The 57,671-nt window shown below is 36.8% G+C and carries 42 protein-coding genes (2 of these 42 cut by a window edge); 20 read left to right on the forward strand and 22 right to left on the reverse strand.

The window, feature by feature from the left end:
• Nucleotides 1–645 carry the end of an alpha-2-macroglobulin family protein gene (locus AWV75_RS01565; RefSeq protein ID WP_060872695.1) on the forward strand. The gene continues 4,851 nt to the left of window position 1, outside the view, so the window shows 645 of its 5,496 coding nt (coding positions 4,852–5,496); its start codon lies beyond the left edge, outside the window; it ends in the stop codon at nt 643–645.
• Between the two features lie 55 nt (nt 646–700).
• A complete protein-coding gene (gene pbpC / locus AWV75_RS01570) occupies nt 701–3,073 on the forward strand; it encodes a penicillin-binding protein 1C (protein WP_060872696.1) in 2,373 nt (790 codons plus the stop codon).
• A 37-nt stretch (nt 3,074–3,110) separates the two neighbouring features.
• Here pbpC and AWV75_RS01575 read toward each other — a convergent pair whose 3' ends face one another.
• Together AWV75_RS01575 and AWV75_RS01580 are read right to left on the reverse strand one after the other, a co-directional pair.
• Nucleotides 3,111–4,667, reverse strand: a complete 1,557-nt coding sequence (locus tag AWV75_RS01575) for an Rne/Rng family ribonuclease (RefSeq protein ID WP_060872988.1) — start codon at nt 4,665–4,667, stop codon at nt 3,111–3,113.
• Nucleotides 4,668–4,990: 323 nt separating this feature from the next.
• Nucleotides 4,991–5,287, reverse strand: coding sequence for an HU family DNA-binding protein (locus AWV75_RS01580; RefSeq protein WP_002989807.1), 297 nt, complete (start codon nt 5,285–5,287; stop codon nt 4,991–4,993).
• A gap of 139 nt (nt 5,288–5,426) precedes the next feature.
• On the opposite strand from AWV75_RS01580, the gene mutY reads away from it, so the two are divergent.
• Genes mutY through gldD form a run of 3 tightly spaced genes read left to right on the forward strand, consistent with a single transcriptional unit; the run spans nt 5,427 to nt 7,519 of the window.
• The gene (gene mutY / locus AWV75_RS01585) at nt 5,427–6,461 is read left to right on the forward strand and encodes an A/G-specific adenine glycosylase (protein ID WP_060872697.1); all 1,035 of its coding nucleotides are present in this window, start codon (nt 5,427–5,429) and stop codon (nt 6,459–6,461) included.
• A gap of 11 nt (nt 6,462–6,472) precedes the next feature.
• Nucleotides 6,473–6,913, forward strand: coding sequence for a single-stranded DNA-binding protein (locus AWV75_RS01590; protein WP_060872698.1), 441 nt, complete (start codon nt 6,473–6,475; stop codon nt 6,911–6,913).
• Nucleotides 6,914–6,934: 21 nt separating this feature from the next.
• Entirely contained in the window at nt 6,935–7,519 is a 585-nt protein-coding gene (gldD, locus tag AWV75_RS01595; RefSeq protein ID WP_060872699.1) for a gliding motility lipoprotein GldD, read from the forward strand.
• 53 nt (nt 7,520–7,572) lie between these two features.
• Here the strand turns inward: gldD and AWV75_RS01600 are convergent, their stop codons facing one another.
• The 3 genes from AWV75_RS01600 to AWV75_RS01610 form a co-directional block, all read right to left on the reverse strand.
• Complete coding sequence (locus tag AWV75_RS01600; protein ID WP_060872700.1) at nt 7,573–7,962, reverse strand: heavy-metal-associated domain-containing protein; 390 nt, start codon at nt 7,960–7,962, stop codon at nt 7,573–7,575.
• A gap of 231 nt (nt 7,963–8,193) precedes the next feature.
• A complete protein-coding gene (locus AWV75_RS01605) occupies nt 8,194–10,239 on the reverse strand; it encodes a M16 family metallopeptidase (protein WP_060872701.1) in 2,046 nt (681 codons plus the stop codon).
• Between the two features lie 21 nt (nt 10,240–10,260).
• Nucleotides 10,261–11,580: a M16 family metallopeptidase gene (locus AWV75_RS01610; protein WP_002989794.1), complete on the reverse strand. Its 1,320-nt coding sequence runs from the start codon at nt 11,578–11,580 to the stop codon at nt 10,261–10,263.
• 466 nt (nt 11,581–12,046) lie between these two features.
• Between AWV75_RS01610 and rplU the strand changes: the two genes are divergently transcribed.
• The 3 genes from rplU to AWV75_RS01625 all read left to right on the forward strand — a co-directional run bounded on the left by rplU (nt 12,047) and on the right by AWV75_RS01625 (nt 14,347).
• On the forward strand, nt 12,047–12,409 hold the full coding sequence (gene rplU / locus AWV75_RS01615) for a 50S ribosomal protein L21 (protein WP_002989791.1): 363 nt from the start codon (nt 12,047–12,049) through the stop codon (nt 12,407–12,409).
• Nucleotides 12,410–12,433: 24 nt separating this feature from the next.
• On the forward strand, nt 12,434–12,694 hold the full coding sequence (rpmA, locus tag AWV75_RS01620) for a 50S ribosomal protein L27 (protein ID WP_002989789.1): 261 nt from the start codon (nt 12,434–12,436) through the stop codon (nt 12,692–12,694).
• 321 nt (nt 12,695–13,015) lie between these two features.
• Nucleotides 13,016–14,347, forward strand: coding sequence for a hypothetical protein (locus AWV75_RS01625; RefSeq protein WP_060872702.1), 1,332 nt, complete (start codon nt 13,016–13,018; stop codon nt 14,345–14,347).
• A 66-nt stretch (nt 14,348–14,413) separates the two neighbouring features.
• On the opposite strand, the gene dgt is transcribed toward AWV75_RS01625, so the two are convergent.
• From dgt to AWV75_RS01640, 3 genes are all read right to left on the reverse strand, one after another.
• The gene (gene dgt / locus AWV75_RS01630) at nt 14,414–15,757 is read right to left on the reverse strand and encodes a dGTP triphosphohydrolase (protein WP_060872703.1); all 1,344 of its coding nucleotides are present in this window, start codon (nt 15,755–15,757) and stop codon (nt 14,414–14,416) included.
• A 23-nt stretch (nt 15,758–15,780) separates the two neighbouring features.
• Nucleotides 15,781–16,485 (reverse strand): AAA family ATPase, encoded by a 705-nt coding sequence (locus tag AWV75_RS01635; RefSeq protein WP_060872704.1) that lies wholly within the window; start codon nt 16,483–16,485, stop codon nt 15,781–15,783.
• 123 nt (nt 16,486–16,608) lie between these two features.
• Nucleotides 16,609–17,517 carry a DnaJ domain-containing protein gene (locus tag AWV75_RS01640; RefSeq protein WP_060872705.1) on the reverse strand — a complete coding sequence of 303 codons (909 nt, stop codon included), beginning with the start codon at nt 17,515–17,517 and terminating at the stop codon, nt 16,609–16,611.
• A gap of 420 nt (nt 17,518–17,937) precedes the next feature.
• On the opposite strand from AWV75_RS01640, the gene AWV75_RS01645 reads away from it, so the two are divergent.
• Entirely contained in the window at nt 17,938–18,162 is a 225-nt protein-coding gene (locus AWV75_RS01645; protein ID WP_060872706.1) for a hypothetical protein, read from the forward strand.
• A gap of 147 nt (nt 18,163–18,309) precedes the next feature.
• Here the strand turns inward: AWV75_RS01645 and odhB are convergent, their stop codons facing one another.
• Together odhB and AWV75_RS01655 are read right to left on the reverse strand one after the other, a co-directional pair.
• Nucleotides 18,310–19,536: a 2-oxoglutarate dehydrogenase complex dihydrolipoyllysine-residue succinyltransferase gene (odhB, locus tag AWV75_RS01650; protein ID WP_060872707.1), complete on the reverse strand. Its 1,227-nt coding sequence runs from the start codon at nt 19,534–19,536 to the stop codon at nt 18,310–18,312.
• 48 nt (nt 19,537–19,584) lie between these two features.
• Nucleotides 19,585–22,356 (reverse strand): 2-oxoglutarate dehydrogenase E1 component, encoded by a 2,772-nt coding sequence (locus AWV75_RS01655; protein ID WP_060872708.1) that lies wholly within the window; start codon nt 22,354–22,356, stop codon nt 19,585–19,587.
• 116 nt (nt 22,357–22,472) lie between these two features.
• Between AWV75_RS01655 and AWV75_RS01660 the strand changes: the two genes are divergently transcribed.
• Nucleotides 22,473–23,051, forward strand: a complete 579-nt coding sequence (locus AWV75_RS01660) for a hypothetical protein (RefSeq protein ID WP_060872709.1) — start codon at nt 22,473–22,475, stop codon at nt 23,049–23,051.
• A gap of 72 nt (nt 23,052–23,123) precedes the next feature.
• On the opposite strand, the gene AWV75_RS01665 is transcribed toward AWV75_RS01660, so the two are convergent.
• Both AWV75_RS01665 and AWV75_RS01670 read right to left on the reverse strand, forming a co-directional pair.
• Entirely contained in the window at nt 23,124–23,477 is a 354-nt protein-coding gene (locus AWV75_RS01665; RefSeq protein WP_060872710.1) for a hypothetical protein, read from the reverse strand.
• Between the two features lie 6 nt (nt 23,478–23,483).
• The gene (locus AWV75_RS01670; RefSeq protein ID WP_060872711.1) at nt 23,484–24,461 is read right to left on the reverse strand and encodes a polyprenyl synthetase family protein; all 978 of its coding nucleotides are present in this window, start codon (nt 24,459–24,461) and stop codon (nt 23,484–23,486) included.
• Between the two features lie 306 nt (nt 24,462–24,767).
• On the opposite strand from AWV75_RS01670, the gene AWV75_RS01675 reads away from it, so the two are divergent.
• From AWV75_RS01675 to AWV75_RS01700, 6 genes are all read left to right on the forward strand, one after another.
• Nucleotides 24,768–25,376: a TetR/AcrR family transcriptional regulator gene (locus AWV75_RS01675; RefSeq protein WP_060872712.1), complete on the forward strand. Its 609-nt coding sequence runs from the start codon at nt 24,768–24,770 to the stop codon at nt 25,374–25,376.
• A complete protein-coding gene (locus AWV75_RS01680) occupies nt 25,369–26,688 on the forward strand; it encodes a TolC family protein (RefSeq protein WP_060872713.1) in 1,320 nt (439 codons plus the stop codon). The genes AWV75_RS01675 and AWV75_RS01680 overlap by 8 nt, the downstream gene beginning before the upstream one ends.
• 24 nt (nt 26,689–26,712) lie before the next feature.
• Nucleotides 26,713–27,774 carry an efflux RND transporter periplasmic adaptor subunit gene (locus AWV75_RS01685; protein WP_060872714.1) on the forward strand — a complete coding sequence of 354 codons (1,062 nt, stop codon included), beginning with the start codon at nt 26,713–26,715 and terminating at the stop codon, nt 27,772–27,774.
• Between the two features lie 25 nt (nt 27,775–27,799).
• On the forward strand, nt 27,800–30,961 hold the full coding sequence (locus tag AWV75_RS01690) for an efflux RND transporter permease subunit (RefSeq protein WP_060872715.1): 3,162 nt from the start codon (nt 27,800–27,802) through the stop codon (nt 30,959–30,961).
• A gap of 317 nt (nt 30,962–31,278) precedes the next feature.
• Nucleotides 31,279–32,175, forward strand: a complete 897-nt coding sequence (locus tag AWV75_RS01695; RefSeq protein ID WP_060872716.1) for a helix-turn-helix domain-containing protein — start codon at nt 31,279–31,281, stop codon at nt 32,173–32,175.
• Nucleotides 32,176–32,332: 157 nt separating this feature from the next.
• A complete protein-coding gene (locus AWV75_RS01700) occupies nt 32,333–33,325 on the forward strand; it encodes a beta-ketoacyl-ACP synthase III (protein WP_060872717.1) in 993 nt (330 codons plus the stop codon).
• Nucleotides 33,326–33,405: 80 nt separating this feature from the next.
• Here the strand turns inward: AWV75_RS01700 and AWV75_RS01705 are convergent, their stop codons facing one another.
• A complete protein-coding gene (locus tag AWV75_RS01705; protein ID WP_060872718.1) occupies nt 33,406–33,717 on the reverse strand; it encodes a helix-turn-helix domain-containing protein in 312 nt (103 codons plus the stop codon).
• A gap of 351 nt (nt 33,718–34,068) precedes the next feature.
• On the opposite strand from AWV75_RS01705, the gene AWV75_RS01710 reads away from it, so the two are divergent.
• Both AWV75_RS01710 and AWV75_RS01715 read left to right on the forward strand, forming a co-directional pair.
• Nucleotides 34,069–36,450 carry an outer membrane beta-barrel family protein gene (locus AWV75_RS01710; RefSeq protein WP_060872719.1) on the forward strand — a complete coding sequence of 794 codons (2,382 nt, stop codon included), beginning with the start codon at nt 34,069–34,071 and terminating at the stop codon, nt 36,448–36,450.
• Between the two features lie 219 nt (nt 36,451–36,669).
• On the forward strand, nt 36,670–39,048 hold the full coding sequence (locus tag AWV75_RS01715) for an outer membrane beta-barrel family protein (protein WP_060872720.1): 2,379 nt from the start codon (nt 36,670–36,672) through the stop codon (nt 39,046–39,048).
• 301 nt (nt 39,049–39,349) lie between these two features.
• On the opposite strand, the gene AWV75_RS01720 is transcribed toward AWV75_RS01715, so the two are convergent.
• Complete coding sequence (locus AWV75_RS01720; protein ID WP_231737927.1) at nt 39,350–42,106, reverse strand: DEAD/DEAH box helicase family protein; 2,757 nt, start codon at nt 42,104–42,106, stop codon at nt 39,350–39,352.
• 157 nt (nt 42,107–42,263) lie between these two features.
• Here AWV75_RS01720 and AWV75_RS01725 point away from each other — a divergent pair, with 157 nt between their 5' ends.
• Both AWV75_RS01725 and AWV75_RS01730 read left to right on the forward strand, forming a co-directional pair.
• Nucleotides 42,264–43,445: a hypothetical protein gene (locus AWV75_RS01725; RefSeq protein WP_060872722.1), complete on the forward strand. Its 1,182-nt coding sequence runs from the start codon at nt 42,264–42,266 to the stop codon at nt 43,443–43,445.
• An 841-nt stretch (nt 43,446–44,286) separates the two neighbouring features.
• The gene (locus AWV75_RS01730) at nt 44,287–45,876 is read left to right on the forward strand and encodes an ATP-binding cassette domain-containing protein (protein WP_060872723.1); all 1,590 of its coding nucleotides are present in this window, start codon (nt 44,287–44,289) and stop codon (nt 45,874–45,876) included.
• Between the two features lie 403 nt (nt 45,877–46,279).
• Here AWV75_RS01730 and AWV75_RS01735 read toward each other — a convergent pair whose 3' ends face one another.
• The 8 genes from AWV75_RS01735 to AWV75_RS01770 all read right to left on the reverse strand — a co-directional run.
• Nucleotides 46,280–46,618: a hypothetical protein gene (locus tag AWV75_RS01735; RefSeq protein ID WP_060872724.1), complete on the reverse strand. Its 339-nt coding sequence runs from the start codon at nt 46,616–46,618 to the stop codon at nt 46,280–46,282.
• An 11-nt stretch (nt 46,619–46,629) separates the two neighbouring features.
• The gene (locus AWV75_RS01740; protein WP_231737929.1) at nt 46,630–49,104 is read right to left on the reverse strand and encodes an EndoU domain-containing protein; all 2,475 of its coding nucleotides are present in this window, start codon (nt 49,102–49,104) and stop codon (nt 46,630–46,632) included.
• 60 nt (nt 49,105–49,164) lie between these two features.
• On the reverse strand, nt 49,165–49,791 hold the full coding sequence (locus AWV75_RS01745) for a hypothetical protein (RefSeq protein ID WP_231737931.1): 627 nt from the start codon (nt 49,789–49,791) through the stop codon (nt 49,165–49,167).
• A gap of 187 nt (nt 49,792–49,978) precedes the next feature.
• On the reverse strand, nt 49,979–51,037 hold the full coding sequence (locus AWV75_RS01750; protein WP_060872725.1) for a hypothetical protein: 1,059 nt from the start codon (nt 51,035–51,037) through the stop codon (nt 49,979–49,981).
• Nucleotides 51,038–51,039: 2 nt separating this feature from the next.
• Nucleotides 51,040–52,119 carry a hypothetical protein gene (locus tag AWV75_RS01755; RefSeq protein WP_060872726.1) on the reverse strand — a complete coding sequence of 360 codons (1,080 nt, stop codon included), beginning with the start codon at nt 52,117–52,119 and terminating at the stop codon, nt 51,040–51,042.
• A 1-nt stretch (nt 52,120) separates the two neighbouring features.
• Nucleotides 52,121–53,899, reverse strand: a complete 1,779-nt coding sequence (locus AWV75_RS01760; RefSeq protein ID WP_060872727.1) for an HSP90 family protein — start codon at nt 53,897–53,899, stop codon at nt 52,121–52,123.
• Entirely contained in the window at nt 53,899–56,412 is a 2,514-nt protein-coding gene (locus tag AWV75_RS01765; protein ID WP_060872728.1) for a tetratricopeptide repeat protein, read from the reverse strand. The genes AWV75_RS01760 and AWV75_RS01765 overlap by 1 nt, the downstream gene beginning before the upstream one ends.
• 187 nt (nt 56,413–56,599) lie before the next feature.
• Nucleotides 56,600–57,671 carry the 3' portion of an ABC transporter permease gene (locus AWV75_RS01770; RefSeq protein ID WP_060872729.1) on the reverse strand. It continues 134 nt past the right edge of the window, so only the last 1,072 of its 1,206 coding nucleotides appear in the window; the start codon falls outside the window, past its right edge; it ends in the stop codon at nt 56,600–56,602.

The raw sequence follows: 57,671 nt of genomic DNA on the forward strand, positions 1-57,671 counted from the left end.
AATGCAATCGCAAGCTATGTGAATGTACACAAACCAAGTGATGGAATTAATACGCTCTATACTTATAACGGACAAGCTACAACAGTTAATACAGCAAAAGCTATGGTTCATGCTGAATTGAAAAACATCAAATCGAGTAATAACCTAGCGGTTCAAAATAAGAGTAATGCTATACTGTATGCTCGTTTAACATCGAGTGGTATTTTACCTGTTGGACAAGAACAAGCCGATCAGAGTAACTTAGCGATTAAAACAACGTATCGCGCGACAAATGGCCTTGTGATTAACCCTGCAAGTTTACAACAAGGAACTGAATTTATTTGTGATATTACAATTTCAAACACAAGTAACCGCAGTATTGAAAACGTAGCTTTAACCCATATTGTCCCTTCAGGATGGGAGATTGTCAATTTGCGTTATACGGATGCTGGAGGAGCAGAAAATCAAGTGGATTACACTGACATTCGCGATGATCGCTCTCTGTTCTATTTTACCTTACATGCAAATACTACAAAAACACTGAAAGTGACATTAAATGCATCGTATTTAGGAAACTACTATCTTCCAGGAATACAAGCTAATGCCATGTATGACAATGCCTACCGTTGTCGAACTATTGGTCAATGGGTAGAAGTAATTAAATAAAGGATAACTAAAATCAAGATAAATACAGGGATAACTATCCCTGTATTGCTTTTATATGAAATTCAATCTCAATTTAAAATGGAGTACGTGGAGCACGAAAAAGAAAGTGCTTGTTATTCTTGTAGGTATCGCTTTGATTGCCTACTATTTTTGTTTGCCCCGAACTTTATTTGATGCCCCATATTCTACCGTTATTGAGAGCAAGGACCATCAACTATTAGCGGCTCAAATTGCTCCTGATGGTCAATGGAGATTTCCTGAAATGCAAGCTGTACCAGATAAGTTTAAAACCTGTATCATCCTATACGAAGATGAATATTTCCAATACCATTGGGGGTTTAATCCCGTGTCTATGGTCAAAGCCTTCATGTCCAACCTATCTGCTAATAAAGTAAAAAGAGGAGGAAGTACATTAACGCAACAAACCATTCGCTTAGCTAGAGATGGAAAGAAGCGAACCTATTTTGAAAAAATCATTGAGCTAATTCAAGCAACACGGCTAGAATTCAAATACAGCAAGCAGTCCATCTTAAACCTCTATGCCTCTCATGCTCCTTTTGGAGGAAATGTTGTAGGCTTGGATGTCGCGGCTTGGCGTTACTTTGGAACGGCTCCAGAACAACTTTCTTGGGCGGAAAGTGCTACCTTGGCTGTATTACCGAATGCCCCTCGTTTAATTTATCCTGGTAAAAATCAAGAAATTCTATTAACCAAACGCAATGCGCTGTTGAAGAAGCTCCTAGAGGCAAATAAGATTGACCAAAGCACCTATGAACTAGCACTGACAGAACCTTTGCCTCAAAAGCCTCATGAGTTGCCTCAAATAGCACCTCATCTCTTGCAACATATTGCCAAAACCAATAAAGAAGAACGTCTGGTTACCACTGTTGATTACCAGATACAACAAAGAGCAAACGATATTATTGCCAACTATTATTTGCATTATAAACAAGCGGAAGTATACAATATTGCAGCACTGATTGTGGATGTAGAAAATCGAGATGTTATCGCTTACATTGGCAATTCACCAACTAGTGTTGCTCATCAAAAAGACGTGGATATCATCCAAGCCAATAGAAGTACAGGTAGTATTTTAAAACCCTTTCTCTATACAGCGATGTTGGATGATGCTTCCCTTCTTCCTCATCAATTAGTTGCGGATATTCCAGTAGTCATCTCTGGATATAAACCGACCAACTTTTCGAATAGTTATGAAGGGGCTACAACGGCGAATGAAGCTTTATCACGATCACTAAATATTCCCTTTGTTTTAATGCTACAACAATATGGGGTATATCGCTTTTATGACAACCTACAACAGTTGCAACTATCATCAATAAACAAATACCCGGATCACTATGGTTTATCCTTAATTTTAGGGGGAGCCGAAAGTAGCTTATGGCAGCTAACAAGAGCCTATGCTGGAATGGTAGGTACCTTGAATCACTACAACACGGCACATGAATACCGTACTAAAGAAATACAAGAGTTAAACTGGAAGGCAGATTATACACAATCCTATGGTGAAAGTTCCAAAGAGAAGACCATTTGGGGCGCAGGAGCGATTTACAACACATTTGAGGCCTTAACGAAAGTAAATAGACCCGAAGGTGATGAAGCTTGGCAATACTACGACTCAGCGCTTAAAATCGCATGGAAGACAGGAACTAGTTTTGGTGGTCGAGATGCATGGGCGATTGGTGTCAACAAAAAATATGTAGTCAGCGTGTGGGTAGGTAATGCCACTGGCGAAGGACGTCCATCAATCAGTGGTGTTCGCATGGCAGGTCCTATTCTCTTTGACTTATTCAAGTTATTGCCTAAACAAAAGGATCTAGCTGCACCACTGAACGATTTAGAAGAAGTGTCAATTTGCTCAACTTCTGGTTACTTAGCAGGGCCTAATTGTCCACAAACCAAAACAGATCTCGCTCCTTTTCGCGCAAAGAAAACCGTACTCTGTCCTTACCATAAACTCGTGCATTTAGATGCCCATTTACAATACCAAGTCAATAGTCAATGTGAAGCTGTTGATCAAATTGTACCAACTCCTTGGTTCATTTTACCCCCTACTATGGCTTATTTCTATAGGAAATCACATAGTGACTACCAAGATCTCCCTCCTTTCAGGGCTGATTGTAGTCCACAAGATCAACTCAAAAAAATAGAATTTATCTATCCGAAACACGGAAAACACATCTATCTTACTAAAAATTTCTATGCAGAACTGCAGCCTTTTGTTGCAAAAGCAAGTACAAGTAGCGCAAACAAAACGCTTTTTTGGTATTTAAATGAAGAATATATAGGATCCACAAGGCAATTTCACGAATTGGCTATTCACGGAAAAACAGGAATTAATTACCTTACGATTACCGATGAAGAAGGTCATACACAAACCATTGAATTCTATCTTGAAAAACAAACCTAACAAAAAACCCAAAACGGTGTCCGTTTTGGGTTTTTCGTTATTCTGATATTTCCTTTCCTTTATCATCAAAGAAATGGTATTCTAAATACGTGTAAGCGTCACGCGGTACAATTTTGACCCATTTCTTGAATTCCATCCACCACTTCATTCTCAAAGAAGGCAATCCTTTCGTTAGATAGGCAGCCACAAAAGGGTGTGTATTCAAGATTATTTTACAAGATGGATCTCTTGCAATAATATTTTCGATTCGAGCTCTAATTTTATCAATAACTAAAATTGGCGCTTCGATCTCACCGTGTTCATTCGGATCTTCTTCTCTAGTTTCGATTGACACTTCAGGTCTCACGCGTTGTCTAGTGATTTGAATCAATCCAAATTTACTTGGTGGTAAAATTTTGTGTTTGGCTTTATCATCGCTCATTTCCTCTTTCAAGAAGTCATAGAGGGTTTTTCTATTCTCTGGATTTCCCATATCAATAAAATCGACCACTATTATTCCTCCCATATCTCTTAATCTTAACTGACGTGCAATTTCTGCAGCAGCAATTAAATTTACTTCAAGGGCTGTATCTTCTTGTGATTGTGCTTTGTTTGAACGATTTCCACTATTCACATCAATAACATGTAACGCCTCCGTATGTTCTATGATCAGATAAGCACCTTTGCTCATAGAAACGGTTTTACCAAAAGAGGTTTTAATTTGGCGTTCAATGCTGTATTTCTCAAAAATTGGAACTTCTTTCGATTGATAATGTTTTACAATCGACACCTTGGCAGGGGCAATTTCTTGCAAATAGTCCTTGGTTTGATAATACAAATCCTCGTCATCCGTAATGATACCAGTAAAAGTATCATTAAAAACATCTCGTAGTATTGAGGAAGCTTTGTTTACTTCTCCCAACACTTTCGAGGGATGATGTGCGGTTGTTAACTTTTTGCACATGTTATTCCACTTCGACATCAAGTTGCGCAAATCTTTATCGATTTCGCTTACTTTCATATCTTCGGCCACTGTGCGTACGATTACACCAAAGCCTTTGGGTTTGATGGACTGTACTAATTTCTTTAATCGGTCTTTTTCTTCTTTGGACTCAATTTTTTGTGAAATTGAGATGCGATTGGAAAAAGGTACAAGTACTACATATCTACCTGCGATTGATAATTCAGAACTAATACGCGGTCCTTTTGTTGAAATAGGTTCTTTAACTATTTGTACTAGCAAAGACTGATTGGCACTCAATACATCTGTAATTGCACCATCTTTATCTATTTCTTCTTCAAAGACAAAGTTTTCTAAGGCGAAATCTTTTAATTTACCTCCACTTACAAGTTTAGTGAACTTCAGTAGCGTTTTTAAGTTCGGACCTAAGTCATGATAATGCAAAAAAGCATCTTTTTCAAAACCTACGTGCACGAACGCGGCATTCAATCCAGGAACGGGTTTTCTAATTTTGGCGATAAAAATATCTCCTACTTGAAAACCATTACCTTCATCAGCCTCACGCTCTCTGTGTAGTTCAATTAGTTTTCCATCTTTTAATAAGGCAAAATCTACTGTATCAGAATTCGACCTAATAATTAGCTCTTTATTCACACTGTACATTTTTATCCATACTCATTCATTACACTGTTTTGATTATTTTGGAATATTCCGTCAAAACAAAAGGAGTTTGTATAGATGGATTAAACATTATTTTAAAAACAAGTTACACTTGTTTATTCCTTCTTCAACTTGATAAGATAGCTATCAATGAGCGTACTTTAAAATTTCTTAGAAAAGAAAAAAGTAGTATTAAACTACTTTTTCTTTTTGTGACGGTTAGCTCTCGCTCTTTTTTTACGCTTATGCGTTGCTACCTTATGTCTTTTTCTTTTTTTACCACTTGGCATAATGTGTGTAATTTAGAGATTAATAAATTATTTTACTTTTACTTCTGTGTTTGACTTTACACCTTCTACAAACACTTTAGCTGGTTTAAATGCAGGAATGTTGTGAGCTGGAATTCTAATTGTTGTGTTTTTAGAAATGTTTCTTCCAGTTTTCTCAGCTCTTGTTTTGATGATAAAACTTCCAAAACCTCTTAAATACACATTTTCACCTGTTTCTAACGACGCTTTTACTTCATCCATAAAAGATTCTACTGTCGCTTGAACGTCCCCTTTCTCAAGCCCTAATTTCTCTGAAATTTTAGCTACAATGTCCGCTTTAGTCATTTTAGATATTAATTATATTTGTTGTTGTCCGTTTTTTTTAGAGTGTGCAAATATATTAATTTATAATCCAATAATTCAATCTTAATCGATTAAAATTTAATTATATATCGTTTATTTTTGCCGTTCACACATTTTAATCATGATTTTCTCTAACAAACTAATAGCTTGGTACTTAGACAACAAACGCTTTTTACCTTGGCGTGAAACAAAAGATCCGTATTACATTTGGCTATCAGAAATTATTCTTCAACAGACGCGCGTTGCGCAAGGATTACCCTATTTTGAGGCTTTTAAACAGACTTATCCTACTGTTTTTGATCTAGCAAATGCCCAAGAAGATGATGTTTTACTACTTTGGCAAGGTTTGGGATACTATAGCCGTGCACGTAATTTACATGCAACAGCTAAGAAAGTAGCCTATGAACTAAATGGACAGTTCCCAACAACTTATAAAGACTTACTCACTCTAAAAGGCGTAGGCGAATACACCGCCGCCGCAATAGCCTCTATTGCGTATGATGAAGTCGTTCCCGTTGTTGATGGGAATGTTTTTCGAGTTCTCGCACGAATTTACGGAATTACATCTGATATATCTACTCAAAGAACAAAAAAAGAGTTCCAACAGGTAGCGGCTGGCCTGATCTCAGCAGAGCAACCCGCTATTTTCAACCAAGCCATCATGGATTTTGGCGCTATTCAATGCACGCCCAAAGGGACTGATTGCACCCCCTGTCCTTTTACAGCAACTTGCGTAGCTTATCAAACCAATCAGGTGGACAAACTACCCGTAAAACTGAGTAAAACCAAGGTAAGGAATCGTTACATGGACTTCCTAATTTACCTTGATGAGGCTGGAAATACACAATTGGAACAACGCACCAAAAAAGATATTTGGCAAAACCTCTATCAATTCCCTGTTGTGGATCGATTTGAGGACACTCCAATCAACATCGAAGAATACCTTCATAATCAACCTATTTCTTCTGCTATTACGCACATAGAATGCCTGACCAAAGAGGTGATTGTTCATCAACTCTCACACCAAAAACTACACATTCACTTTTGGCTCGTTAAAACCAATACTACTCTAGCGAATCCTATTCCTTGGGAGGAATTAAATAAATTTGGTTTTCCAATTGTAATTCATAACTTTATTCAATCCTTAACTGTCTAATTTTTTCACTTATGAATGGCACATTGAACAAAGTAACCCTTATTGGCCACCTAGGCGAAAATGTCAAAATACACTATTTTGAAAATGGCAATTGCATTGGGCGTTTTCCCTTAGCTACTAACGAAGTTTACATTAATAAGTCAACCAATGAACGCATCACTTCAACGGAATGGCACAATATTGTAGTTCGCAATAAACAAGCGGAAATTTGCGAAAAACACCTAACCAAAGGTGATCGCATTTATGTAGAAGGAAGAATTCGCACCAGACAATGGATTACAGAAGAAGGAATACAAAAACAAATTGTAGAAATTATTGTAACGGAATTCATGTTCTTGGACACGAAGAAAGAAGGCGGAAAAACGGCTTCACCAGAAGAAATAGAACGCAAGAAGGCGATTGACAACTTCTCTATTCCAGGAGAAAACAACCATGATAATTTGCCTTTTTAAACGGATAAGTAAATCAACTATATGTTCCAAAAAACATTTGCTCTTTATGGCGCTGCCTTTTTAGGCGCATTGCTAGTACTAGGTTCTTGTAAAAAAGAAACAACACCGAGACCTAATGCGTATCTAGCTCTTCAGTACCCTCAACCAGAATATCAAAGCTACGAGAACTCGTATCATCATTTTACATTTGATTTAAACAAAACTGCATCAGTCAAGGAAATTAAGTCAACCGCATTCGAGGTTCATTACCCTGAAATGAAAGCTACTATTTTCATGAATTATAAAACAGTAGACAACAATTTAGATGCTTTACTCAAAGATGCTCAAAAATTGACCTATGAACATTTCATCAAAGCGGATGAGATTATCGAACAGCCCTATTTAAACGAAGAAGATTGCGTTTATGGCATGTTTTATCACGTAGGAGGGAATGCAGCTACCAACGTACAATTTTACGCCACAGACAGCGTTAAAAACTTTGTTGTAGCTTCTTTGTATTTTTATGCCAAGCCAAACTTTGATTCCATCCTTCCAGCTAGTCATTATATCCAGCAGGATATGCGAAAAATGCTAGAATCGTTGCGTTGGGAACAAACAAAGAAATAAAAAAAAGCTTTCGATAAATCGAAAGCTTTTTTTGATCCTATTGCGATTTGCGACTAAAGCGCTTTAACCTCTAAGTTCTCTACTTTATAACTGCCATTTGCAATTTTCTGAACCGTTTGGGTTAACGACTCTCCATTTTGCTTAGCGTCATCAAAAACAACCGTAGCTGTTTTGCTATCAAAGTCAACAGTAGCTTCTTTTACGCCTTGTAATCCAGTCAACTTTCCTTCAATCATTTTAGCACATCCCAAAGCACAAGTCATTCCTTCAATTTGAAAGGTAGCTTGTTCCATGTTTCCTGCCACTTCATTTGTCTCTGTTGCAGTTGTTTCCACTTGCTCTACAGTTTCTGCTTGCTCTGCTTCTTTTTTAGTTTCACTTTTACATCCCACTAAAAAAACTCCCCCTAATAAGGCAACTAATCCTAGTTTTACTATTTTCATCTTGTTCGTGTTAATGCTTTGATTTATACCATGCTTTTGTAAGATACAAAAATACAAAAAAATAAATCCCGCCCTCCTTCCAATTCACTCTTTTTATTTTGAGAATCAATCTAAACGGTTAACAGTGGACAGTTAACAGTTAACAGTAGACGGTTTATAGTAAACAAAAAAAGTCGCTATTCTATCCGAATAGCGACTTCTCAAAAGAATTATAATTAATTTTAAAAAAGATTATTTAAAATCTGCATCCGAAACTCCTTCGTTAACTTTAATTTCCTTGATTTTCATTTCGATTTCAATACCGACATTCATCGATTGAACGAATGGAAATTTAATTCCTTTTACTTCTTTGTAATCTGAATAGTTAACTACTTGTTGCATTTTTTGCCCCATTTGCTCTACTTCTTGAACAACGGCTACTTTTAATCCTGTTGTTGTATCGTAATAGCTTGTTGTATTTCCAACTTTTACACCATACGCATCAACACCATTGATTGCTTCAATTCCTGTTAATACAGCTGACGCATTTGCTTTTAATTCGCTAAATGGAGTTGCTTCCGCTTGCGCCTCTTTCAATTCTTCGCCAGTGATCTCCGCTTTTTGTCCTTGAACAACTGAATACCCCATTTTAGGTGTAATCACTTGCTTAGACATTACAGCACCCATCATTTTTTGTTCTGATGATAAAAAGCCGTCTTTTACTTTATTCACCATCTCCAACTTCATCCCTTGTACTTCAGCTTCGCTAGTAATCATCAACGATTTCACTGCTTTTACTTTAGCATCTCCCCCAATCGCTTGGATGTAGTTGGCTAAAACAGTTTGTACCGTTACACCAGCAGGAACTTCTTTTTTGAATACAGGTTTTTCAACCGCATTAGCTTCTTTATCATAGAAGAACATCGGTTTTTTCAACCCTTCTAATGCAGGTACAACATCCGCTCCTTTTCCAACAATTACAATACGCATATTGTCATTCAAGAAATATTTTTGTGCTGCTTTTTGAATATCTTGTGGTGTTACTGCATTGATACTCTTGATATAGTTTTCATAGAAATCTGCAGGTAATTGGTGTAATTCTTTATTTAAAGCATAACGCGCTACTGTTTCTGGTTTTTGAATTTCCATCACAAAGTTTCCGATATACTTCGCCTTTGCCATTTTCAACTCATCATCCTTTACTAGCGTTGAGCGCATTAAGTTGATTTCTTTAATAAATTCTGTTACAGCACTATCTGTTACTACGTTACGTACAGAAGCACTCGCTCTGAATTTACCTGGGTATTTACGTGCAGTACTAATTGAAGAGTATGCACCATACGTCCATCCGTGTGCTTCACGTAAGTTCAAGAACAAACGCCCTTCTCCTCCACCACCTAAGATTTGATTCGCTAAAAGAGCAGCGAAATAATCTGAGTCAGTCATTTTTAAATTCACCTCATTCACCAAGGCAATCTCTGACTGTACAGCATTTGGCATATTGACAAAATCAATTTGCGTTGCAGCAACATTTTTATTTGTTGTTCCTTCAGTGAACGTTGTTGTTGATTTTTTCCAATTGTTGAATAAAGACTTTACTGCTTTTTCTGTTTTCTTGTAATCAACATCACCAACCACCACTAAATAAGCGTTGTTTGGAGAAAAATATTTTGCGTAGTATTCTTGTACATCAGCTAAAGTAACATTCGATACTGTTGCTTCTGTTTCAAATTCTCCCGCTGCTGTGTTCTTTCCGTATAACAAAGCATCTTCTACACGACTTGCAACTGCAGAAACGCTCTTCTCACTTGTTTTTAAAGATTCAATTACCTGAGCTTTTGCTTTGTCGAATTCTTCTTGTGTAATTACAGAATTTAAAGTTCCATCAGCTAATAACCCTAAAATAGTTTCGTTGTATTTGGATAATCCACTTGCAAAAGCTCCACCTGCAGAAAAGCGAACATTTGCTCCTAAGAAATCAATCTCATCATTGAATTGCTCCTTAGACATTTTCTTGGTTTGATTTCCTAATACTTCTGATAAAATAGAAGCTACCCCCGCTTTATTTCCTTCTACGACTAACGGATTATCAATCGTTAACATATAAGAAACTTGAGGTAATTTATGATTGGGAACAACCAATACTTTTAATCCATTTTTTAATACAAACGAAGTCGGTTGTCCTACATGTACTGTTGGTACTGGTCCCGATAAAGGTTGTTTTCTATCTTGTGCTTGTAATTGAGCAGCTGCTAAAGCAAAAACTAAACTAGCTGCATATATATATACTTTTTTCATTTTTCTTTTACTTGTTTAGCCTTAGTTATTTGCGTCTTTTTCTGGAGTATAATCTAAAATCAATCGCTGATTTTTATTCAAATACTTTTTAGCTACCTCGCGGATTTCTTCACGCGTAATATCTCTATACATTTCAATATTTGTATTGATTAGATTTGTATCTCCATATAACAAGCTATAAGTAGCTAAGTTATGAGCCAATCCTTCTAAGTCAGAGTTTCCTCTTACGTATTCATTTTCTAATACGTTTTGTAATTTTTGAAAATCGCGTTCAGAAATTAATTCAGTTTGTAATTTTTCAATTTCTTTGTCGATTTCAGTTACTAAGTCTTCCGTCGTGTACCCTTGCATCGGTAAACCATAGATTAAGTATGCTCCATAATCTTCTTGACTTAAATTGAAAGCCCCGATTTCAAGCGCTTTTTTCTGTTCATCTACAATTTTCTTGTATAATCTAGAGCTTTTTCCATTTGATAAGATAGAAGAAATCATATCCAATACACGAGCATCACGTGTTTTCATTGATGGTGTACGGTAAGCTTGAACTAACATCGGAATTTGAACATTCGGATCTTGGTATTCTGCTCTGATTTCTTTTGTAATTGGATCTTCTTGGATTGCAGCACGCGTTACTGGCGTTCCTTTTGCAATGGAACCAAAATATTGCTTAATCCAATTTTTAGCTTGTGCTGTTTCAAAATCTCCTGCTACAACTAATACCGCATTGTTTGGGATATAGAATTTTTTATTAAAAGCTAAGAACTCCTCTAAAGTAGCCGCATCTAAATGCTCCATTGATCCAATAGGAGCCCAACGGTAAGGGTGTTTCTTGAATAAATTTTCTTTTACTTGAGGTAATAATTGTCCGTAAGGTTGATTATCCATACGCAAACGCTTCTCCTCTTTTACTACCTCATTTTGTGTATCGACACCAATTTGGTTGATAATTGGATGCATTAAACGCTCAGACTCCATCCATAACGATAATTCCAAGTTATTTGACGGGAATACCTCATAATAGTATGTTCTATCATCTGATGTATTCGCGTTGTTTTTACCTCCGTTTGCTGTTACCAGCTTAAACCATTCTCCACGCTCAATGTTTTTTGTTCCTTCAAACAACAAGTGTTCAAAGAAGTGCGCGAATCCTGTACGCTCTGGATTTTCATCCTTTGCTCCTACGTGATACATCACAGAAGTAATAATAACAGGCGCTGATTTATCCTGATGTAAAATAACTTTTAGCCCATTGTCTAACGTGTATTCTTCGAATTCCACTTTTTGAGCTGACGCTGTCATTCCGTAAAATAATGCGCCCAAAATCAAGAGTGATCTTTTCATTTTGTAGTTTTTGAATTTAGTTTATACGTGTATTAGACGCACTTTTTTTGAAATGTTACAAGGGAGTTAATCTAAATTGGAAAATTTAACATTTTATTAGTAGATATTTAAAGAGGAGAAGATGCCTTTCTGTCTTTTTGCTTTTTTGTGTTTTTGTCTTTTTGATTTTTTGGACAATTTCCGATTAAAGAAGAATTTACATTATTTAGATAATTCTTTTCTATTTAATGTGCTTTGTGAAGCTGTGAAGCTGTTTTTTTGTGTTTTCGTCATTTTGCCTTTTTTGCTTTTTTGTGTTTTCGTTTTTTGGATCCTTTCATCCATTAAAAGAAGGAAGAGCTTACTTATTTTATAAACTTAGCACTTACGAATCACAACATTACAAAACAAATAATCAAAAAGATTTGACCAATTAAAAAAGATTTGTAAATTTGCACACTTAAATAAACCTTAATAATTTATTGTTATGTACGCAATCGTAGAGATAGCTGGGCAACAATTCAAAGTTAGCAAAGACCTTAAAGTTTATGTTCACCGTTTGGCAACAGAAGAAGGAGCGACTATCACTTTTGATAAAGTTCTTTTAGTTGATGACAACAATAACATTACTGTAGGCGCCCCAGTTATAGAAGGTGCTTCTGTAGAAGCTAAAGTTTTACAACACCTTAAAGGTGACAAAGTAATCGTTTTCAAAAAGAAACGAAGAAAAGGTTACAAAAAGAAAAACGGTCACAGACAAGCTTTGACTCAAATCGTAATTGAAGGAATCAACTTCGGTGGAGCAAAGAAAAAAGCGACTAAAAAAGAAACAGCTGAAGCAGCTGAGTAATTAACAATTTAAAATTATAACGTCATGGCTCACAAAAAAGGTGTCGGAAGTTCGAAGAACGGTAGAGAATCAGAATCGAAACGCTTAGGTGTTAAGATTTACGGTGGTCAAGCAGCTATCGCTGGAAACATCCTTGTAAGACAAAGAGGTTCTAAGCATAATCCTGGTGAAAACGTTTATATGGGAAAAGACCATACTTTACATGCTAAAGTTGACGGTGTTGTTAAATTCCAAAAGAAAAAAGACAACAAGTCTTACGTTTCTATCTTACCATTTGAAGCTTAAGAATCTACTTATCTGTTTACACAGATAAAAGATTACAAAATAAAAAAAGGTACTGTGTTTTCACAGTACCTTTTTTTGTGCTTTGTTTTTTTGTTGCTTGGCTTTTGTTTTTTGGCTTTTGTGCTTTGTTCGTTGCTCTTTGTTCGTCGTTATTTGTTCGTCGTTATTTGTTCGTCGTTATTTGTTCGTTAACCCATCTCACCCAATCCTCACCCTTCCGTTATTCTTATTTAGAAAAAATAAAAATAATATTGCACATCTCGTTTTTCTTATTTATTTTTGGTCTAAATTAAATTATAACTAATAACATATAATCTACTCATGATGAAAGTAACTAAATTCCTATCTGCTTTAGCAATATTTGCGTTAATTTCAGTTGGTACTACTAGTTGTTCTAGTGACGATAACGTAATCAGAACAGAGAAACCAGATGAAAATGGACAAACAGAAGTAGGTACTGAACTTCATTTTGAAGGCACTTACGCTTACGGCCATGCTGGAAATCCAATTCCATTTGATTTTAAAAAGAAATCAATCTCGATGCAAATGTCATTAATGGCAGGAAGCGGACAAGAAGATGACCTATATAACATCATCAAAATCTATAAAAATGCAGATGGTGTATTAAAAGTAGTTTCGAAACATGAAACAGCAAGTGAATACAAAGCATTTTTCTTGCGCAATATTAAAGAAGGAGAATCATTAGACATCAATATTGACTATTCATTCACTTCAGAAATTGAAGCAATTAAAGCGGTTTACCCTGCAAGTGGAAATTCAACACCAGATCATGCAAACAACAAATTTGGCTGGTTGAAATTAACTAAAATGAATGGTGAGCCTTCAGAAAAGATTAATCTTCCTGTACAAGGAAAATACGTTTTCTCACAATCAGGACATACTTATTTCTATACTTTCTCAAATGAAACAGTAAACTTCAATGGTTCATATGACATGAAAGTTTTAAAGCACAATACAAATACCAACAAAATCTTACTTGAAGGTTTAGCTGAAAAAGCGGGAACATTCTACGTGGTTCAATTAAAAAACATCACAGCTAATACAGTAGATGTAGCAAGATTAACGTTTGGTGAAGCAGATGCAAAAACGAAAGCAGAAGCTGAATTTGCTTTAGCAACTGACTTAACTGAAAATAGATTTAATACTTACACAAAAGAAGGTAGTGAAACTTCATTTGAAGGATTAAAAGGTACTTATGTTTCTGCTATAATTGGCAATAACTTAGGATACTATCAATTCACAGTGGGAGAAAACAACGAAGCATTCTTATTCATGGGAGATTTCACAGGATCAGGTACCTTTGATGAAGGTGGAAAATTAGAATTGAGAAAAGTTTTTGAAGACAAAACGAAAGGACAAATCATTTTCGAAATCACTAACTCTGCAGGATACTACGCAGAAAGAAATGGACAATTCTTAACATTATACGTTAGAGATTACGCAGATGGAACAAAAGCAACATTTGCTATTGCAACAAAAGGTGGTGTAACATCTATCTCTACGAGTAAAGGAAACGTAATTGGAATGACACTAGAAGAAGCAAAAGCACTTGCTGCTCCAGATGCTATGAAAACATGGGATGGAGGAATGATGGCTTACGCTCACGTTTGGATTCCAACGACTAAAAAATAATCGCATTTCCATATTTGTTTAAATAATGAAAAAGGGCTTTTGAAATTAATTTCAAAAGCCCTTTTTTTATTTGGTTACTTTTATGGTATGATACAATTCTAATGCTTTACCATCCGTCAGCATCGAAACAAAATGACAGATACTCATCAAGCGTTCGTACATGCTATCACTTTCTATAATGTAGCGTTCAGGAAGTAATTTAATAATTAATCCATCATAATGGTTATCTTCCCCATAATAACGATTATTTGTAGCCGTAATAAAGCGTTCTAAAAGCGTTTCTATTACTTGGTACCCGATGATTTCCTTCTCAATTACTTCTTTACTCTGATAGACGTTATTGATGCTTACAGCTAGAATATCTTTCATTTGAGCAATGTAAGAACACTTCTCTGTCAAAGCAAAAGGATAATCACCAGCTAAAATCTTTTCTTCATTTTCAATAAACAATCGAGTGACGTCATCAATTAAACTTCCGATGGCCAAAGCGCGCAAATAACTCACGCGATCTTCTTTCGAATTTAGCTGCGAATACTTTTGTGTATTGATGCTATTTTGAACAATCATAATCAAGAACTCCAAGGCGTGTTCTTCTGGAATCCATCCTAGATTAATCCCATCTTCAAAATCGGTAATGGTATAACAGATATCATCCGCTGCTTCTACTAAATAAGCCAGTGGATGACGATAGAATGCCGTTTCTACACGATCATCTTTCATGATCATTCCCAATTCAGATGCTACATCAATAAATGCTTCTTTGTCCCCTTGGAAAAAACCATACTTCTTATCCGAAATATCACGTGTCGGTTTTTTAGGTAAGCTCTCCTTCGGGTATTTCATAAAAGCACCTAAGGTTGCATAAGAAATACGCAATCCTCCTTCAATACCAGGACGCGATTTCGTCAAAATTGAAAAACCATTGGCATTTCCTTCGAAATCAATCAAGTCTTGCCATTCTTTTTCTGTCAACTGCTCTTTGAATACTTGGCCTTTACCTCGACTAAAATAATCGCCAATTGCCTTTTCTCCAGAATGACCAAATGGAGGGTTTCCAATGTCATGGGCTAAAGACGCTGCGGCAACAATAGCGCCAAAATCATTAACGGTATAACCGTATTCTTCCGACAAATAGGTATATTTCTTCAAGAGCTTCTCTCCTACATTTCGTCCTAATGAACGACCTACCACAGAAACTTCTAAACTATGGGTCAACCTTGTGTGAACAAAGTCTGTTTTTGATAAAGGGATAACTTGTGTTTTATCTTGTAAACTGCGAAAAGGAGAAGAAAAGATAATGCGATCATAATCTACTTCAAAACCAATTCTCGTCTGACTCTCATCTAAGCGATTTCGTACAAATGTGTCACCGTGCTTCTTTAAAGACAGTAACTTTTCCCATTTCATCATATATTCTATTCTTTTATTCTTTACTAATTTTCTAACTCTAGTTGGCTGGTAATAATATTGTTTTTCACCGTACGATAAATATGGGTCTTGGCCTCTGCATACGAAATATCATACAATCGTTCTACAGTTGCATACTCCGCAGGATAAACAGCCAACATTTTATCGTAATACAAATCCAAAGCCTCTTTTTCCGGTGCTGTATATTCGAGTTTTAACTCAAAACGGCGCACTAATGCTTCATCAATCATTTGTATTTGATTGGTCGCAGCAATTAAAATAGACTTTTGTGGAAAGTTATCAATGAGTTGTAAGATGGCATTGACCACGCGTTTCATCTCACTATTATCTTTGTTGTCATAATCGCGAATTTGCCCTAAAGAGTCAAACTCATCAAAAAACAAAACAGCACTCTCATATTGAATTTCCTTAAATAGACTTTCGATATTTTTTGCTGTTTCACCTAGTTTAGACGAAACAATAGTCGCCAAGTTTACAATGATTAGCTTTTTATCTAACTGTTTTGCAATGGCTTTTGCGGTCATTGTTTTACCACAACCTGTTTTACCGTAGAGTAAGATCTTATTACTTACTGGTAGGTTGTATTTCGTCAAGATTTCACGGTACTTATATTCCTTTAAGAACGCTTCGATTTCTCTTGCTACTGCTTCAGTAAACATAACGTCTTCTAAGCGAGTATCCGTTCGATCGATATAATACAAAGAACTCATCTCAAAAAATAGGATTTGAACATTATTAACTACAAATATAAGCTAAAAAAAACGTTACACTCCAACGAGTTTCTGTAAAAAAGCAAAGGAAAAACAAGCTCTATTTAAACCAATTTAATCCAGTTAAAACTTAGGTTTACGTCCGTGCTTATTGGGTAAGTCTTCTCCTTTTAACAAGAGTAAGATAAGCAACACCGCAATATTCAATAACGGAATCAACAACAGCAAAGCGAGTATTCCATGTCGATTGACATCGTGAAGACGTCGAGCAGAACAAATGATCAAGACATAAATTAAGGCAGTACAAATAAAAGAATAAGTCCCTTCAACTTTAAAATAAGGGGCATAAAAAAACGCACTTAAAAATAGGCTTCCGAGAAGGGCCACACGCAATCCGTAATCCTTTCTTGAACTTCTCCCTAAAGGCGCTAGAAATCCCATACTCCAATGGTGAGGATTTGCATAATTCACCTGATCTTGTAGGTTTGCTTCTGTGAAATTCATATACACGCCATTGTTCAAGTGAATACTTCGCTTTTCCACATGTGCACTATACTTATTGGTCGCTGTTAACTCAAATGATAGGTACTTCGCATCCAATTCCTTTACGCGATAAATAACCTTCCCCCTTAATTCATCCATATAGCCCATCGGGTAGATTCGAATCATATCTGCTTGTTTACACTCCCAGCTAATTTCAATCCAATCTCCCATGAAGAAATACGTTTGATTACAACTGAAATTCACCACTTCAGGTTTATAGTAATCTGCTGTGGGTTGAGCCTGCCTGGTTGATTGTGTACTAGAAGCAGTCGAAGTCGATTGATATAGCGTCAAGTCATATGCTTTTCGTTCAGCCTCATTCCCAAGCACCTCATACGCTTTAATTACCTCAAACAACTTATTTTGATAGGTTGTGTTGCCTTGATTCATATCGGGATGATACAACTTAGATAATCGTCGAAACGCTTGTTTAATCTCGTTTGAACTAGCTGTGGGATTCACTTCTAAAATAGCATAATAGCTGCGCATATACTTGACCTTCTTTCTTTGTCTCCTAATCACGGAAGACATCTTATCTAATAGAGAGGTAATGTAGCGCAATACCAGCAGTTAACAAAATAAATCTGCCGTTAATTCTCCTTTCTTGTTTTCTTTATTCGCGGCCCTAATCGTTAGGGGTTATGAGTTATGGGTAATGAGTTAGGGGTTATGGGTTACGGCTTATGAGTTATGGGTTACGGCTTATGAGTTATGGGGTTTGCTCACCACCTCACCCTCTCACCACCTCACCCTCTCAACACCTCACCCTCTCAACACCTCACCCTCTCAACGCCTCACCATCTCACCATCTACCCCCCTCATCATCTAACCCTATTCAAATAACAAAATCAGAAACCTCTCCAAAAAACCTTTTTCTATCGTATCTTTGTCCATTAAAATAACAAGACCATGTCGAAAGAAACGAAAAAAGGAATATTTAGAGGGATTATAGAAAAGGACGAATTAGGAAACTATTTTTGTGGACCTTATTTGTTGGATTACCAATACACAGAAGCTCAATTCAAATTAGGAGATATGATTAGTATCAAAACGGTAATTGCGAATCCAAGTGGAAAAAGTAGAACAGCTTATCCAATGAAGTCGATGAAGTTTTTCTTAGCAGATGAAGAATAAATAGCTTTATTTAGGCGAAAGGCTATAAAGGAATTGAGGAGATAATGGGTAATTGTCTCCTTTTTTATGCCTTTACCTTAACCCGTAACTTCTAATAAAAAAAGGCAACTATACGAGTTGCCTTTTTTTTATATAAACCTTTATCTATTAAAGTTCTAATGCTTTTTTAGGATTGTTATCCATCAACAATTCAGTTGGGTTTTCTAATGCTTCTTTGATTGCTACTAAGAAACCTACTGATTCACGTCCGTCGATGATACGGTGGTCATACGATAACGCTACATACATCATTGGGTGAATTTCAACTTTTCCATCTACTGCGATTGGACGCTCAATAATATTGTGCATTCCTAAGATTCCAGATTGTGGAGGGTTGATAATTGGCGTAGATAACATCGATCCAAATACACCACCATTTGTGATTGTAAATGTACCACCTGTCATTTCATCTACTGTAATTTGTCCATCACGTGCTCTTGTTGCTAAACGTTTAATTTCAGCTTCAACACCGCGGAAAGACAATAATTCAGCGTTGCGAACTACAGGAACCATTAATCCTTTTGGTCCAGATACTGCAATTGAAATATCACAGAAGTCATATTTAATTTGCTCTTGTCCGTCAATCATAGAATTTACATCTGGGTACAAGGCTAAAGCACGAGTAACCGCTTTTGTAAAGAAAGACATGAATCCTAAACCAACGCCGTGTTTTGCTTTGAACGCGTCTTTATATTCGCTTCTTAGCTTGTTTACGTTTGTTAAGTTAACCTCATTAAACGTAGTTAACATTGCTGTTGTATTTTTAGCTTCAACCAAACGCTCTGCTACTTTACGACGTAACATAGACATTTTTTTACGCTCTTCTCCTCTTGGTCCTCCTGTTGGAGTACCCATCGAATGTTTCGCGTTTAAAGCATCTTCTTTTGTGATTCTACCATCTTTTCCTGTTCCAGAAACTGTAGCAGCATCAATATTTTTCTCATCTAGTATCTTCTTAGCCGCTGGAGAAGCTGTTCCTGTTGCATACGTTGCTGCAGCTGCAGGCGCTTGTACAGGTTCTGCTTTTGGAGCCTCTGCTTTTGGAGCTTCAGCCGCAGGCTTAGCCTCAGTAGAAGAACCTCCTGCCGGTTTTGCAGCACTAGTATCGATTAAACAAACCACTTGACCTACCGCTACTGCGTCACCTTCCTCTGCTTTTAAAGTAATGATTCCACTTGCTTCAGCAGGCAATTCTAATGTTGCTTTATCTGAATCAACCTCAGCAATTGCTTGGTCTTTTTCAACATAGTCTCCATCTTTTACCAACCAAGTAGCAATTTCAACCTCTGTAATTGATTCACCTGGTGAAGGAACTTTCATTTCTAAGATGCTCATCGTATATTCTTTAATTAAATATTGTTATGTAAAAATACTCTTTTTTTATTATAAGTTCTTATTAAAAACTTTCTCAATTGCATAGGCAAAACGCTTTTTAGAACGTGTTGAACTACCTGATGCTGGTGCACTGTAAGCCTTGTTACCTGCATAGCGCAATGGTTTCTCGTCAAAATTCATCAACATATACCCATAAGCTCCCATGTTTTTCGGTTCTTCTTGTGCCCATACGAAATCATCTGCATTTGGATAAGAAGCAATTACTTCTTTGATTTGCTCGATTGGCAATGGGAACAATTGCTCTAAACGCACAAATGCAATATCCTCTCTTCCTAGTTCTTCTCTTTTCGCTACTAAATCATAGTAGAATTTTCCTGAACAGAATACCAATGATTTCACTTTTGCTTTATCTACAGCTGCATCGTCAATTACATATTGGAATTTACCCTCTGCTAAATCGCTAATTGTTGAAGTAGCTAATGGATGTCTCAATAAACTCTTAGGCGACATTACGATTAATGGTTTTCTGAAATCAGTTACCATTTGTCTTCTCAATAAGTGGAAGAAGTTAGCTGGTGTTGTACAGTTTGCAACGAACATATTGTGTTCTGCACAAAGCTGTAAATAGCGTTCCAAACGAGCAGAAGAGTGCTCTGCACCTTGGTTTTCATACCCGTGAGGCAACAACATCACTAAACCATTCTGGTTGTTCCATTTATCTTCTGCTGCAGAAATGTACTGATCTAGCATAATTTGAGCTCCGTTAGAGAAATCTCCAAATTGTGCTTCCCAGATTGTCAATGTATTTGGATTAGTCAAAGCATATCCATATTCAAATCCAACAACAGCATATTCAGACAATAAAGAATTGTAAATTCTCATTTGTCCTTTTTGATCTTTCAACTCATTTAATAAAACAACTAGTTCCTCTGTATCTTCTGTTTTAACTACAGCGTGACGGTGAGAGAACGTACCGCGTTCTACATCTTGTCCTGACATACGTACATCATACCCTTCTGAAAGTAAAGATCCGTAAGCCAATAATTCACCCATTGCCCAGTCTAACTTATCGTTTTCAAAGAACATCGCTTTGCGGTCTCCGATTAGACGTTTTACTTTGCTAATGAATTTTTTATCTTCTGGAAGATTGGTAATTACCTCAGCAATATCCGTCAATACTTGTTTAGACACTTTCGTGTCATAATCCACAACCATTTCTTTTTCGTCTACTGTTCTGAAATCTTTCCAGTTTTCTTGCATGAACGTTCTGATTTTAGCAAATTCATTCTCACGAGAAATTTGTAAATCTTGTTCTAATACATCTTTATATTGTTGTTCTAAGTCTTTCACAAAACTTTCGTCTACAATTTTGTCTTCCAACAATCTTGCGTTATAGATATTTCTAGCATTTGGATGCTTTGCAATTAACTTATATAAAAGAGGTTGCGTGAATTTTGGTTCATCTCCCTCGTTGTGTCCATATTTACGGTACCCTACTAAATCGATGAATACATCTCTTCCGAATGTCATACGGTATTCTAAAGCAAATAAAAATGCGCGTACTGCTGCTTCTGTATCATCTGCATTTACGTGCAATACAGGAGAAGCGGTAACTTTCGCGATATCTGTTGAATACGTTGATGAACGTCCATCTGTGTAGTTTGTAGTAAATCCAACTTGGTTGTTTAACACAATGTGGATCGTACCTTCTGTTTTATATCCTCTTAACTGAGCCATTTGCACGATTTCATACACAATTCCTTGTCCTGAAATAGCAGCATCTCCGTGTAAAGCGATTGGCAATACTTTTGAAGGCTGGCTAGCGAATATTGTATCTTGTTTTGCTCGTGCAATTCCCTCAATAACAGCACCAACCGTCTCTAAGTGAGAAGGGTTTGGCGTCAAGTTTACGTGGATATCTTTACCTGAGCGCGTTTTACGTGTTGAGCTTAATCCTAAGTGGTATTTTACGTCTCCGTCATATCCTTCTACAGCATCATAGTCTTTTCCGTCAAACTCTGAGAAGATCTCTTGTGTTGGTTTTTTGAATACGTTAGCCAAAACGTTCAAACGACCACGGTGTGCCATACCTACTACGATTTCCTCTACTCCTTTTGCCGCAGCAGATTCAATTAAAAAGTCCATCGCTGGGATAGCAGCTTCTAAACCTTCTAATGAGAAACGCTTTTGACCTACATATTTTGTATTTAAGAAGTTCTCAAAAGAAACAGCTTCAATTAATTTATGTAAGATTTCTTTCTTCTCTTCTGCGTTAAATTTTGCTTCTGGGATTTCGAAATGGTCTTGAATCCAGTTCACTTCTTTTTCATCTGTGATATATTTGAATTCAATTCCCAATGTCGCACAGTAAATTTTCTCTAATTGAGCGATAATTTGTGCTAAAGATGAAGCAGGTAATTGAATTGCTTTAGCTGCGTCGAATGTAGTATTCAAATCAGCGGAAGACAATCCAAATTTCTCTAAACTTAAATCGGGATGAACGACTCTTCTTTCTCTAAGCGGGTTTGTTTTAGTCAATAGGTGTCCATAAGTCCTGTAGCTATCGATTAGTTTTAGTACAGCTAACTCTTTTGTAATTTGGCTTGTATCAACCGAACTACCTGTATTTGAATTATTTGTTGGGGATGAAACATACGTTACTTTCTCTACTGTGCCGTCACTAAATTCATTTGCAAAATCGAAACCTTGAAAGAAGGCTCTCCAACTTGGTTCTACGCTATCTGGATTTTCTAAATATTGATCATACAAATCTGCAAAAAATGCAGTGTGTGCCGCGTTTAAAAAGGAAAATCTATCCATAATTTTCGTCTAAAGACCTATTGATTAAATATTATATATACAAAAATACAACTCTTTGATTACAAAAGTATAAACTTTTTCTTATTTTTATCTCACAACAATTTCATAAAACAGCTATGAGAAGATTTTATGTCAAAAAAATGAGTGTTTTATTCATTTTTTCATTTTTTTTATTGTCCAATTTTTCACTTTTTGCACAACAAAACCGAAATAACTCAGAAAATTACGATTCTGTCAAAAAATGGAGATTCGGAGGAGGCTTCGGATTGGGCTTTGGCAATGGGTATACCGATGTGATGTTAGCGCCAAGTGCCTTGTACGAAGTGAACCCTTATTTGAATCTAGGTGTGGGTTTACAAGGAAGTTACATCAACAGCAAAAATCGCTCTTTTTACTATAGTAGTGTAAAAGAATACCAATCTTGGATTTATGGTGGAAGCTTGATTGCGCTTTCTAATCCCATCCCTCAACTGCAGCTGTCCATTGAACTAGAACAATTGCGTGTCAACAACACCTATACCTATAAAGAGGATGTACACAAGTTGGATGCCAACTTTTGGAATACCGCCTTATTCTTAGGTGCAGGATACAGTAGTGGACCTGCCACAGTAGGAATTCGATACAATGTATTATACCGAGAAAAAGATATGGTATACGGAAGTGCTTTTATGCCCTTTATTCGCGTATACTTCTAATAAACACCTTAACCTGAACCGATAAGGTACAAAAAAAGAGCCGATTAAACAAATCGGCTCTTTTTTTATCTATTACTCTTTGGATAAACTCGCTCGGAAATACACCTTTTGAAACTCGCGTTTCACAATCAGGTACGTCAATTGTTGAAAGTAATTAAAAACATCCCCTTCTTCTAGGGCTCGGATATCCTTTTCTGCAACATCAATGCGGTACAACAACATGGATAGCTTTGCAGGAGTTCGAGAAGCAATAGCTTCCAACACTTCTTGAATTTGTTGAACTAACTCAAGAGGAGTTGAAACAGGAAACGCCAAATCCTCATCCACACTCATTCTAAAGTCGCGCTCCACTTGTTGAACCAAAAGTTCAAATAAATTATCCTGCTCCTTTAATTGATTCTCGAGATAAGTGACTGCTACTTCCATCTATTTTTACATTTGTCTGTTCATTAATTCTTTACTGAAAACGCGAAGTAATTCTTTTTTATCTTCTTCAATAGCCAAGATATCTAAAATCTTCAATGCCTCTTCCGTATATTGTTCAATCAACTGTGAGGATGCTTGTTGTGATCCTGTTTCAATAAAGAGTTGTTTGACACGGGTAATTTTTTGTTCTTGATCCGCACAATCCACTGTCGCATAAAAATGGAGTAACTCCTCTTTTTGTGCAGGATTGGCTTGTTCTAAGGCCTTTAAATATAAAAACGTTTTTTTATTTTCTAGAATATCGCCTCCAATTCGTTTACCAAATGTTGCTTCATCTCCAAAGGCATCTAAGTGGTCATCTAATAGTTGGAACGCAATTCCTAAATTTAAACCAAAGTTATAAATCTGATCCCCGTTTTCTGCTGTCGTTTTTGCAACAATAGCTCCCATTTTTAACGCTGCTGCAACTAGAACTGCCGTTTTGTACTCAATCATCTTGATGTACTGTGCAATCTGTACATCTGAACGTCCTTCAAAACAAATATCGTATTGTTGTCCTTCACAAACTTGAATAGCTGTTTTACTAAACAACTTCGCCAAATCTCTAAAAATAACAGGCTCGTAGTGTTCAAAATATTGATAAGCTAAAATCAACATAGCATCCCCAGAAAGGATAGCTGTATTGACATCCCATTTTTCATGTACGGTCTGATGCCCTCTTCTCAAAGAAGCATCATCCATGATATCGTCATGCATCAAGGAAAAGTTGTGAAACAACTCAATCGCTGTTGCCGCATAAATAGCTTTTGTAGGATCTTCATTGAAAACATCCGCTGCCATCAACGTTAAAACCGGTCTAATCTGTTTTCCTCCTAAAGAAAGAATATAAGAAATAGGTTCATAAAGTTCTATGGGTTGCCCATCTAATTGAATTGAATTGAGATAGTCTGCGATCTGTTCTTTATATTTTGCTATTGACTGCATGTTCAAAAAAATTTTGGTAAAAATACGCGTTTTTTAAAGACTTTTCGTTTCTCTCGGCTATTCTACCTTTTGACTGCCGCAAATATCCTAAAAATAGATTAGTAATCCACTAGTTTTTCTTGAAAACAACGGACAACCCTCCTTCTTTTTTATCTACTTCTGCATCTGTTCCTCCTTCTCCTACTTTATTTTTCCACCTGATATATAGTGGAAACTTTTCTCGATGTTAAAGTTTTTATAATAAAAAAGGAAACTTTTAAACGATATAAGTTTCCTGTCTATATTTGTCCGACTAAAAAGAGATATATGGAAACTTTAATACTAGAAAAAGCAACACATTTGTTTTTATCTCAAGGATTTAAAAGCATAACAATGGACGATATTGCAGCTGAGCTGTCTATATCTAAAAAGACAATCTATCAGCACTATGCTTCTAAACCTGAGTTAATTGAAAAGTGTTTGGTTTATATCAATGATAAATTCTTAAAATCATTAGAACTAGTTATTGCACAAAACAGACCTGCTGTAGCAGAAATTATAGCAGCACACAATAATATGAATGAAGTTTTTGCAATAGAAACCTCTGTTTGTTTATACCAACTAAACAAGTATTACCCGAAGATTGCACAAAAACAAAAGATTGTACACAAGAAAAAATACGTGGGTATTATTGAACGCAACTTAGAAAAAGGAATCAAAGAAGGGGTATACCGCGCAAATCTCGATGTTGAATTTACAGCTCGCTTACACATCGCCTCTGTAGTATTACTCGATGACCAGGATTATTTTGAGCCTGAAGAATACACCCATATGCAGTTACATGCTTTACATCTCGAGCATCACATTCGCAGCATCACCACAGAAAAAGGATTGAAACAATACTTAGAATTAAAAGAAAGCATCAAAAATGAATAAGACCTTCTTAACCCTATGTAGTCTATTGCTCTGTGCTTGTCTTTGGGCGCAAGAGCCTTTGACCTTACAAGAAGCTTTACACTATGCTTTGGAGCACAAAGCAGAAGCCAGACAAGCAGCTTTAGACATTACCAACAGTGATTATCAAATTCAAGAGGTGAAAGCCAATGCGCTTCCGCATTTAAATGTTGAAGCCAATATTGCCAATAACGTCAAAATTCAGGAGATGCCTTTAACGCTAGGTGGCCAAACGCAAATGATTCCTTTCAATTTGAAATGGAATTCCCAAGTTACTGCTACTGCCTCGCAAATATTATTTAATCAGGCAGTATTTATGGGTTTAAAAGCAGCGCGTTCAGCTAAAGAGTTTTACATCATCAACAAAGAGCTAACGGATGAGCAAATCATCGAAAAAGTAGCCTCAACGTACTATCAAGTATTTCAATCGAAAGCGATGTTAAAAACCCTTGATACCACGATAAGCAGTACAACGCGCATCAAAGATATCATTGAAGATTTGCACCGTAACGGTTTAGCTACGCAAATTGATTTAGATCGTACCAAAGTAAGTTTGAGCAACTTAAAAGCAAACAGACAACAAATCATCAATGCTATTGATTTACAAGAAAATGCATTGAAGTTTTTCATGGGAATGGATTTACAAACCGCCATTCAATTGCCTGAAAACACGTTCAGCATAGATGAGAGTGCCATTCTAGCTGAAAATAAAATTGACACGAGAACTGAAATACACTTATTGGAGAAGCAAAAAGAATTGTTAGCCTATAAACTCAAATCTATCCAAGCGGATTATTATCCTTCTTTAGCGGCCTTTGGTACGTTTGGTTATCAAGGGATGGGGGATAAATTCCCATGGGGAAATAAACCGAGTGATGGTGTATTCTGGACAAGTGCTTCAGCGGTAGGAATATCATTAAAACTCCCTATTTTCAATGGTTTTGAAACCCGATCAAGAGTGAGACAGGCCAAAATTGACATCGAGAAAATTGACGTTCAATTAGATGATACCAAACAAGCCTTGGCTTTAGATTTTGCCAATGCACAGAAATCGATTGAAAATGCCTTGATTACCATCAACCTCCAAAAAGAAAATGTGGATTTAGCGCATAGTATTTTAACGAATATGCAAAACAATTACAAGCATGGTTTAGCGTCCTTAACTGATTTACTGAATGCAGAAAATGCCTATACAGAAGCAGAGAACAATTACACCACTGCACTACTTGACTTTAAACTTGCTGAAATTCAAATCATCAAATCACAAGGAGAATTAAAAACCTTACTCGACTAATTCTTTATCAAATCTCAAACAACCATGAAAAAAATAATAACAGCCTTAGTCCTTGTTGCCTTAATTGGAGGGACCATCTACATATTAAACCGAAACAAGACCAATAATGATGCTGAAACTGCTATTGTAGCAGAGCAAAATGCGACCATTACGGTTCGCGTGGAGCCAGCGACTGTTCGCGTAGTTGATGCAACTTATAAAGCGAACGGAAACTTTGTTCCCTATCAGGAGGTAACCCTTTCAGCAGAGACAGCAGGTCGTGTAGTAAAATTACTAGTTGACGAAGGGGCACAAGTACGCAAAGGACAAGTAGTTGCCTTAGTTAATAGCGATCAAATCAATGTACAGGTGCGCAATGCTGAAGCTGCCTATGCCACAGCTAAAGCCGATGCTTCTCGTTTTGAAAGTGCCTATACAACAGGAGGAGTTACCAAACAACAATTGGATCAGGCGAAGCTGATGCTTCAAAATGCAGAAGCGAATTTGAAATCGGCTCAAATTACTGCAGGCGATGCTCATATCAAAGCCCCTATTGATGGAATTATCAATAAAAAACACGTCGAACAAGGAAGTTTTGTTGCGCCAGGAGCCCCTATTTTTGACTTAGTTAATGTCAATCAATTGAAACTGAGAGTAAATGTAGACGAAAGTCACGTAGCCAATCTAAAAGAAGGAGATAACATTGAGGTAAAAGCTAGTGTTTTCCCTAATGATCGCTTTGAAGGAAAAGTAACCTTCATTGCACCTAAAGCAGATGCTGCGTTAAATTATCCTGTAGACTTACTACTAACCAACAACAAAGACAATAAATTACGTGCAGGGATGTATGGTTCAGCTTATTTTGATGCAGATCAGAATCAAGATACTCCCTTACTCCTTGTCCCTCGTAATGCATTTGTAGGAAGTGTAAGTTCTAATTTAATCTATCGTGTCATTGACAATAAAGCCGTAGCTACGACTGTAGTATCAGGTCGAAACCTAGGCGATTTTGTTGAAATTCTAGAAGGATTAAAAGAAGGAGAAATTGTTATTACCTCTGGGCAGATCAACCTTACCGATCAAGTTCCTGTATCCATTATTAACTAACGGCCTAAAAGAAAAGGATTGACATATGAAAATAGCCGAAATATCCATCAAGCGTCCGAGCATCATTATTGTGTTATTTATTGCACTTGTACTCGGAGGTATATTTAGTTATAAAAACTTGAGTTATGAGTTAATTCCCAAATTTGAAGTCAACGTAATTACTGTAGCAACAGTATACCCCGGGGCTTCACCTTCGGAAATCGAAAACACCGTAACCAAGAAGATTGAAGATGCTGTTGCCTCTTTAGAAAATGTAAAAAAAGTTGAAGCCCTTTCTTTTGAGAGCTTATCAACGGTAATGATTTACTTAACTTCCGAAGCCAATGTGGATTTGTCATTGAATGATGCACAACGCAAAATCAATGCAATCCTCAAAGATTTACCCAAAGATGTAGATCCACCTTCTTTACAGAAATATTCGTTAAGTGACTTACCTATTATGACGTTGAGTGTAACAAGTACCTTAACGGAAAAGGAATTATACGATTTATTAGACAAGAAAATTCAGCCGATTTTTTCTCGTGTTGCAGGAGTTGCAAAAGTTGAATTAGTTGGAGGAGAAGAAAGAGAGATTCAAGTACTACTCGATCCAAAGAAAATCGAAGCCTATGGATTAAGTGTACCCTTGGTCCAACAAGCGGTATTGAGTTCTAACTTAGACTTCCCAACAGGAAGCGTAAAATCAGGAGATAAGCAAACCTTAATCCGTTTAGCTGGAAAATACAAGAACATCGAAGAGATGCGAAACCTTGTGATTGCTTCTCAAGGGGGAATTGACATTCGATTGAGTGATATTGCCGATGTCCAAGACGGAATTAAAGAAGTAGAAAAAATTGCTCGTTTGAATCAACAATCGACCATTTTAATGCAAGTGATCAAACAATCCGATGCGAATGCAGTAACGGTAAGTGAATTAACCCAGCAAGCAATTGCTGAAGTTCAAAAAAACTACGCTGATATCCAATTGAACATCAAAACGGCTAATGACTCTTCTCAATTCACCTTAGAAGCGGCCAATGCCGTAATGTTTGACTTGTTTTTAGCTATTGTTTTAGTCGCTTTTGTCATGCTATTTTTCTTACATAGTTTTAGAAATGCACTAATTGTAATGGTTGCTATTCCGCTATCTTTGATTGCTACTTTTATCGGAATTTACCTCTTAGGATATTCCTTAAACCTACTGAGTTTGCTTGCACTTTCTCTGGTGGTTGGTATTTTAGTGGATGATGCGATTGTTGTGATTGAAAATATTCACCGTCACATGGAAATGGGTAAAAACAAAGTACGTGCATCCTTTGATGGTGCAAAAGAAATTGGTTTTACCGTTACTGCTATTACCTTAGTTATTGTTGTTGTATTCTTACCTATTGCTATGTCTTCTGGTTTAGTACCGAATATCATTAAGCAATTCTGTGTGACTGTTATTATTGCAACCATGCTATCGCTATTGGTATCCTTTACCATTGTGCCTTGGTTATTCTCCAGATATGGAAAAATTGAGGTAATTCAACCCACTTCTTTCTTTGGAAAGATTTTACATGGATTTGAAAAAGGGTTAACCTCTTTTACTCACAGTATCTCTGGTTTATTGGTATGGTCCTTAAATTCAACAAAGAATACCATCATTGTATTACTCCTTGTGGTCTTTGCTTTCTTTGGATCATTAGCACTACCCTCTTTAGGTTATATTGGAGGAGAATTTTTCCCTAAAACAGATAAAGGAGAATTCTTAGTCCAGTTGGAATTAGACAAAGATGCTTCTGTACAACAGACCAACCACATGACCCAAAAGGCAGAAGAATTTTTACGTACCAAACCAGAAGTAGTAGATATGATTACTACCGTTGGGCAATCTTCTGAGGGATATGGAGGAAGTCAGGCGACCAAATACAAATCGGAAATTCACGTTATCCTGACGGACAAAAAACAACGCAGTGAGAGTTCGTTCGTCTATGCAGCGAAGTTGAAAAAAGAATTAGCTCCGTTAATGGTGGGGGTAAAAGTTAAGACTGTTCCTGTGGGTCTAATTGGTGCAGAAGAAGCGCCATTAGCTTTAACCATAACAGGATCTAATTTGGATGATGCGATGGATTTTGCTATTCAAGCGAAAGCCTTATTAGATGAAATACCAGGTACCATGGAAACGAAGTTGACTACAGAAACTGGAAGTCCCGAGATCAATGTACAAGTTGATCGCGATAAAATGGCGGCACTTGGTTTAGATATGTATACTGTCGGGATGACGATGCAAACGGCATTTAATGGAAATACTGATGGGAAATATAGAGCAGGTGAATATGAATACGACATCAATATTCGTTTTCAAGAATATGCTAGAACAACGATTGATGATGTAAAAACAATCAACTTTAAAAACAATCAAGGGCAAGATGTCAAGTTAGAACAATTCGCAACAGTAAGCTATAGTTCGGGACCATCTATCTTAGAGCGCAGAGATAAGAGTCCATCAGTAACCATCAAATCCCAAACCATAGGGCGTTCACCTGGTGATATTGCCAATGAATGGTTACCTAAATTCGATCAGTTGACCTTAAAACCAGGGGTAAAATACCAATGGACAGGAACGATGGAAGATCAAGAAGAAGGGTTCGGTACCTTGGGAATTGCCTTATTAGCGGCTATCATCTTGGTTTACCTTGTAATGGTAGCTTTATATGACAGTTTCTCAAAACCATTTATCGTTATTTTCTCTGTGCCTTTATCCTTTATTGGAGCCTTATTAGCCTTGGCTATTGCCAATATATCCTTGAACATTTTCACCATTTTGGGGATTATCATGTTGATTGGATTGGTTTGTAAGAATGCCATCTTGTTGGTTGACTTTGCCAACCACAGAGTAGAAGCAGGCGACAGTGTACACGATGCTTTAATTGCTGCCAATCACGCGCGTTTACGTCCAATCTTAATGACAACGATCGCTATGGTTATTGGAATGGTGCCCATTGCTTTAGCTAATGGAGCGGGTGCAGAAATGAACAACGGATTAGCAGTCGTTATTATTGGTGGATTATTGTCCTCCTTGCTCCTTACGTTAGTTATTGTGCCCATCATCTACTCTATTTTTGACAAAATAGGCAAGCGATTTGGAAACAAAGAAAAAGTAGATTATCAAGCAGCTATGGAGGCGGACTATGAACCTAACCACAACTTTGTAGATCATCACTAGGAGAATATCCTCGTTGACCTAAATAAAACTAAACAGCAAAGAGGGGACCTTAAAAGGTCACCCTCTTTGTTTTTTTAGGCTTTACCATCAACCATAAAAAAGTCTGTAAACCGTAAACCGTAAACTGTAAAACCGTTCCGCTTATTGCTAGCACAACAAATCATCTTTTCCTTCCTTCTAAGCTAAATATCATCTAGTATACCAATTCGTACTGAAATTTCTCCTTTTTAGGCACTTCTATTTTTTTTCTTAACCTAAAACAACTTTTTTATCCTTTGGACTTCTTATTTTTATCCCTTTAACTATGAAATCATATTGTGAAGAATAATTACATACAATCCTACTCTATTTCCGACATCCTAAATCGATATGAACGTTTTATCGTGGATAAGCGATTAGCTGTGGTAGAGATTGGCCCTAAACACAGTCAATATTTTGTTATTGGTAAACCGTATAAATTCGCTTCTTTTGGTTTGATTTTAATCACCTCTGGAGAATGTGAAATTACAATCAACTTAGAACCGACCAAGGTAAAGAAGAACGATATACTTGTCGTTTTACCACAACAGTTCTTTGAGATTATCCAATACACTCAAGATTTTAGTGTTCAGGCTTTTTTCGCTAGTGGGGAATTGTTCCTAGATGCGGGATTTCATTTAAAATCCAACAACCTCATTCAATTCTTTTCTTCTCAATACCCTAAAATCTTACCCTTAAACAATTATATCATTAAGGAAATTAAGTACCACTTGAAACGATTGAACAAACTCGTTTTTGCTAAGGACAATATGTTTACTCACCAATTGATCTTGCATCACTTTTCTATTTTGATGTATGAATTGGGACATTTTTACAACAAGAGAGTACTAGCCAAAACAGAGAAAAAGACACTTCGCAAGGAAGAATTAACCAAGAACTTTCTCTTACTTGTTTCTTCCCATTTCAAAAAAGAGCGAAGTGTACAGTTTTATGCCGATCACATGTTCATTAGTCGCAAGCACCTTACTAAGATCATTGCGGATGTATTTGGCAAAGCGCCCAAAGATATTATCGTGGAAACTATCATCCTTGAAGCGAAAATTTTATTGAAAGATCCGAACAATTCAATCACCCAAGTAGCCACTGAACTGAACTTTCAAGATGTTGCGCTTTTCAGTAAGTTTTTCAAAAATAGTACGGGTATCTCCCCTCGAGAATTTAAGTTAATAAATTAACATTTAAATAAATTTATACGTCTTTTTGACAACTTGAACCGTTTATTTAACTACTAATATTTAGCTAAAAATAGCGAGATTTGAGTTCTTTATTAGGAAAACACAGCCTAAAGTGCAAGGAGTTATTATTTGCACATAAGACGCAAACTAAACAACAATGTTGAAGAATAAACAACAATATGCTCAAATAACAGCCATTGGGGGATATCTACCGACAACGAAACGTACCAATGCTGATTTAGAACGTTTGTCAGATACATCTGACGAATGGATTATGAAACGAACTGGGATCAAAGAGCGCAGAATTTTAGAAGATGGTTTAGCGACCTCTGATATGGCTGTTGCAGCCATCAAAGAACTTTGTTCTTCCTATCAAAAAAACGCAACGGATATTGACGCCATCTTAATTGCGACTTCCTCTCCCGATATGCCTATGCCATCAACGGCTAATATCGTATGCGATAAACTAAACCTCAACAATGTATGGGCCTTCGACATGAATGCAGCTTGTTCTGGTTTTCTATATGCCTTGGATATGGGTGCCGCTTTAATCGAGACGGGACGTTACAAAAACGTAGTGGTTGTAGGAGCGGACAAAATTAGTACGTATGTAGATAGCAAAGATCGTTCAACAAATATTTTATTTGGAGATGGTGCTGGTGCCGTTTGGTTAGAGCCTTCCGCAGAGACAGGCATTTTAGATGCTTTACTGTTAAGTGACGGCAAGGGAATTGAATACCTCAATATCAAAGGAGGAGGTGCTTTATTTCCTTATGATGTAGAAGATTGGAACGAGGAGCACCGTTATTTAAAACAAGACGGTAAAGTCGTATTCAAAAATGCTGTAACGGCTATGAGTGCTGCCTGCCAAACGCTATTAACCCAGAATAACTTAACCGTTGATGATGTGAATTGGTTAGTTGCTCATCAGGCTAATAAGCGCATCATTGATGCTGTAGGAAAAGAATTAGAGATTGAGGAACACAAAGCCTTAAACAACATTACTTATTCGGGTAATACAATTGCCGCAACCATCCCTCTTTGTATATGGGAGTTTAAAGATCAAATCAAAAAAGGAGATTTGCTTCTACTCACTGCTTTTGGAGCCGGTTTTTCTTGGGGAGCAAGCTTATTGCAATGGAACATATAAAAAAAGAGGTCTCAAATGAGACCTCTTTTGGGTTATAAATTATTTAAAACGTTCAGGTTCAAGTGAAGGCTACACGACCATTAAGCAAGTTCATCTGGAAAATCTACACCTTTTTCTTGAAGGTATTGAATCAGCTGACCATGCTTTGTCTGTAAATCCGAAGTACAATCACATGCAATAGGGCAAATTTGAAACGGAGAGATTTCTAAAATTATAGCAATCTCATTTAATACATCATTCTTCAATTTCGTCTTTCCGCTCTCAATATCAGAATACGCTTTTTGTGAAATATTAAGCTTCATCGCCACATATTCCTGAGAAAAGCCTAATTCTTTACGCCTTGAACGCATCTTTTCTGATTGAATCTTACATTTTTGTGCTGGTGTTTGCATAATAAACCTCGTAGTTTAATAAATTATCTCACACAAAGGTAACACTTTATTATATTTTAGTTCATTTTTATTAAACTTTATCGTACCTTTGATTAACATAAACAACAAAATCAATGTCAAGCTTAAAATGAATATAATGAAAAATTAATGTTCACAGATTCATATATGCTTAACGAAAAACTGCTTTCCCCAAAAGCAGTTTTTTTTATGTCCACTTTCGTCCTGTTCACTGTTCACAATCGAACACTCACCTTGAAGACAACTATTATAATATATTAATTTTCAATAAATTAAAAAAACATTAATTTCTTGGCACGCCTTTGGTTTTCTAGTTAGTAAATAAAACTATTCATGAAAACTAAACTCATCACCCTTCTTTGTTCCGTTGCATCACTAGTAAGCTTTGCACAAACTAAACTTTCAGGTTCTGTTGTTGACGCCACACAACAACCAATTGACTTTGCAGAAATCTTATTGTTATCTCAAGAGGAAAAGCTAATCCAACATACCTATACTGATGAAACAGGTACATTCTCGTTTGAGTCTATTCCGTCCAATTCTTACAAGATACGCGTAAATAATTTAGGAACCAAACAATATGAAACTACACTAACAATTTCCCAAGATACCACCCTGGCACCAATCATGATTCAAAATGATAAAATGCTAGATGAAATTGTCGTTGCTGCTCAAGCAAAGGTATTTGAACGCAAAGTAGACCGTACCGTATTCAATATTGAACAATCGGTACACGCCAACAATAGCAATGCAAAAGACCTATTAAAACTAACCCCTGGACTTAAAGTCGACAAAGATCAGATTTCTCTTATAGGAAAAAGCAGCATGCAAGTAATGATTAATGACAAAATGTTGCCTCTGACTGGAGAAGAACTAATTAACTACTTACATACCATTCCATCGGAGAATATCCAAAAAATTGAGATCATCAGTACACCCCCTGCCAAATATGAAGCGAGTGGAAATAGTGGATTAATCAATATTGTTTTAAAGCAAGCAAAACACAACGCGTGGAACAATCAAATCAGTACGGGTTTTGAGGCTGCAGATAAAGCAACATGGAAAATTAGCGATGTATTCAACTACAGCAAAAACAAAGTATCCATTGCAGCAGCTTTCAATGCGAGCACAGGGTACAATCAAGAAATTGGAAAAATGGATTTGCACTATCCTACAGAAACATGGAATACGGTTTATCGCGAAACAAAGAAAAACAAAGATCTTTCAGGTAGTTTCCAATTGGATTATCAAGCTACACCGCGCACTGGGTTTGGTGTACAGTATAGAGGCAATAAAAACACACAACAAACAACAGACAAAAACCAAGTAGGTGTGTATAACCTTGTTGATAACTTGCTTAAAAACATTGATACAAAAGGAAAATCAGCTCCAGATTTCAACAATCATGCAATCAATTTAAATTTAGCTCATAAATTTGATACTGTGGGAACTAAGTTAAATATAGACATGGACTACTTCAACTATATTACCAACAAATCACGAGTTTTCAACACAATTACAAGCGATGTTAATAACTTTGTTAACAAAGAACAACAAGCCCAAACAACAGGCGACCAAAAAATAGATAATTATAGTGCTAAAATCGATATCGAACAACCTTTATCTTTTGTTAACTTATCCTACGGAGCAAAAGTGAGTTTTGTCAAAACGGTCAACAACGCCAACTCCTTTAATTTCAACAACCAAACGCTAGCTAATGAGATTTTACAGGCCGACCACTTCATTTACAAAGAAAACATTCAGGCTGCTTACATCAGCGCGACAAAAACCATTGCCAAAAAGTGGGAAGCACAACTAGGCTTACGCGTAGAAAGTACACAAACAACGGGAGAATCAGTTGCAACAAAAAACACTGAAAAAACAAATTATACAGAGCTCTTCCCTACGCTTTATGTGAGTTACAAAATTAACGACGAGAACAATTTAAGTTTCAGTGCGAATCGCCGCATTAACAGGCCTAGCTTTTGGCAATTAAATCCATTCAGATGGTATGTAAATGAATATAATTATGTGACAGGAGATCCGACCTTAAAACCAACCTATGTCAATGCAGTTAATGTAGGTTATACTTTTAAAAACAAATTGTTCATCAATGCCTCATATTCCAAAGTGACCAATTTAGCTTCGCAATATTCTAACATTGATTCAGCAACAAATATTCAAATACTCAAACAAGGAAATATTTTTGATGCTGCAAGTACCAACCTGAGTGTCACACATTCTTTTGACACCTGGCATTGGTTGAATTCACAAAACACGATATCAGCGTTTTACAATTCAAGTAAATTAATCCAAGAGGTTAATGTAGAAACAAATAACGGAATGGGGTATTATTTTAATTCGAATAATACGATTCAATTGAATGCAGACAAAACCTTTCAAGCACAGGTTGACTTCTGGTATCAATCGAAATTAAACAATGGAAACTGGAAATTAAAACCGATGTACGGACTAAACTTAGGTTTAAAATACGCGATGTTAGACAAAAAATTAAATGTTTCTGCTTACATGAATGATTTATTACGAACATCAAATTTACGCGCACAAGCAACATCTGATGGGGTAAAACAACAGTACAACATGTACAACGATAATCGCTATTTTACTTTTGGATTGAGCTATAATTTCGGCAATGCCAAAATCAAAGTAAAAGAACGCCAAGGAAGCAACAAAGACATTATCAACAGAAAATAAAAACGATTGTTTATAACCTAGTTAATAACTTATAGAATTCGCTGATTTTCAAGCAACAATTAGTTCTAAAAAATAAAAGTTATAAACAATTATAAAATAATAGTAACAAATGAGTTAAATGAACTACTTATAGGTATCATTCAAGTTATAAACAGAAATAAGACCACTTGTTAACAACCTTATCAACATTGTTAATAAGTATACACCAACCTTATCACTATGAAAAAGAACATTACCCTATTTATTGCTTTTTTTTGTGGACTTACCCTTATGCATGCGCAACACATGATAAAGGGTAGAGTCCTCAACAAAGACAAACAACCTATTGATTTTGCAGAGTTGCACCTATTGAAAGAAAACAGTGATCAATTAGTTCTACAAGGCTTTACTACCGAGACAGGAGAATTCACCTTAAAGAACTTACCAACTGAACAGTACAAATTAAACATTCACTATTTGGGAGAATTACTGTACACGCAAAATATTAAGCTAGATCAAACCCTTGATTTAGGTGATATTATTGCAGAATCTTCCACTCAATTGGGCGAAATTGTTGTACAAGCAGAGAAAAAACTTGTGGAACGCAAAGCTGATCGTTTGGTTTTTAATACCGCGCATAGTGTTGCCTCACAGGGAATGGATGCAATAGAGGCCTTAACCAATACTCCTTTAGTCAAAGTACAGAATGACAAAATCAGCATTGTTGGAAAAAGCAGTGTAACCATTATGATTAACGATAAGATTGTACAATTACAAGGCGATGCACTGACTAATTACTTAAAAACATTGCGTTCTGACGACATTGAAAAAATTGAGGTAATTACCAATCCCCCTGCTAAATATGAAGCTAGTGGTAATAGTGGACTTATCAATATCGTTTTAAAGAAGAACAAAACACTAGGGATGTATGGATCAGTAAGTAGTTCGTATTCCTATAACAACTACAATTGGTATTCGATGAATGGTAGTTTGAATTACCAGAACAAAAAATGGAATGTCATGTTAAAGGCCAATGGAGGGGATGGTAAATATGGAAATAAAAACACCTATACCTTTCAAAATGATACGCGAATCTTAGATTCTCATGCCAATCCAACGGGTAGTTATACCTCAGGAGGAGTCAACTTAACGACCAACTATCAACTATCAGATAAAGATGTAATTGGAGCAACCTACGATTTATCCAAGTACAAAAACGACAACACTAACCCGCATACAGCAAAGTATATTGCCTTGCCGCAATACAAAACAGACTCGATTATCAAATCCATATCGGAGGCAACAAATAACAATATTTACCACACAGCTAATTTATTTTACGATCGAAACTTAGACACACTAGGCAGTAAATTATCTTTAGGGGTAAATTATTTCTCTAATATTCCGGAGGGCTCAACAGATATGCGAGATTATAATGCACAGAGCAACATTCGAAACGCAACCTACTATACCAATGATTTAAAATACCAAGTATGGAGTGGAACCGCCGATGTGTCGTATAAATTACCTTGGGTGGATGTAGAGTTTGGAGGAAAATATTCGAATTACGACAACAAATCGAAAGTATTCTACTACAACCGCATAAACGAAGATTTAATTTATGACGACACCCGTAGTAACCGATTCAATTACAAAGAAGATAATTTTGCTGGTTATGTAAGTTTACACAAAAAATTAACGGAACAATGGAGCGTTAAAGCAGGTATGCGATTTGAACAAACGGAGGTAACGGGTCATCTACTAGAAACGAATGAAACATTTAAAAAATCCTATGGCAAATGGTTTCCAACGGCTTATGTTTCCTATGATCCTAGTGAAAAACACTCATTTAACCTAAATTATTCGAAGCGAATTAATCGCCCATATTCGGGAATATTAAATCCATTCCGTTACTATGCCAATAGTTATTCATACAACAGTGGAAATCCAGAATTAGATCCTTCTTTTACGGATAATTTCGAATTGAACTATCTATTTAATGGTTCCTTATCTGTTGGTTTAAACTACTACCATATTTCAAATTCATTCGATCAATACTCAACCTTAATCGACGATGTTTTTGTAAGTACTTATTACAATATGCTCAATAGCGACAACTATGGATTAAGTGTATCCTATAGCGATAAAATAACAGGATGGTGGCAAACGAGTACAGGAGCAGATGCGAATTATTCCAATTCATTTTACCGCAATCAAATAGCCAATCAAATTCCGCAAAATGGGGTGTATTTTAGTTATTATTCGCAAAATACCTTTACCGTTAATACAGCTAAAACACTGAACTTATTTTTAAACTGGTATCACCAAGTACCACATAAAGAAGATAATTCTAAATATGGTTCATACCAAGCGTTGACTACGGGAATCAAAGCTAGTTTACTAAACAAAAAACTCAACGTCAATGTTACGTTATACGACATCTTCAATACAGGGAAATCGAACGGAACAAGTTACTTCAATGACAACGTACAAAAATTCAGCAATTCATGGAATAGCCGAAGATTATCAATTGGAGCCACGTATACCTTTGGAGATAGTGCAAATAAGAAAAGTATCAAAGAAGCAAACTTTGAAGATAAAAGCAGAAGTAGTAAATAAAAAATAATACAATACTGATTTACAGTACTTTACATACTTAATAAAATTTAACAAAAAAATATTTTCAAAGACTGTAACAAAACAAATAAAAGAACTACCAATAGTTCACAAAACAAGCGAAACTACTGGAGTTCGCTAAAAAAGTAAATTTTAATTCTCAGGAAAGTCTGTTTCACTTTTTTCTCTTCTTCACCGAAGAACAATAAAGCTTGAAGCACTTTTATAAAAATGGAGTGATGACCCATTTTAATTGATTAGTTAGTTGAGCGTCCTTTGTATTTCCATACAAGGGACGTTCTTATTATAGCCATTGGTGTTCTTGTTTTACTCGTGGTTCTTCCATCCTATTAACAATAGCAAATGCACGAGCATGCAGGAGTTCTTTTCTTCCCTCTGGGGTTCGGGTATAAACAATGCTATTCTTTCCTACTTCTTGTGTCCATTGTTGCGCAAAGTAATTCACACGAGCTCTATTCACCCCAATACATTCAGGAACAGCATGAAAATCAGCTTCACTATCTTGAATCGGCAACAGGGTTTTTCGCGCTAATACATACCGTGGATTTTCAATAGGCGATAAGATTTCTTTCATACAAGAAGCGAATACATGACTTTCTCTCAATGTTGCTCCGTCCAATGAACAAAATACACCTCCACCAAATTCCAAGGTAGTAACCACGCGAAGAGAAGTCCTTGGTGTAGTTAAAAGTTCAAAGGCACATAAGGTAGAACACAGCGCCTCCCCAATTCCTTGTACGTCTTTTCGCATATCACCAAACTTGCGATACATGCCATAATACTTCCATCCTTTCCAACCAAAGCGGAACCCTAAGCCCAGCACAAATGTTTGAAAAACCCAATATCCCAAAGACCATAAGCTCAATCCATGGAGCAAGATTCCCTTGCCTAAACCAATCATTTGATAGGTCAAAAATAAAACTGCTGAACACACTAGCGTAAAAAAAGCAGAGACTAAGGTCTTATTGGTATAGAATTGCTTGGCTTTATTCACATCTCTTCTTTCTATGGGTGAAGAAAATAATACCTTGACTCCTTCTGCCAAATGCGTGCCATTTTGGATCGCTGTCAACCAACGCGCTTTCAACCCTTCTCTTTGTTGTGCCAGTTGTAAGGTTTTCTGATTTTGTTGTATGATATACTCCTCATCTCGGATTCTTTTTTTCTGTGTCCCCTCTTGTAAACGCTCAATGCCATTCGAAATAAACGTTTGCTCAATTTGCTCACTATTTGATATTCCTACAAAAGTTTGAAAACGACGGTGAATAACCTCCCAATCTTTCCCTCCATCCGTTGCATACGCATCTACACAGGCTAAATGCCAAATATGTGCTGTTTTATTTGGGTCTTGAGGATTCACGCGAAACGCTCGTCCTCTCACCTGATTGGACGTAATATAAGCACCTATTGAACTCGCCATCACCAAAGCATTCAATGCAGGTGCATCCCATCCCTCACCCAATAAGGCTTTTGTTCCTACCAATACTTGAATGGTTCCTTCCTGAAACAGCGCAGTCATCCAATGAACAACCTGTGCGCGTTGCTGTGCAGTTAATTGCAAGGCGACATAATTGAGATCATAAGCTAAAGGTACTGCGGATATCCCTGATTCTTTTTCTTGGGCTACTTGATGTAAAGCCTCCAAGCAAGAAGTAGGAATAATCACCACGGAACCTGTTAATACCGCAATAGCCAGTTGGTTAGCATTGTTGCGCCTCAGCGTTTCAAAAATGGATAGCACACCTAACTTAGACAATACCAAAGGGGGTGCTTCTGTGGTACTGTAGTATTCTTTTCGAATATAATCTGTCAATACTGCTAAGCGTAAATCACGACCTAAACTAGCATATTCAAAAGCTAGAATCTCCACTATACTTTGTAATTTACTCAAACTAGAAAGTAGAAGATCGTCGCCTTTATTATCTTGAACCAGTTGAACCTGTCGAAAGGCAATGAGTCCTTTCTTTTTCAGTTCAGCGGTCAATTCATTTTTACACGTTAGATAATCAGGAACCGCTTGTAATAGATCCTCACCTTGAAAGCAGTAAAAATTAAGCATTTTTTCAAACCATACTAAATCCAAAGAAGGGATTTCTTCTTCTTGTAACCCCAATACTTTCTTGTGTACTTTATCAATCACTCCATTGGCCTCTTGAAGAAAAACCAAACAAGCCACATAGGTTGTCAGATTCTCATAAATCCAATCCAAATGAGCTAAAGGCTGCTGAAAAACAGCAGATTGCTGCAGCGTTTGAATAAGCATCGGATGAGATTTAAATGTCGTATAAAAGGAATAGACTTCCGTTTTATGCAAGGCTATTTTTTCGCGTTCTTCCGCTAAAGGGGTACAATAGTAAATAAAATCTTGGTGAGGACACAAGTCTTCCACCTCTATCAAAGTAGGAACAGCAATTTCTTCATCCACAGGCCCTGCAAGGGCCATATAGCGCTGCCATTCAAAACTAGACGCTCCATAAGGAGGAGTTGCCGTTAAGCCTACTACCGTTGATTTTAATTCATTATCTAGTAAGTCTAACGCTTTCCACCATTCTTTTCGCAAATGATGTACCTCATCCACCAATAAAGTCTTGATGCCTACGGCACGCAATTTGGCAATGATTTCCTGTGCATGTATATTGGTATAGGTCACAGTCGTGTCTCCAGGCATTTCTTCGTCAGTTTCCTCCTCGTCTTTCAGGTAATTAAATGCTGCATGTAGTCCTTGATAGGTAGCAACGGTCAAAAACTTCGGCTGGGTTAGTTGAGTTGAAATCCAATCTGGGACTTCTTCCACTTGAAGAAAAAGAGAACAAAAACGGTCAATCCATTGATTTTTGACCGCCAATGTTGGAGCGAGAATCAAAGTTGGTTGATTCAGTCGTAAAATCACTTCCAATCCCAAAACAGTTTTACCTGATCCTGGTGGGGCTACTACATGCAATTTATCATCTTGCAGATGAGTATCTAATTGATCTAACACTTTTTTTTGGTAGCTACGCCAAGGATATTTAAATGCAATAGGAGTGGGAAACTTTTTCAATAGTATCAATATTTCTTCCTTAAAAATAAGCAAGCTTTTGGTAGGAAACAAAGCGTTTTAAATGTTTTTACGAACACCGTGTAAAGTCATATTTTTTTCATTATTTTGTAGAACTATCAATATTTGAAACGACTTAACTGGCTTTCCACTAATTACAATGACGACAAAAATTCAATTTAAATTAAGTAACGACATCCTTCTTACTGTTATTCAGATGGTTGAAAAAACGGATGACTATGTTGTACAATCTATAAAAGACGCTTTATTGGTTAGTATAAAAGAGGATTTACTTGCTAAACTTGAAGACAAAGCCAAGAATATTCAGAAACAAGTTTCTATTTTAGACCACAATAAAAAGCATGTCATCGTTTTAAAGTACCACGAAGCGTACACGATGTACAAACTTTTAGAGCTCGTTTATGAAAAAGAGACCTTTGCGGATCATCCACATATCAAAAAAATCAAGCGTTTATTGGTGGACTTGGAGAACAAAGTAGAAAGTTTTACAACAGAAAATAACCCGTCAGATATCGCTCAAACTGCAACTCCTGCTTTGGCTGGTTTCCCTCGTTTAGGGGTCAATGAAATTATCATTGAAGAAGCTACCATTTTGGAAGGAGAGATGAATGAAGAAATACAGGCTAATATACAAGAAGAGGAGGCTAATCCGACTTTGGATCCTGCCATCGATATCAATGAAATAGTGGTGAAAAACTATTCCATTTTTGACCTTTTGGAAGAAAGTCATCCGGCAGATACACAAGCTGAAGAAACAGCAAGTAAAGCTATAGAAGTTATTGCTGAACCAGTTATTGCTTTAGATGAAACACCTCAAGAGGAAGAGAAAACGACTAGTACTGAAGAAGAGTCAATGGATGTTTTTGTTCAAACTACACTAGAAGAAGAACAAAAAGAACAAGAACCACCATTAGAAGAAGAAACAGGCATACAAGCAGAAGAACTCACAGTTCCTATACTAGAAACTAGCACGGAAGAACCCGTGTTAGAAGAAGCTGTAGTTGAAGAAAACGAAGAAATTGTCGAAACAGCAACAACAATTGAAACAGAAAAAGAGGAAAAAGAAGAAGATGTTGTTCCCTTTTGGGCTCAACAAGCTCCACCTCCAATTTTTGATGGTATAGTTACTAAAACCTCAATTTGTATCGAAGCGGAAGAAGAAACAATGGCTTGTACAGAAGAAGAAGAAACACTCCATCTCTTTGAAGATATGGCTCTTCCCATCCAACCCTTAGAAGAAAAAGCGGAAAAGGAGGTCAAAAAAGAAAAAAGAAAACCAGCAAAAGACAATACCCAACAGGGGCAAATTAGTCTTTTCTAAAATAAGTGAATGAAGAGAGGTAGTGCTGGCACTACCTCTCTTTATTTCATCTCCACACCTCACCATCTCATCCCCTCACCATCTATCTCACTTATTTTATACTTGTTTTGGTGTTCGATGAATATATCTCACTTATTTTATATTTGTTTTGGTGTTCGATGAATCTTCACTGCGTTTCGATTTGCACTGCGTTTCGATTCCTCACCCCCTCACCATCTATCTCACCTATTATATATTTGCTTTGGTATTCGATGAATCTTCACTGCGTTTCGATTTCACCACCTCACCATCTCACCCCCTCACCCCCTCACCATCTATCTCACCTATTTTATACTTGTTTTGGTGTTCGATGAATCTTCACTGCGTTTCGATTTTCACTGCGTTTCGATTTCACCACCTCACCATCTCACCCCCTCACCCCCTCACCCCCTCACCATCTATCTCACCTATTTTATACTTGTTTTGGTGTTCGATGAATCTTCACTTCGTTCCGATTCCTCACCATCTCACCACCTCACCCTCTATCTCACCTATTTTACATTTGCTTTGGTGTTCGATGAATCTTCGTTTCGATTTTCACCTCGTTCCGATTTCTCAATAAAAATAAATCCCTATCTTTGTCCTAGTATTAACGAATAAATAATCCGATGAAATTATAAATAAGTATTTCGTTTTAGTAATACGAGTTGTTTTCAACTTGTAAGAGCAAACATTTTCTAATGGCATCTATCTTCCCTAGAGCCACAATACTTATTTATTTATGTGAATTCATCTCCAATGCCGTGAGTAGTGGTGTACGGGCCACAATAGTATATTACTCATTCATTTACATTTGATTATTATGTCTATCGTTATAAAAAATCTATCCTACGAACATTCGGATAAAACACCTTTATTTCACCAGGTTGACCTTGTGCTGAACAAAGGAGAAAAAGCCAATCTAATTGGTGCAAACGGAACAGGTAAAAGTACCTTATTGAAGCTTATTGCTACTACATCACTCCCAGCTATTCAGCTCGGTGGTACAGCCTATTATTTACCTCAAATTAACACCAATCAAATGACGGGGCAAACCATTCAGGAAGCCTTACAAACAGATAAAAAACTACAAGCCTTACATCGCATTTTACAAGGCTCTGTAGAAGAACAGGATTATGTTGACTTAGATGATGATTGGCAAATTGAAGAAAATATTGCACAAGCACTTCAATACTGGCAACTAGAAGGAAAGGATTTGGCCCTTCCCATGCACCAATTGAGTGGAGGACAACAGATGCGCGTGTATTTTGCCTGCATTCACATCCATCAACCGGATATACTCCTGCTAGATGAGCCAACCAATCACATTGATCAAGCTACGCGACAAATGTTGTTTGACTTTTTGGATCAATACAGAGGCACAGTACTTATCGTGAGTCACGATATCGAACTATTAAATCGACAATCGCTTACGTTTGAAATTACCACACAAGGGATTCAAGCGTACAAAGGCAATTATGACTTTTACAACACACAAAAACAAGAGGAATTATCTTCCCTTCAACATCGCATTGATACCCTTTCTAAGGATTTACGTCAAGTAAAAACAGACCAACAGAAACTACTTCAAAAGCAACAAAAAGCAGTAGGTCAACACAAAAAGGCAGAGCAAAAAGGCGGTTTGCCTAAGATTGTTGTCAATACACTAAAAAATGCAGCAGAAAATAGCAGTGCGAAAAGCACAGAAGTACAAGTAGAAAAACAACAAAAACTACAAGGCGAACTTTGGGAGTTAAAAGATCAGTTGGAACAAGTCAAACCCTTTCATTTGAACTTCAACCCTTCGCACTTACATCCCAATAAGGTGTTGTTTCAGGTAAAAGAAGTCAACTATCAATATGACGCAACAGTAGCAGGTATATGGTCAACTCCCTTAAATCTAGAAATTCGAAGTGGAGAACGCCTTTTAATTGAGGGACCAAATGGTTCTGGGAAATCCACGTTATTGCATCTATTAGCAGGAAATCTACAACCTACTACAGGGCAGGTTGAGCGATTGACTCCCAATATGGTTTACTTGGATCAGTTTTATACCCTACTCAATCAGCACAAAACAATACTAGAACAAGCCCAAGCATTTAACCGCAACTTACTGGATGAAGCTAGTTTAAAAAACACTTTATTTCAATATGGTTTTCGACCTGAAAGCTGGGCCAAACCAATTATGCAATTAAGTGGTGGGGAATGCCTGCGCTTAACTGTTTGTTGTTTGAATCTTTCCTTGCCTTCTATTGATGTATTGCTATTGGATGAACCGAGCAATAACCTAGATATTTTTGGCTTAGAACGATTGTATCAAGCACTAAACCTATACCAAGGAACCATTGTATTTGTCTCCCACGATATCAATTTACGTCAAGCGATTCAACCCAATCGCGTCATTGAAATGTAATTTTTATTTGAGGGGAAATAGCACAAAAATGCTAATGCTAACAAAAAGAAAAGCAGCCTTACCACACCATATGTCCTACTGACGAAGGAAGTTTCGCATCCATTTATCAACGCTTGTCAAAAACAAGATTAAAGAAGCGCTGGATGCGACCCTTCCTCCGTCAGGGTGACATCGCGCGTGTGAGTGCGGTACAGTTAAAAAAGGATAAATAATTGATTTTCAAACTAAAGAGCATTCCTACAAAAAGACAGCTCCTAAAAAAAAAATCAAAAGAAAATGGAGATTCATAGAATGTCAAAACAAGATAGCAATCCTATAAGATAAAAGCAGACCTATCCTACTCTTCTATAAAGCTTGAAAAATTATCCCTTTTATTTTTCTAATGGTTATACAGTTCCAACACCTAACTATTCGCTTCTACAAAATCTTTAAAATCTTTTAGAAAATCAATAAAAGTGTCGTGAGGTAAAATCAAATCTGCATCTTTTTGTTGACTATTCAAATCAAAAAACTGAACTCCATAGTCATTACTATATATATACAAATCGTCTCCCTCCGTCTGATATTTATATTCTTTATCCGTATCTTTGGTAGAAAGGATTCCATCTATCAGTTGCTGAATAATTTGTGGTGTCCAATATGAAAACCTTAATAAGGTGATTGGATAAAAATCATCATCTTCAACATCTATATCATACAGAACAGAATTAGATATCTTATACTTCGAAAATTTATATTTCATATTATTAAATTTTACATTTTTGGATAAGCATTTAAAATTTTCCCATAGTCATCAGTTTCTAGAACTATATCAAATCTACTTGTTGATTCTCCAATAAACTTATTTAATATTCCTTTCTTTTTTTTAGGAATTTGTCCTACTCCTTTCGCCACAGTATTTTCATAAACAAAAGCTATTTCTTGTTTAATCCGTTCTAAATCCCAATTACTTGGAAACATAGAACTCATTGCTTCTTTTTCTAACCAGCCATCTCTGTATTTTACATAAATTCTGGTTCTATACGGCTGATTAACTCTTGGAGGATTAGGAATCGGTTTGCCTTTAAGTCTAATTGTTTTACCTATTGCTGCTGAACTGTGCCCCCCTTCTGAAACTAATACTTCCATTTTATAACCTGTTCGATGGCTTTCTATTAATAACGTATTAAACTCACCATTTAAGTGATTATAAAAAGTAGGATCTATCTTATCTCCCCATCTCCTCAAAGCATTTACACGTAGATAACTATTTTCTAAATTAGTTACAAGTTCCTTACTCTTAGCTCCAAAAACCTCATCTAAACTATTTCTTACCGTTTTAGCATCTCCACTAGCGAGTACTTCTCCTTTATAAACGACAACCAGACCTTCTTTACCAGCTTTTCCACCAACCATCTCACCTTTAACAAACAACACACCCGCTTCTTGTAAACGACTAACCTCACTCATTCGAATTACGGTCGACGTGGTACGGGAGACTTCTTCACTTGTAGTGAGTACAGTAAGTGTATGCGTAGTAAAGTTAGGAATATTTAATTCCATTACTAAACGCAATAAGCTACTTCTTAGAAAGTTTTTTGTCGTTGTAGTAATTGCTTTGTTTAGCAATTTTACTCCTGTGGTAAATACACTACTTACAAGTAGAGGTCCTACTGCAGTGATACTTCCCGCTAAATATATCTTTTCCCAATTTGCTAAGAATTCCCTCCCCTCTTCTGTTTGCATTAAAGGATCTTGACTCACAGCAATCAAGGTATCTGTTGTGGCTAAGGAAATATCAATAAGACCTAACCCTATTAAAAGCGGGCTACCAGAGCCTAATGTGGCAATACCTAATACAATTGCTAGCACATTACCTCCTATACGCAGTACTAAAGCAATATCTTGCCATTCTTCTTCATCGGCTATTGCCTTTACATAAATAGCGGGTACTTGATAAGGTATCCCCTCCCTTTCATCCATATTCATCAGCAATACAGCCGCTAAAGGATCATAATAAGTACCTTCATTTTCAGCTGTGTAAGTAGTGATATCTACTTCTATTTGCTCCTTATATCGCGGAATATCCTCTAAAGGAGTTAGTGTTTTCTTCTCCTTTTCCCCTACTAATTGCTGCAAATAAATCTTGTCCTTAAATTTATCCGAACGAGCTAGCACATTGCTATTTAGCTTATAATCCGCTCCAATTTTAAATACAGCCCCTGTCTTTATTGCTCCTTGGTATTGATTACTTAAACTCAACGCATATAAAAAGTCAGCAAAAATCATCCGATTTTTTTGTGTTATACCATCAATAGTAGAAACACCATCCATATTTTGATATAATTCCTTGACCAATATGGGATTATTTAGAAATAGATGGTAGACTAACTTGCTATCTCCTAGAACGCGTAACAAATTAATTATCGCTCCACTACTATCCCTAAAAGCGCTAAAATACCCCATATCATCGTAGCTTTTCAAAATACTAAGATGTTCTACAACAAGTTTAAATTCCAGGAATGGCCGTATCCATTCAAAAGCAAAATCAGGAATAGTTTCGTATAAAAACTTAAGTTCTGAAGCACTAGTTGCACCTAAAATCTTTTGAACATACTTTTTTGCTATTTGCTGTCGGACATAGTTAGCCTCTCTTTTTCCTGCAATTACTTCAACCAAAGCACAAAAATCAGTAAAGTCCTCACTTGTTAAACTCACTGCAATATATTTTTCTGCTATTCTAAAATCATTGATATCTATCGTATCAGAGGCATTCTTTCTATACTTTTCCGTGTTTTCATAATAAAAACACAGGCTACCAGCTATATAATTTTTTATAGGGTCGAGATGCAACATAAATGCCCATCCTTCTTCTAGATAATCTATTCTTTTATTCAATAATGCAGCAATGGCTACTTCAATCTTTTGGTTATTTTCATTGGTATAAACAAAAGGTACATTATGTGCTATCACATTGATTCTGGGTATAAAGCCTCCCTCACCATCTCTCACATTAACCGAAGTATAAGAAGAGGGTGCTGCAAATGCTGTCCAATTAAAAAGAAGGCTACTGTCAACAACAGTATCATGTAGAAAGCGGATTAACTGTGGAAATTTAATTCCTTCTCCTATTTTTGACCCGTAGAAATCTGCTTTATACTCACCTGTATCAGGCACAGGTTGCTCAAAAGCAGTACCCTCACGCATTTCTTTCCAAACATCCCGTGAGAAATTATTAAAATTATTCATAAACTATCTTCGTATAAGCTATTTCGGCTTAAAAACCGAAATAGCTATTAGACTTTTTTACTAACGATTCACAAACTCTGGTTCAGGCCCCGTATCTCCACCGATTAAATTATCATTGAGTACAAATGCATCACTACAAGGCACTTGAGACGGGTCTTCAAAATCTGCTGTATCATCACAGTTACACGGTAAGGCTTTTTCTACTTCTAGACCAGCACTTTTCGCTTGTAAGATGGTCAGTGAAGTCGGAATACGCGTAATCCATGCTTTCCCTTCTTTTACGGTTTCTGCTTGGCGTACCTCATCAATCAACGACAGGTACAACTCATCGCCAATCACAGGTATTTCACCTCCATTCCATATTTTTCCTGTACTCATATACAACTGTACGGCTTCCTCAAAGCCTGGACGCACGGTTGCCACAACACGAGCCATTCCCGATTGCATAAAGCTTCTGAAAATAGGATCATCACTTTCGTCATAAGTATATAAATCCGCCCAATGTCCTTTGCTTCCCCAATAAAAAGGATAGAAATTGTAAGAAATCGCCTCCCATTCAAAAGCTTGTTCCATGAATTTCGCTAAACTGGCATAAGCTTCTAGCTCCTTATTTTGTTGTACGGCAAAATCTGCAATTGTTTTTCCGCACACCATATGTCCTGCTGACGAAGGAAGCATCGCATCCATTTATCAACGCTTGTCAAAAACAAGATTAAAGAAGCGCTGGATGCGACCCTTCCTCCGTCAGGGTGACATGCCGTACGTGAGCACAATAGGGTTGGTGAAGCGTAATTCACAAAAAAAAGGGAGCATCAACATGCTCCCCTTTGGTTTATTTTTTATCCACAACGAAAAATTTCATTCGTTTTTTTTATTACAATGCGGCAATTTCCGTAGTGTAATTCGCATTCTTGTTTCTCGCATCGAAACGCGAAGCAAAGGCCTCTGCTTGTGCTTTGAAGTGGGTGTATAGATCCGCTAACTGATATACCCCATTCTCTTGGTAATACGGCAATTGAGGAGAAAGTTGCAAGGTTTTTGTTCCTCCTTGTTTCATAATCGGCATCATATAGCGCGCAAAATTATAGCGGTGAATATCTTCTGCTTCAATATCCCATGTTGCGATACGTTCAAAGAACGACCAAGTTTCTGGGTGGTTGATTGCATTCATATACGACATCAACAAGCCCATCGAATACCCCACAGAACTATCATATTGATCGTGTGCTTCGTATTCCTCAATCGCTTTATTGAAGTACTGCTCTGCCGCTGCTATATCTCCGGCTAACCAAGAATAGTAAGTCAAGCTACAAAACGTCTGGAACGGCATCGAATAACAAGTCAATTTCTTGTGAATTAAGTCTTGAGCTTTCACGATTGCCTCTTCGAGTTTTCCTTGGAAAAGCAATAATTCTACTTCGGTATCCAATTCACAAGCCGAACAATTCGTCATATCATCTACCAACTCGCTATTTGCCGCGTCGATGTATTGTTTTGCCAAATCATAATCGCGCAAATGAAAAGCCAATCCCGTCATCACGTTGTGATACGCACGGGTACTGAATCCATTTTTCACTAAGCGACGTTTCAAGTCTTCCCCAATTTTTTCAATTTCTTCCAACGGAATTAAAGCACTGCGGTAAGCCGAGCAAAACATCCATTTGTATTCCCATAAGAATTCAGATTCATCGAAATAATCTTCATTAGCATCACTGGTGTGTAAAATCCAAGCAAAAGCTGGAAAACTCTCATTACAACGCGAAGTATTGCGTTCTTGGCGGATTAAATCCAAACGCAAATCAAATCCCCAATCTATATCATTGTGCTGATCGGCCAATTGTATGGCTTCTTTCAAAGCAACAATCTTATCTTCTAAACTCTTTAATCCTTCTACCTTAAGCAAGATTTTCTGGATTTCTAAATTGTAATTCATAGCTATTTTTTTCTTTTATTTTCTTCTTCCATTCGCTTGATCTCCTCTTGAGCAGCAGTATTTCCGTTTCGGATGTCAAAGCGCTGAGCCCAATCATATGCACTTGCTTTATAAGCCGCTGACAATTCCTTTAGGTCATACCACCCGTCTTCTTGATAGAAGGTAACTCCTGGCGATAGCGTTAATTGTTTTTTCTCTTTTTGGTCTAGGACAAACATCATATGTCGACTCAACATCAGTTTCAAGTCATCTTCGGCATCCATATCCCAACCTGCGATAATTTCATAGTAATGCCAAAGACTTTCATCTCCTAGTAGGTGTAAGGCGTAAATCAAGCGCGTTAACCCATAAAGCAAAGAGCTATTGACTTCTGGTAATTGTGTAAATTCTTCTTTGGCTTTCTCTAAATATACCGCAGCGCGATCATCTCCATAGCGAACCATAAAATACCCCATGGAAACATACGTTTCAAAAGGCAAGGAGAAATCGCGTATTTTTTTGTACTCCATTTGTTGCATCAAAGCAATCGCCTCATCAAAATGCCCCAAACGAGAAGCACTTTCAATTTCATTGTCATACACCACCGCTTCCCCACAAATATCATCCATAGCCTCTTCTCTTGCTTTCACTACATAAGCTCCTCCAAGTTCATAATCCCCTAAATGTTGGGCAAAACCCGCCATGGTATAATAATAGCTTCGCTTAGAAAACTTAAAATGCTCTAACTTCTGTTCCAAATCTGCAGCAATAGCATGTACTTGTTCCAAGGGAATATTCACATTGCCATAAGCAGAACAGATCATCCATTCATATTCTTCCAAAAACTCAGATTCTGATAATTGATCGGGATGCAAACGCGCTTGTTCCAATAACCAAGCAAAAGCCAACGGACTTTCAATGCAAGAGGAAGAGCAGCGTTCTTCGCGTATCAACATGATGCGCAAATCAATGGCCCAACTCAAATCTGCATGCTTATCTGCCAAATAAATGGCCTGTTTCAATTGAGCAATACAATGTTTGGAATCGGTATATTCCTCTTGGATTTGCAACAGTATTTTTTGTATTTCTAAACGATGTAGCATCTTAAAATTCAGGTAAAAAATTAGTCATTCCCAAGATTACGAATTGATATAGGGCATGGTTAAAAATATCCATTTCTTGTTTGTTGATCGTATAACCTCCCAACATCAAGGCTTGCACATATAATACGTGAATCAAGGCTTCGAAAAGCTCGGGGTCTTTAATAACCAATAATTTCGAAACTAAGTCATTTTGTTGATTGAAACACAAGGTAGGTAATACTTCTTCTTGCTTTTTGAAATGCCCTAAAGCAGCAGCAAAAGGATTGGCACTTTGTGCTAAATTTTGCATGCTTTTATTACTCAAAGCTTCTTCATTGGCAATGTAAATAGCCGTAGTATCTTGCGGTTCAAATCGCTTTACTTCTGCTTTACAGTATTGTGCTTTTAATATTTTATTGGCCTTCTCCAGAAAAACTGCAATGCGATCATCTTCTATCGAAGCCTCTTCAAAGCTATTTAATACATCATTGGGTTTTATTAATTCAATAGACAACCCTGGATTACTCGCTTTAATTTTTTGAATTAAATCAGCCTCATAGCTATAAGCCGCATTGATCACTAATTTCTTTTGAGAACCTGCAATACGTCGAATTTGTCTAAAATCATCCAAAGAAGGCGTATAGAAAATAGAACCATAATTCGTTCTAATATCTCTAAACAATAACGTGCCTTGATTGGTTTCAAAAGGCAAATAATCTTCAAACAACTTTAGAATTTCATTATCTGAAGCTGCCAAAGACTTGATATACAAGTGGTGAATTGAAATAATCTGTTCTAATTTATCCAAATTTGAAACAGACAATAATTTCAAATAATCTTTAAAACAAGTGGTCAATTCTTTTTTCGCCTCGATGAGCAAGGCGTTATTCATCAGTGATTCTCGAGAAGCTGTAGGCTGTAAACTATTGGAATTCATAATACAACGCACAAAAGACGTCCATTCAGGCAACAGATTAGTCGCTTGATCACACAAATACATGCGTTTCAAGAAAATCTTGTGCTCTTTAGACGTTGTTACATTCACCTTATTGGGAATCACATAAGCCATTCCTTGAATATCACCTGCTGCTGAAGCAATGGGAAATACATCTAAGAATTTGGTCTTAAATATTTCTTTTCCAAAAGCTAATAACTCTTCTTTTGACGCGTTGGGATTCATCCAAATGGGCTTTCCATCCGAAATGATTTCTTCTTCGCCTTGTTCAATAAATTTTATTTCGATGGGCAAAGCACTACCGTAAAACAATACGTTTTGCTTCACTTCTTCTCTTTTGAACAGGGTTCTCCAGTTCTTTTTTGCTTGAAGAATTACGCGAGTTCCTACTTCTGGCAATAGCTCTATGATTTCTACATCATAGGTTCCATCCGCTCTTCCAACCCAACGCACAGACTCCTCTTTATACAAAGAGCGAGATTCTACTACAATTTCTTCAGATACCACTAAACAAGAAAGCAAACCGATACCAAAACGTCCGATTAGATCTTTCTCGGCTAATTCACCTCGTTTAGAACTTTGTCCGATAACGGATAAAAACTGATGCATATCCTCTAGGGATAAGCCCACGCCATTATCTTGAAAAATCAACTGATCCTTATCAAAAAACAAGGTTATTTTACCCTGAAAACGTTCATCAATTCCCTTTCTTACTGTAACAGCATCAACGCCATTTTGCAGTAATTCACGAATGAAAACCGTTGGCGAACTATAAATGTGTTCGCTCAACAGTTCTATCATTCCTTTCATATTTACTTGGAACTGATAATTCTTTTTATTGTCCATTATCTTCTTCTTTTTCTTGGGCCACCAATAATTTTCTGCGCATCTTCATTTCCATTTTCCGCAGCTTGTTGGTACCAATGTAAAGCCAATTCATCATTTTGCTCTACACCTTCTCCTTTTAAATAACAATTACCCAATTCATACTGAGCCGAATCATACCCCGCATTAGCTGCTTGCTCTAAATAAGCAATACCCTCTGCTAATTCCTGAGCTACGCCTTCTCCTTTTACTAACATTACCCCTACATACCCCGCAGCTTCAAGGTTTCCACGGTCAGCTACTTCTCTCAAATAGTATAAGGCTTCGACGTAATCTTTTTCTGTTCCAATTGCATAATAATAGCACATTCCCAAACGGAAATAAGCTGCATCATATCCGCGTTCTACTGCAATTTTATAGAACTGGAACGCTTTTTTCTCATCGCGTTCTACGCCAATTGCAAATTGATAACAGATTCCCAATCCTTCCGAAACATACCCACGTTGTTCTGCTTCTCCATAATAAGGAAAAGCTAAATCATACGGCTGATCTTCTTCATATCCGTACAAATAGTAATCTCCTAGCGTCAACATGGCAAGTGCTGAGCCATTTTCTCTGGCTTTCTCTAACCAATATTTAGCTAATTCTAAGTCTTTCTCTAAACCATACGCATAGAGGTAATAACAACCTAGTTTATATTGTGCATAGCTGAATCCTATTTCGGCTGCAGTAGTCATATATTCAACTGCTTTAACAGCATTCTCCTCAACGCCTCCTGATCCTTCTTCATACGCTAAGGCCAAATCAACGTTTGCATCGTTATAGCCGTATTCTAATGCTTTTTCAAATAATTCAAAAGCTAAGGCGCGATCTTCTGCACCTCCGATTCCGTAGCGGTTGCAACGAGCAAATTGATATATCCCCTCTGCTAAATCTGCATTCGCCGCAATTTCAAAATGTGCTCTTGCTTTTTCAGCATCTACCTCACCTACTAATCCATCTTCATACATATATCCTAAGCGAACTGCTGCAAATGGATAATTATTATCTAAAGCTTCTTGATAGAATTGTTCTGCTTGTGTTGGATTTGCTTCTAATCCATAGCCGCGTTCCAACATCATCGCTAATTCTACTTTACAATAATTTGAATTAAAAAGCTCTACTCCTTTTTCATAATAAGTGATTGCTTTGTCTAAATCTGGAGTTTCATGGTAACGGTAGTATCGTCCTGCATATTCAATTCCCAAACCATTGTTTCTTTCAGCAGCTACTTCATAAAATTCAATACATTTATCAAACTCTTCCTCTGTGCCGAATTCTCCAACTTGGTACCCATATCCCAGGCGATAAGGAGCATAATCATCCCCTAATTCCATAGACTCTAGCAACAGTACCTGTGCTTCTTCTACGTTGCGTTCAAGGTCTTGATGCTCCAGTAAAGCAACAGCTTTTTCATTTCTTGCACGTGTGGATTTAGCCGCAATAGCGCGATCTAAATACTCCATTGCTTTGTCTATATTCTTATAATCGTTGTGGTATAGATATAAAATAGCTAATTCTAACAAGGCCTCATTCGAGCAATACAATGCCGCTTTTTCAAGCGCTTGAATTGCTTTGTCAAATTGTGGTTCACTTTGATCCGCTGGGTATAGGTAATAGTATCCTAATACGAATCCAGCATAAGCGATGCCATGTTCAAAACCTACTTGTAAGTAAGGAGCCCCTTGTGCAATTTCATATCCTAGAGGAGCAAAACGCGTATTGCTTATCATTAATCCCAACATATAGTTGCAATACCCACTGTTGTGTTCAATTCCCTCTAAATACGTTTCTAATGCTTTTTGATCTTCTCCTTCACGCAAATAATAATCCGCTAACACGTATAACCCTCGTTTTTCAACGTGAAGTAAATCGTGGTATTGTTCCAAAACAACTGCAGCCTCTTCTCCAGATCCACAGCTGTGAAATTTAATATTTAAAGCAAATAACTTCCCAACTCTATTATCCGGAGCATCCGAGCTTTCAATTAAAGCCAATCCTTTTTCCGCATCTTGTTCAAAACCTAAATTTCCATAATAGGTATTGTATCCAACAAAAGCTTGAGCCGTTTTATCTCCAGCTTCATAACCTTTGATGATGTATTCCGCTGCTTTAGCTTCATCTTTGAACCCATAACGAGCATTCATGTACAATTCATGCATGAACGTATAAGCTTTGGCATATCCTTTATCAATAAATAATTGATTCAGTAAAACCACATCATCAAACCAAAGTGCATAGTCTTTATCATTCAAGTAAAAGCTACTGCGTTCGCGATTAGAGTCTTCGTTAATTTGCTCGTATAGTTGTTGGAATATCGTTCCTTCTTTTCCAGTTTGTTGGGCTAACATACAAAGTGCATGTGCCTTGAACCAACGAATAGGATCCGCATAATCGTCTGCGTCAAAATACAGTTGTGCTGCTTGGGTTAAACTTTCTTGCCCATTGGCAAACTCGCTGATATAGCTCAAGTATTTTACATTAAACTCGCCCATAATTTTTTTCTTTTTCTATTAAAACAAATTTAAGAAACACCCGCGACATAATTTGTTAATTATTACAAAGTGTTCTTTCTCTAAATAAAAATCACCATTTATAGGGAAAGAAATAAAAAGATAAGAGGCCTCCTAGCAGTTGTTTACCGCCAAGATGATCTTATAATTCTGATGATTAAAGGAAAAACTACGCGTGTAAGTACTTTTTATTCACACGAGTTGAGGCAATATACGACGCGATAAAACCTAAAATAAAAATAGAGAAAAACACCACAAAGATATCGCTGATGTTAAATTCTACAGGATATGCAAAACCTGGTCGGATTAAGATTAGCCCGAAATGTTCTTGAATCAACACCCCGATAATCCCTAAAGTAATCCCTAATAGTCCACCTACCGTACTGATGATTAACCCTTGTAAAAGGAAAATTCGCTTCAGTTGTTTCAGTGAAACACCTAAGTCGTTGAGCGTTTTGATGTTGTTTTTTTTCTCTAAAATAATCATGAGTAATGCTCCTACTAAATTGAAAAGAGCAATAATCACAACCAATAAAAAAATGAAGTAGACTACTGCATTTTCGGTATTCAACATGCGATACAAGCTATCGTTCAATTGAATTCGATTTTTGATGACTACAGTATCTCCGAGAACGTGTTGAATGAAGGCAATCGCTTCTTTTTCAGTAACCCCTGGATTTAAGGCAAATTCTATATTTGTGTAGGCATTTTCATCCAAACTGAGTAAGTGTTGCGCCAGTTCAATATCGCAAAACACATATTTGCTATCCAACTCTTCATTGCGCAAAGAATAAATCCCCACCGCATGAAGATACGTACGTAAAAAAGCATCTTCTGGATTACTTATCACACCCGATCCGGGTTTGATTGACAAGGCTTGCAAACTATGTTCAATATCAAACAGTCCCATGGATAGGTAATAAGCCATACCTAAACCGACTACCACCTCATCTGAATCAGGTTGAATCCAATTTCCCAATTCTACTTTTTCTGGGAATTGACTGACTTTAGGAAAATCCGCATCCACACCCTTGAGTATAGCAACGGTTTGCTTTTCATTGTAGGTAAAAAGCAAACGGTCTTCTACTACTCGAGCCACCCCTGAGAAAAGAGGTGATTGACTCAATTCTTGGTATTGAGCTTGATTTACGACGAAATTTTTTCCTTGTTTGCTAAAGGCTTTTAGCTCTGGATCTAATTCGTTCGTAAACGATAAACTGAAAGATCGAAGTCCACTAAAC

Origin of the sequence: Myroides odoratus (genome assembly GCF_001549985.1) — a bacterium.
Lineage (GTDB): Bacteria > Bacteroidota > Bacteroidia > Flavobacteriales > Flavobacteriaceae > Flavobacterium > Flavobacterium odoratum_A.

What these genes read in the sequence shown, in the direction of transcription:
- pbpC (WP_060872696.1), top strand. Translation starts at nt 701, where the DNA reads ATGAAATTCAATCTCAATTTAAAATGGAGTACGTGGAGCACGAAAAAG.
- AWV75_RS01580 (WP_002989807.1), bottom strand. Translation starts at nt 5,287, where the DNA reads ATGACTAAAGCGGACATTGTAGCTAAAATTTCAGAGAAATTAGGGCTT.
- mutY (WP_060872697.1), top strand. Translation starts at nt 5,427, where the DNA reads ATGATTTTCTCTAACAAACTAATAGCTTGGTACTTAGACAACAAACGC.
- AWV75_RS01590 (WP_060872698.1), top strand. Translation starts at nt 6,473, where the DNA reads ATGAATGGCACATTGAACAAAGTAACCCTTATTGGCCACCTAGGCGAA.
- gldD (WP_060872699.1), top strand. Translation starts at nt 6,935, where the DNA reads ATGTTCCAAAAAACATTTGCTCTTTATGGCGCTGCCTTTTTAGGCGCA.
- AWV75_RS01600 (WP_060872700.1), bottom strand. Translation starts at nt 7,962, where the DNA reads ATGAAAATAGTAAAACTAGGATTAGTTGCCTTATTAGGGGGAGTTTTT.
- AWV75_RS01605 (WP_060872701.1), bottom strand. Translation starts at nt 10,239, where the DNA reads ATGAAAAAAGTATATATATATGCAGCTAGTTTAGTTTTTGCTTTAGCA.
- AWV75_RS01610 (WP_002989794.1), bottom strand. Translation starts at nt 11,580, where the DNA reads ATGAAAAGATCACTCTTGATTTTGGGCGCATTATTTTACGGAATGACA.
- rplU (WP_002989791.1), top strand. Translation starts at nt 12,047, where the DNA reads ATGTACGCAATCGTAGAGATAGCTGGGCAACAATTCAAAGTTAGCAAA.
- rpmA (WP_002989789.1), top strand. Translation starts at nt 12,434, where the DNA reads ATGGCTCACAAAAAAGGTGTCGGAAGTTCGAAGAACGGTAGAGAATCA.
- AWV75_RS01625 (WP_060872702.1), top strand. Translation starts at nt 13,016, where the DNA reads ATGATGAAAGTAACTAAATTCCTATCTGCTTTAGCAATATTTGCGTTA.
- dgt (WP_060872703.1), bottom strand. Translation starts at nt 15,757, where the DNA reads ATGATGAAATGGGAAAAGTTACTGTCTTTAAAGAAGCACGGTGACACA.
- AWV75_RS01635 (WP_060872704.1), bottom strand. Translation starts at nt 16,485, where the DNA reads ATGAGTTCTTTGTATTATATCGATCGAACGGATACTCGCTTAGAAGAC.
- AWV75_RS01640 (WP_060872705.1), bottom strand. Translation starts at nt 17,517, where the DNA reads ATGCGCAGCTATTATGCTATTTTAGAAGTGAATCCCACAGCTAGTTCA.
- AWV75_RS01645 (WP_060872706.1), top strand. Translation starts at nt 17,938, where the DNA reads ATGTCGAAAGAAACGAAAAAAGGAATATTTAGAGGGATTATAGAAAAG.
- odhB (WP_060872707.1), bottom strand. Translation starts at nt 19,536, where the DNA reads ATGAGCATCTTAGAAATGAAAGTTCCTTCACCAGGTGAATCAATTACA.
- AWV75_RS01655 (WP_060872708.1), bottom strand. Translation starts at nt 22,356, where the DNA reads ATGGATAGATTTTCCTTTTTAAACGCGGCACACACTGCATTTTTTGCA.
- AWV75_RS01660 (WP_060872709.1), top strand. Translation starts at nt 22,473, where the DNA reads ATGAGAAGATTTTATGTCAAAAAAATGAGTGTTTTATTCATTTTTTCA.
- AWV75_RS01665 (WP_060872710.1), bottom strand. Translation starts at nt 23,477, where the DNA reads ATGGAAGTAGCAGTCACTTATCTCGAGAATCAATTAAAGGAGCAGGAT.
- AWV75_RS01670 (WP_060872711.1), bottom strand. Translation starts at nt 24,461, where the DNA reads ATGCAGTCAATAGCAAAATATAAAGAACAGATCGCAGACTATCTCAAT.
- AWV75_RS01675 (WP_060872712.1), top strand. Translation starts at nt 24,768, where the DNA reads ATGGAAACTTTAATACTAGAAAAAGCAACACATTTGTTTTTATCTCAA.
- AWV75_RS01680 (WP_060872713.1), top strand. Translation starts at nt 25,369, where the DNA reads ATGAATAAGACCTTCTTAACCCTATGTAGTCTATTGCTCTGTGCTTGT.
- AWV75_RS01685 (WP_060872714.1), top strand. Translation starts at nt 26,713, where the DNA reads ATGAAAAAAATAATAACAGCCTTAGTCCTTGTTGCCTTAATTGGAGGG.
- AWV75_RS01690 (WP_060872715.1), top strand. Translation starts at nt 27,800, where the DNA reads ATGAAAATAGCCGAAATATCCATCAAGCGTCCGAGCATCATTATTGTG.
- AWV75_RS01700 (WP_060872717.1), top strand. Translation starts at nt 32,333, where the DNA reads ATGTTGAAGAATAAACAACAATATGCTCAAATAACAGCCATTGGGGGA.
- AWV75_RS01705 (WP_060872718.1), bottom strand. Translation starts at nt 33,717, where the DNA reads ATGCAAACACCAGCACAAAAATGTAAGATTCAATCAGAAAAGATGCGT.
- AWV75_RS01710 (WP_060872719.1), top strand. Translation starts at nt 34,069, where the DNA reads ATGAAAACTAAACTCATCACCCTTCTTTGTTCCGTTGCATCACTAGTA.
- AWV75_RS01715 (WP_060872720.1), top strand. Translation starts at nt 36,670, where the DNA reads ATGAAAAAGAACATTACCCTATTTATTGCTTTTTTTTGTGGACTTACC.
- AWV75_RS01725 (WP_060872722.1), top strand. Translation starts at nt 42,264, where the DNA reads ATGACGACAAAAATTCAATTTAAATTAAGTAACGACATCCTTCTTACT.
- AWV75_RS01730 (WP_060872723.1), top strand. Translation starts at nt 44,287, where the DNA reads ATGTCTATCGTTATAAAAAATCTATCCTACGAACATTCGGATAAAACA.
- AWV75_RS01735 (WP_060872724.1), bottom strand. Translation starts at nt 46,618, where the DNA reads ATGAAATATAAATTTTCGAAGTATAAGATATCTAATTCTGTTCTGTAT.
- AWV75_RS01740 (WP_231737929.1), bottom strand. Translation starts at nt 49,104, where the DNA reads ATGAATAATTTTAATAATTTCTCACGGGATGTTTGGAAAGAAATGCGT.
- AWV75_RS01745 (WP_231737931.1), bottom strand. Translation starts at nt 49,791, where the DNA reads ATGGATGCGATGCTTCCTTCGTCAGCAGGACATATGGTGTGCGGAAAA.
- AWV75_RS01750 (WP_060872725.1), bottom strand. Translation starts at nt 51,037, where the DNA reads ATGAATTACAATTTAGAAATCCAGAAAATCTTGCTTAAGGTAGAAGGA.
- AWV75_RS01755 (WP_060872726.1), bottom strand. Translation starts at nt 52,119, where the DNA reads ATGCTACATCGTTTAGAAATACAAAAAATACTGTTGCAAATCCAAGAG.
- AWV75_RS01760 (WP_060872727.1), bottom strand. Translation starts at nt 53,899, where the DNA reads ATGGACAATAAAAAGAATTATCAGTTCCAAGTAAATATGAAAGGAATG.
- AWV75_RS01765 (WP_060872728.1), bottom strand. Translation starts at nt 56,412, where the DNA reads ATGGGCGAGTTTAATGTAAAATACTTGAGCTATATCAGCGAGTTTGCC.